Below are 56,512 nucleotides of genomic sequence, written 5' to 3' on the forward strand. Positions count from 1 at the left end.
AGCAGGAGGACCTGCAGGTCGACGGCTACCCCACCACGCCGCGCGCGTGGCTGCTGGCGGGCGGTGACCCGCGCCGGGTGGCGGCGCTGGCCGCGCAGCTGGGCACGCCCGCGTGACCCTCGCCCCCGAGACCACTGGACGCTGATGTCACGGCTCCCCCAGCCGCCCTCCCCGGCTGTGCTCCAGGCGAGCCTGCGGCGCACCGAGGACGTGGTGGCGGTGCACCGCGCCACGCGCCTGGTGCGCGTCTTCGCCGCCAAGGGCCTGCACCCGCAGCGCTGGAACAGCTTCCGCTACACCGGCCCGCTGCCGCACGCGCGCTTCGACACCCAGCCGCCCTCCCCGGACGGCTCGCTCACCCACGCCCACGACCAGGGGGTGCTGTACTTCGGCCTGTCCGTGCGCACGTCCGTGGCCGAGGTGTTCCAGGCGACCTCGGTGGTGGACCGGCGCACGCGCAGCCCGTTCCTGGTGGTGCTGCGCCCCCGGCGCACCCTGCGGCTGCTCGACCTGGCGGGCCTGTGGCCGACGCGGGTCGGCGCCTCGCAGGAGATCAGCTCCGGGCCCAAGCACCTGACCCAGCAGTGGGCGCGGGCGATCCGGGCGGCGCACCCCGAGCTGGACGGGCTGTGGTACCGGTCGTCGATGGACTCCGGCGCGCCCGCGGTGTGCCTGTGGGACCCGCCGGGCGGCACCGGCCTGCCCGCCTCGCCGGACGTGCTGCTGCCGCTGGAGCACCCCGGGCTCGACCTGCCCCTGGCACGGGTGTGCGACGAGCTGAACTACACCCTGCTGGGGTGAGGGGTCACAGCACGCGGCGCGCCTGGCGCCGGCGGGGCACCGGCAGGAACCGGCCGTAGCGGACCTCCGGCAGCCGCTGCTCGCCCCGGTGCACCTGCCCGTCGTGCCGCCAGCCGTGGGCCTCGCAGAACGCCCGGCCGCGCGCGTGGTCCTGGAGCGCCCACAGCACCGCGTACCGGAACCCCTGGTCCAGCAGGTGCCGCAGGCCGGCCTCGTGCACCACGTGACCCGCGCCCGTGCCGTGGTAGCAGGGGTCGGCGTAGATGGCCACGAGCTGGCCGGTGTGCAGGTCGGGGTGGGCGTCGGTGGTGGCGCGCACCTCGTCGACCGCGCAGTAGGCGCCGATCCGGTCGGTGCCCGGCTCGACCGCCACGAACACCCGGCTGGGTTCGGGCAGCCGCAGGACCCGGGCCCACGCCGGCAGCCTGCTCTCCGGCAGCATCCGGTCGAGCACCGGATCGGCCACGACCCCCCGGTACGAGTGCCGCCAGGCGGCCACGTTGATCCGGGCGATCTCGGGCGCGTCGTCGGGCCGGGCGGCCCGCACGGTCCACTGCATCCGCCAGAGCCTGCCGCAACCGCACCGCCGTCCGCCAGGGTTCGGCTCAACCGCGCCTGGGTGGACCGGGGCAGAGGTAGCCCGAGTACCAGGTCCCCTTGGCCCGGAACCGGGTGGCGCGGAACCGGGTCGGGTCCAGGTCGTGGAAGCGGGTGCGGACCACGTCGTCGAACAGCCGCTCCGAGATCACCAGCACCAGGTCGGTCGACGCGGCGGCCAGCTCCCGCCGGGCGGCCCCGGCGTCGAGGAGCCGGCAGGTGACGATGGGGGCGTCCCCGACCAGGCCGAACCTGCCCGCGGTGAGGGTGCCGCAGTGCATGGCGACCCTCATGCGCAGCGGGGTGCCCGCGCGGCGCAGGTCGGCGAGGTTGGCGGCCAGCCGCTCGGTGAGGTGGGCGACCACCCAGGCGGTGTCGGCGTCGGCCGGGAGCACGGCCAGCTCACCGTCCCCGCGGACCTGCCGGTACCAGTGGGAGCGGTCCAGCCCGGCGTCGTGGGCGGCGAGGTCGAGCACCTCGCCGAGCCTCGACTGCACCAGGGACTGGTCCAGTGCGTCGAGCTTGCTGTATCCCTCGACGTCCACGGCCACCACGAGGCGGTAGACCAGGCCGTCGAGCGGGGGCATGGTGTCCAGCTTCACGCGGTTGAGCATCCCGCCGCGGGGGCCGGGGAAACAGGGCGATCACCGGGTTTCCCGTCGCCGGCTCGATTCGCCGACGCGGGGGTGGGGTGTGAGGACCGGTCCGGGTGGGTCGCGGAGGACGGGCGCGGTCGCGGATCGTCGGCGCACGTGCAGGCGCAAGTGTGAAGTGCGAGGGCGGCGCGGGGGTGTGGGTGCGAGATACCGGAGTGCGGGGCGGAACGTGAGTGCCGGGTACTGGAGTAGCAGCAGGTCGTGGCGGTCGCCCTCCGTCAGGAGGCCATCCCGCGCAGCACGGCCCGGTCCACCACCGTGATCGCCCGGTACCCCATGCTGATCACCCCGCGATCCCGCAGCGCCCGCAGCTCGCGCCGCGCGGTGTCCTCCTCCACCCCCACCAGCGACCCCAGCTCCCCCTGCGTCAACCCGAGCCGCAGGCTGACCCCGCCGGGACCGGGGTTCCCGTAGGCGTCCGCGAGGTGGTCCAGCACCCGGGCCAGCCGCACCGACGCCGAGTACCCGTTGAAGTCGACCCGCCGCTGCTGGTTCCACCGCAGCGTGTTCACGATCATCCGGGTCAGGGCGCGGTCGGCCTCGGGGAACTCGGCCAGGTAGTCCCGGAACCGCTGCGCCGGCACCACCCGCGCCCTGGTGTCCACGCACGCGGTGACCGTCGCCGAGCGCGGTTCCCCGCTCAGGAACGCCATCTCGCCGACCAGGTCGCCGCCGACCTTGATGTTCAGCAGCGCGACCCGCCCGTTGTCCAGCGCCTGGGTCACCTTCACCAGCGCCTGCAGCAGCAGGACGACGTGCTCGGAGTCCTCGGACTCGCGCATCATCACCTCACCGCGCCGGAACGCCCTGGGCGCACCGAGCCCGAGCAGCGCGGTGCGGCCGGCGGGTGAGAGCGTGTCCAGGTAGGTGCCTGCGGGCCAGCCCGATGGGATCGCCATCCTCGACTCCCTCCGCGAGGAACCCAGTGTGCCGCTCGCGGAGGTGCCGGTCGGGGTTTTCGGCGCAGGATCAGGCCAAGTGGCGTGCCCACCACGAGAGCACGTGGTCGAACCGCTGCGCCCGGTGGCGCGGCTTGCCGGTCCGGGTCAGCTCGTGGCCCTCGCCCGGGAAGACCAGCATCTCGGCCTCCACCCCGTTGCGCCGCAGGGCCACGAACAGGCGCTGCGCCTGCTCCAGCGGGCACCGCCAGTCGTGCTCGGAGTGCGCCACCATGAACGGCATGGAGATCTTCTCGGCGTAGGTCAGCGGGCTCATGGCGCGGTGCGCCTCCGGGTCGGGCCCGCAGTACGCCTCGGTGAAGAACCAGCCGATGTCGGAGGACCCGGAGAACGAGTCCCACGCGTTGACCGCGCGCTCGCTCCACGCCGCGCGGAACCGCTCGCCGTGGTGCGCGGCCAGCCAGGTGGTCATGAAGCCGCCGTAGGAGCCGCCCATCACGCCGACGCGCTCGGCGTCGAGGTCGGGCCGCGCCAGCGCGACGTCGAGCACCGCGAGGACGTCGTCCACGTCGACCGTGCCGAAACGCCCGATGACGGCCTGGCCGTGCGCCTGGCCGTAGCCGGCGGAGCCGCGCGGGTTGGGCAGCACGACCGCGTAGCCGGCCGCCGCGTAGACCTGGGCCTCGTCGAAGAAGCCCCAGCCGTGGTACATGAACGGGCCGCCGTGCACGGCCAGCACCACCGGGTGCGGGCCCTCGCCCTCGGGCAGCACGAGCCAGCCGTGCACCGGGTAGCCGTCGGCGGACTCGCCGGTCAGCTCGACCGCGGGGCGCAGCGGCACGGCGGAGCCGAAGTCGGTCAGCGGGCCGCTGCCCACCAGCACGACCTCGCCGGTGTTGTCCGGGGTGGTCACCACGGCGACGACCACGTCGCCGTCGGCGGCGAAGGACTTGACCTCGGCGCGCTCGCCGGCCAGCAGCTCCAGGTCGACCAGGCGGGCGCCGTCGGCGTCGAGCGGCACGCGGCGCAGCTCGACCGCGCCCCGGTTGCGGACCGCGACGAGCACGCCGGAGGCGGTCGGCACGGGCGCGCCCGCGCCCTTCTCGCAGTCCACGGTCTCGGTGTCGGTCAGGCGCACCAGGTCGGTGCCGTCGAACCGCCACAGGCCGTGGTTGCGGGCGACGGCGTGCACGCCGGTGGCCTCGGTGCCGAAGAACACCACGCCGCCGTCGGGCAGGGCGACCGGGCAGAACGCCGAGCCGGCCGAGCGGACCAGCAGGGTCGGCTCGCCGCCGGCGGCGGGCACCCGGTACAGGTCGCTGTGCAGGGTCTCGACCCGGCCGAGGTCGCGGTCGGCCACGAACACCAGGTGCTCGCCGTCGGCGGTCCAGGTCGGGTCGGCCGCGCTGAACGAGCCGTCGGTCAGCTGCACCGGCGAGGCGGCGGGGTCCAGCGCGTCGACGGTGAACAGCCGCGCGTGCCGGTCGCCGGTGAAGCCGACGTCGTCGACCCGGTAGTCGAGCCGGGTGATGTGGCGCGGCGCCTCGGCGTCCGGCTTCGGCGCCTCGTCCTCGCCCGCCAGGGGCTCGCCGTAGCGGCCGGCCTCGGGCACCCGCGAGGTGAACGCGAGCCGCCGCGAGTCCGGCGCCCACACCGGCACGCCGGCGCCCAGCCGCAGGTCGGTGAGCTTGCGCGCCTCGCCGCCGTCGGCGGGCATGACGTGCACCTGCGGCGGCTTGCCGCGCTCGGCGACGCGCAGGAACGCGACCCAGCGCCCGTCCGGGGAGATCCGGGGGGCCAGGTCGCGCTCCGCCCACGTCCAGCGCCGCGCCCCGCCGCCGTCCAGCGGCACGCGGTGCAGCCCGCCGCGGTAGGCGTTCGCGGTGACGTCCGGGGTGGTCGTGTTGACCAGGACGAGGTCGCCGCGCACCGCGAGGGAGCCGGGCACGGTCAGCTGCTGCAAGTCATCGGGGCGCACGTCCCAGGACGTTACCCCAACGATCCTTAGCAAGGCTCACGAGCTTTTGACGCTCACAGATGGTGACCCGACCGGCTCACTTGACCGGGTCGGCCTCGGGCGCGCCCACGTGCTTGGCGGCCTCGGGGTGCCGCTTGACCTTGATCAGGCTCGCCACCGTGGTGATGAGCAGCACGCCGACGATCACCGACAGCGACAGCCCGATGCCCACGGTCGGCACGTGCAGCGGCTCGCCGCCGTTGAGGAACGGCAGGGAGTTGGTGTGCAGGGCCTCCAGGATCAGCTTCACGCCGATGAAGCCGAGGATCACCGACAGGCCGATCGACAGGTAGACCAGCTTGTTGAGCAGGCCGCCGAGCAGGAAGTACAGCTGCCGCAGGCCCATCAGGGCGAAGGCGTTGGCGCTGAAGACCAGGAACGGCTCCTTGGTCAGGCCGAAGATCGCCGGGATCGAGTCGAGGGCGAACAGCAGGTCGGTGGTGCCGATGGCGACGATGACGATGAACATCGGCGTGACGAACCGCTTGCCGTCGATCTTCACGAACGACTTGCCGTCGTGGTACCGGTCGGCCACCGGGTAGATCCTGCGGACGATCCTGGTCGCCGCGTTCTCCTTGTACTCCTCCTCCTCGTCGTCGTGGTTGGTGAACGCCAGCTTGTAGCCGGTGTAGATGAGGAACGCGCCGAACAGGTAGAACACCCAGCTGAACTGCGCGATCACCGCCGCGCCGACGGCGATGAAGATGCCGCGCATGACCAGCGCCATCAGGATGCCGATCAGCAGCACCTTGTGCTGGTGGATCGCGGGCACCTTGAAGGTGGTCATGATGATCAGGAAGATGAACAGGTTGTCCACGCTGAGCGAGTACTCGGTGATGTAGCCGGCGAAGAACTCGCCCGCCGGCGTGCCACCGGCCCAGAACCAGATGCCCAGGCCGAACGCGACCGCGACCGCGATGTAGAAGGCGACCCACCGACCGGCTTCGCCGATGGTCACCTCGTGCGGTTTGCGGTCGACGATGAAGAGGTCGATCGCCAGCAGGACCAGCAGTCCTGCGATCGTGGCGAGCCACAGCCACACGGGAACAGACATCGGGCAACCCTCCGGTGCACAGCGCGCACGCCAATGACCGGAGGTCTCCTCCGCCGGCAGTGCCGACCGGTGGCACCGGGAACCCCGCGCCGGGCTCCGTGCTGACGACACCACCGTGTAGGGAGTACTCCCCTCCACCTGCGAATAGTTTCACGCATGGGCACCGGTTCGCGCCACCCGGGGTGATCGGCGGCACCCGACTGTCGCATGTTATAAGACCGATTGGTCCGTTTTGTCCCCCGGTTGCTGAGAGTGGCGGGCCGCCGCTGACGGCCCGTTCTCAGCCGAACACGCATAAGGTCAACTCCGTGGCCCCCCTCAACCGCCTCCGCGGCAGGTGGTCGCTCCCCGCGCTGGTCCTGGTCGTCGCCCTGGTGGGCGCCACCGTGGTCTGGACGCGCCAGGGAGACGACCCGCCCCCGGTGAGCACCCGCGACGCGGTGATCGACGTGCCGGAAAGCCCGGGCAGCGCCGAGACCGTGCAGATCGACACCACCCTCTACCTGCCCGAACGCACCCCCGCGCCCGCCGTCCTGCTGCCGCACGGCTTCGGCGGCAGCAAGGCCAACGTCGCCGCCCAGGCGACCGAGCTGGCGCAGCGGGGGTTCGTCGTGCTCGCCTGGTCGGCGCGCGGTTTCGGCCGCAGCACCGGCAGCATCGCGCTGAACTCGCTGGACCACGAGGTCCGCGACGCGCAGAAGCTGCTGGACTGGCTGGCCACCCGCGAGGAGGTGGTGCGCGACGGCGGCGGCGACCCCCGGGTCGGCGTCACCGGCGGCTCGTACGGCGGCGCGCTCGCGCTGTCCCTGGCGGGCGTGGACCAGCGCGTGGACACCATCGCGCCGGTCATCACCTACAACGACCTGGCCCAGGCGCTGCTGCCGAACTCGGCGCGAGCCGACGACGTGGACGCCTCGACCGCGGCGCCCGGCGCGTTCGGCGAGGACGGCGTGTTCAAGCGCTCGTGGGCGGGCATCTTCTTCTCCGCGGGCCTGTCCGGCGCCGACGCGACCAACCCCGGCCAGGAGGCCAGCGAGCCCGGTCAGGAGGACGACGACCAGGGCCTGGGCAACGCCGCCGCGACGGCCGCCCAGCCGCCCGCCGGGTCCCCGGTCGACGCGCCGCCCACCGGTCCGGTCAACGGGGCGTGCGGCCGCTTCCAGGCCGACGTGTGCGCCGCCTACACCGAGGTCGCCACGACCGGCAAGGCCGGCCCGCGGACGTTGGAGGTGCTGCGCCGCGCGTCGCCGTCCTCGGTGACCGGCAACATCACCCAGCCCACCCTGATCGTGCAGGGCGAGCAGGACACCCTGTTCGGCCTCGACCAGGCCGACGCCAACGCCCGCCAGATCGCCGCCAACGGCGCGAAGGTCAAGGTGATCTGGTACTCCGGCGGCCACGACGGCGGCTCACCGGGCCCCGAGCTGCGCGGCCGCATCGCCGACTGGCTGGACCACCACCTGCGCGGCGAGGGCGCCGACCCCGGCACCGGCTTCGAGTACACCGTGGTCGGCGCGTTCCGCAGCAGCGGTTCCCCGTCGCTGCGCGACGTCGTCGCCCCCTCCTACCCGGGCCTGGCCGGCGCCGAACCGGTGCGGCGGGTCGACGTGCCGCTGACCGGGCGCGAGCAGGTCGTGGTGAACCCGGCGGGCGGCAACCCGGCCGCCGTGTCGAGCCTGCCCGGCCTCGGGTCGGTGGTGTCGCGCTCCAGCGCGCTGTCCTCCCGGCTCTCGCTCGACCTGCCCGGCCAGTCCGCGACGTTCCTCAGCGCGCCGCAGACCGCGCAGACGCTGGTCACCGGCGCCTCCACGGTGCGGCTGCGGGTCGCCGCGGTGCCCGGCCAGCCCGTGCCCGCCGACGGCGCGGTGCTGTTCGTCAAGCTCTACGACGCCGACGCGAACGGCGTGCGGGTGCTGCCCGGCTCGGCGGTCGCGCCGGTGCGCGTGGCGAACCTGCCCGCCGACGGCACGCCGGTCGACGTGACCGTGACGCTGCCCGGCGCGGTGCGGCCGGTGGAGGCCGACCACCGGTTCCAGCTGGTGGTGTCGACCACCGACCAGGCGTACGCCAACGCCACCGAGCCCGCCGCCTACCGGGTGTCGCTGGCCTCGTCCGCGCTGTCGGTGCCGGTGGTGCCGGGCGTGAACGCGACCAGCGACGTGCCGACCGGCGCGCTGTGGGGCATCGGGATCGTGCTGATCGCCTGCCTGATCGCCGCCGTGGTCGCCTGGTTCCGGCGGCGGCTGAGCGCCGACGTCGACCCGGGGCTGACCGGCGTGCCGCTGGTGATCGAGGGCCTGACCAAGTCCTACCCCGGCGGCCTGACCGCGGTGAAGGACCTGTCGTTCCGCGTGGAGCACGGCCAGGTGCTGGGCCTGCTCGGGCCGAACGGCGCGGGCAAGACCACGACGCTGCGCATGCTGATGGGCCTGATCCGGCCCAGCGAGGGCGGCATCCGGGTGTTCGGGCACAAGGTGCACCCCGGCGCGCCCGTGCTGTCCCGGATCGGCTCGTTCGTCGAGGGCTCGGGCTTCCTGCCGCACCTGTCCGGCGCCGCCAACCTGCGGCTGTACTGGGAGGCCACCGGCAGGCCCGCGGAGCAGGCGCACGTCGAGGAGGCGCTGGAGATCGCCGGCCTCGGCAACGCCGTGCACCGGCGCGTGCGGACCTACAGCCAGGGCATGCGCCAGCGGCTGGCCATCGCCCAGGCCATGCTCGGCCTGCCGGACCTGCTGGTGCTCGACGAGCCGACCAACGGCCTCGACCCGCCCCAGATCCACCAGATGCGCGAGGTGCTGCGCCGCTACGCCGCGGCGGGGCGCACCGTGCTGGTGTCCTCCCACCTGCTCGCCGAGGTCGAGCAGACGTGCACCCACGTCGTGGTGATGCACAAGGGGACGCTGGTCGCGGCCGGTCCGGTCGAGGAGATCGCGACGGGCGGCGGCGAGGCGAGCTTCCGGGTCGACCGGCCCGAGGAGGCGGCCTCCGTGCTGCGCGGCCTGGCCGGCGTGCACGACGTCCACGTGGACGGCGAGCAGGTCCACGCGAGCCTCAACGGCACGCCGCGGGCGTCGGCGCTGCAGGCCCTGGTGGCCGCGGGCGTGGCCGTGGACCAGGCCGGGCCCCGGCGGCGGTTGGAAGACGCGTTCCTGGAGTTGGTGGGCGAATGAGCACGCGAAACGGCACCCCGAACGGGGTGCACACCGACCCGGGTGCCATCGCGGACCTGACCTCCGCGGCGGCGGCCGAGCCGTCGTCGGTGGCGCCGGACGGGTCCAAGGTCGGCTACCGGGCCGGGCGGACGCTGCGCATCCGGGTCGAGCTGGCGCGGCAGCTGCGGCGCAGGCGGACGCAGCTGGTGCTGGGTTTCCTGGTGCTGCTGCCGTTCATCCTGGTGGTGGCGTTCGAGATCGGCCAGTCGCAGCCCAACCGGCGGACGGGCGGTTTCGTCGACCTGGCCACGGCCAGCGGCGTGAACTTCGTGATCCTGACGCTGTTCGTGTCGGGCAGCTTCCTGCTGCCGATGATCGTGGCGCTGTTCTTCGGCGACACCATCGCGTCCGAGGCGTCGTGGTCGTCGCTGAAGTACCTGCTGGCGGCGCCGGTGCCGAGGCACCGGTTGCTGCGGCAGAAGGCGCTGGCCTCGGGGCTGCTGTCGCTGTTCGCGCTGGTGCTGCTGCCCGCGGTGGCGCTCGGCGTCGGCGTGGCGTGGTACGGGGCCGGGGAGGCGGTGTCGCCCACGGGTGAGGCCGCGTCGTTCGGCGCCGGGGTCTACGGGGTGGCGCTGGCGGTCGTGTACATCTCGATCCACCTGTTCTGGGTGGCGGGGTTGGCGCTGTACCTGTCGGTGTCCACGGACGCGCCGCTGGGCGCGGTGGGCGGTGCGGTGCTGGCGTCGATCCTGTCGCAGATCCTGGACCAGATCACGGCGTTGGAGGACCTGCGGAACTACCTGCCGACGCACTACGCGCTGGCCTGGGTGGACCTGCTGTCGACCGACATCGACTGGTCGCAGATGGCGAAGGGGACGTTCTCGGCGTTGGCGTTCGGCGCGTTCTTCACGCTGATGGCGGCGCGGAAGTTCGCCCGCAAGGACATCACGAGCTGAGCGGGTGGGATCGGGCGGACCGCGGGTCGGGTTGCGGTCCGGACTCCGGTCCGGATCTTGAGAGGGGCGCCGGGTTCTCCACCTGGCGCCCCTCCGCGTTCACGGCACCCCGGCCCGCGTTCGCGGCACCCGGCTTCCGGTCACGGCCTCCTGGACTTGGGCAACTTCGCCACCACCGCGTCGTAGGAGGCGTCGAGCAGTTCACGCACCTCGTCGTCCGGCACGCTCCCCTTGAGGTCGACCCGATTCCACCCGTAGCGCCCGACGTACGGCGCGACCACCACGTCGTCCGGGTACCGCTCCCGCCACTCGGCGGCGGCCTCGGCGTTGGCGCCGCACTTGACCGAGATCGCGTGGTCGGTCAACCCGATGAAGGCGAACACCTTGTCCCCGACCTTGGCCACCAGGTCCTCCTCGCCCCAGGGATAGGTCTCCTGCGCGCCGGGCTTGGCCAGGCAGTGGGCGATCACCTCGTCGAGCGTCATGGCCGTCACCTTATTGGGGCATCAGCGCTGCTGGTGGTCGAACAGCGAGTCCCGAACGGCGACCAACGCCTCCGGCCCCACCGGCAGTTCGCGGGCGGCCTCGGCGCGGGCGCCGTCGAGGAAGATCGCGATGTTGCGGCGCCACGCGTCCGGCGCGGTGGCACGGGTGGCGCGGACGAACTGCCCCGTGCACCACAGGGCGACGAACAGGTCGCCCGCGGTGAAGTCGGCGCGCAACGAGCCGTGCCGCTTGGCCTCGTCGACAAGTCGGGCGCCCTCGGCCAGCGCTTCGTCGCAGACGCGGGTCAGCTCGGTGGCGTCCGGGAAACGGCGGGACACCAGGTCGTTGAGCACCGGCTCCTCGGCCTGGAGCGCGGCCATGCCCTCGACGTAGGCGACGAAGCGGCGCCAGGGGTCGGCCGCCCCCCTGACCCGGCTCAGCAGGTGGGCGAGGCGCACCGAAGCCAGCTCGGGCACGACGGCGTCGATAAGTGCTTCACGGCTGCCGAAGCGGTTGTAGAGCGTGCCGGTGCTGACCCCGGCGCGGCTGGCGATGTCCTCCAGCGGGGCGGTGAGGCCGCGTTCGCGGAACACCTCGATCGCGGCGGCCTTCAGCTTCTCAACGTTGCGCTGCGCGTCCCGCCGCAGGCGCGGCGTGCCGCCGGTGGGGCTCATGGGTGCATTCTGACAGCCGGAAGTTGACGCAGCCCTCAACTTGTGCGCTACGGTTGAAGACAAGTTGAGGCCAGCATCAACTTAGAGAGGCGGGCCATCTTGCCCAACACGATCGCACTCTTCGGCGCAGGCCCGGGCCTGGGCGCGGCGGTGGCCAGGCGCTTCGGCCGCGAGGGCTACCGGGTGGCCCTGGTAGCCCGCCGCCGCGAACCCCTGGACGCCCTGCGAAGCGCACTGACCGCCGCAGGCGTGGAAGCCGAGACCTTCCCCGCCGACCTGACCAACCCGACCAACGCCCCCGCCCTGGTCGACAAGATCCGCAAACGCTTCAACCGCGTAGACGCGCTCTACTACGCCCCCGCCCCGTCCGAGGGCTTCACCCCCGCGGCCGACCTGGACGCCGGGGCGCTGCGCGACTTGATCGACTTGTACCTGCTCACCCCGGTCGAACTGGTGCGCGCCGTGCTGCCCGACATGCTCGCCCGAGGCAACGGCGCCATCCTCCTCGGCCAGGGCGCCTCAGCCCTGCACGGCCTGCCGGGCATGAGCGGCCTGGGCCCCGCCATGGCGGCCGCGCGCAACTACGTGCACTCGCTGCACGGCGAGGTGGCCGGGCGGGGCGTGTACGCGGGCGCGATCACGGTGACCGCGATGATCCGCGGCAGCGCCGGGCACCAGCGCCTGCTCAGCGGCGAATTCACCCTGCCCGAGGGGGTGAAGCTGCCCGCGGGCGCGGAACTGCCGGTGGTCGACCCCGACGAGCTGGCCGAGGTGTGCTGGGAACTGGTCACCCGGCGGGACCGGGTGGAGGCGATCCACCCCGCCCTGCCGGAGGGCTGGGGCACACCGGGGGCCTAGACACACCAGGGGCCAGGACACGCTGGTCCCGAGGCATGTCGCGGGCTGCGGCCACTGTCAGCCGGGGCTGCCCGTCGGCCGGGGCTGCCCGCACTATCCGGGCCGGCGCTGTTCCGGGCCGGCACCGCTCCGGGCCGGCACCGCTCCGGGCCGGCACCGCTCCGGGCTAGCACCGCTCCGGACTGGCGCTGCTCCGGGCTGGGCCGCCGCGGGGTGGGACCGTCGGGGGCTCGTGGTGGGCGGGTGGGTGGGTCGTTCGGACGTGCCGGGGTGGTTTCGGGGCTCCGTTTCTCTCAACCGATGACCGTAACGGCGTTTCCGTACATGGTGGGCGCCATGTTCACCCGATCGAGTTGTACGGAGTCCCGTTTTGGCAGGTCAAGGGTATCGGGAATCTACTTCACCCCCGCCGCGTCCATGCCGCGCAGTTCCTTCTTCAAGTCCTGGATCTCGTCGCGCAGGCGGGCGGCCAGTTCGAACTGCAGCTCGCGCGCCGCGTTCATCATCTGGTCCGTCAGCTGCTGCACGAGGTCCGCCAGCTCCGAGCGGGCCATGCCGCTGGTGTCGCGGTCGGCCAGGACGCCCGAGCTGCGGCCCGACGCACCCGGGTCGCCGGTCGGCTTCTTGCCCCTGCTCGCGTTGCGGCCGGAACCACCCGGTTCGACGGCGTCCTCCGCCTCCGCGTAGACCTGCTCCAGGATGTCGGTGATCTTCTTGCGCAGCGGCTGGGGGTCGAGGCCCCGTTCCTCGTTGTACGCGATCTGCTTGGCGCGGCGGCGGTTGGTCTCGTCGATCGCGTGCCGCATGGAGTCGGTGATGCGGTCCGCGTACATGTGGACCTCGCCGGAGACGTTGCGGGCCGCGCGGCCGATGGTCTGGATGAGGCTCGTGCCGGAGCGCAGGAAGCCCTCCTTGTCCGCGTCGAGGATGGCCACCAGGGACACCTCGGGCAGGTCCAGGCCCTCGCGCAGGAGGTTGATGCCGATGAGGACGTCGTACTCGCCCAGGCGCAGTTGGCGCAGCAGCTCGACGCGGCGCAGGGTGTCGATGTCCGAGTGCAGGTAGCGGACCTTGATGCCGAGTTCGAGCAGGTAGTCGGTGAGGTCCTCGGCCATCTTCTTGGTCAGGGTGGTGACCAGGACGCGCTCGTCGCGCTCGGCGCGGGCGCGGATCTCGTGGACCAGGTCGTCGATCTGGCCCTCGGTCGGCTTGACCACGACCTCCGGGTCGACCAGGCCCGTGGGGCGGATGACCTGCTCGACGAACTCGCCGCCCGCCTGGCCCATCTCGTACGGGCCGGGCGTCGCGGACAGGTAGACCGTCTGACCGATGCGGTCGGCGAACTCCTCCCAGGTCAGCGGCCGGTTGTCCAGGGCGCTGGGCAGGCGGAAGCCGTGTTCGACGAGGTTGCGCTTGCGGGACGCGTCGCCCTCGTACATGCCGCCGATCTGCGGCACGGTGACGTGCGACTCGTCGATGACCAGCAGGAAGTCGTCGGGGAAGTAGTCGATCAGGGTCGCCGGGGCGGAACCCGCCGGGCGGTCGTCGATGTGGCGCGAGTAGTTCTCGATGCCGGAGCAGAAGCCGACCTGGCGCATCATCTCGATGTCGTACGTGGTGCGCATGCGCAGCCGCTGCGCCTCCAGGAGCTTGCCCTGGCGCTCCATCCGCGCCAGCTGCTCGGCCAGCTCCGCCTCGATGCCGCGGATGGCCTTCTCCATGCGCTCGGGACCGGCCACGTAGTGGGTGGCCGGGAAGATGCGCAGCTCGTCGACCTCCTTGACCACGTCGCCGGTCAGGGGGTGCAGGTAGTACAGCTTGTCGATCTCGTCGCCGAAGAACTCGACCCGGACGGCCAGCTCCTCGTACGCCGGGATGACCTCGACCGTGTCGCCGCGCACCCGGAACGTGCCGCGGTTGAACGCGATGTCGTTGCGCGCGTACTGGATGTCGACCAGGGCGCGCAGCAGGAGGTCGCGCTCGACCTCGACGCCCACCTGGAGGTTGATCGACCGGTCGAGGTAGGACTGGGGCGTGCCCAGGCCGTAGATGCACGACACCGAGGCCACCACGATCACGTCGCGCCGGGTCAGCAGGCTCATCGTGGCCGAGTGGCGCAGCCGTTCGACGTCCTCGTTGATCGACGAGTCCTTCTCGATGTAGGTGTCGGTCTGCGGGATGTACGCCTCGGGCTGGTAGTAGTCGTAGTAGCTGACGAAGTACTCCACCGCGTTGTCGGGGAAGAACTCCTTCAGCTCGTTGGCCAGCTGCGCGGCCAGCGTCTTGTTCGGCGCCATCACCAGGGTGGGCCGCTGCAGCTTCTCCACCAGCCAGGCCGTGGTGGCCGACTTGCCGGTGCCGGTGGCGCCGAGCAGGACGACGTCCTTCTCCCCGGCGCGGACGCGCCGTTCGAGCTCCGCGATCGCCGCGGGCTGGTCACCCGCGGGCTGGTAGTCGCTGACCACGCGGAACTTCCCGTCGGTGCGGGGAATGTCACCGACGGGGCGGTGCGACGAGTGCGCCTTGACCGGGATCTCGGTAGGGAATGCCACGACTCAAAAGGTACGCCCCGGGTCCGACAATTCGCGTCGCCCCAGGTCAGCGCCTCGCCCCACCGGTGACGCGGGTGGGGTGAGGCGCTGATGGGAGGTGGCGATCGGGCGGTGGAGCGGTAGAGCGGTGGTCGGGCGAGGACGAGGGCGGGACCGCAGGCGGAAGCGAGTGGCGGAAGCGAAGGGCGAGGAGCGAAGGGCGAGGGCGCGGGGCGGGGTCAGCAGTCGCAGCAGTTGCAGTCGCAGTCGCAGCCCGGGCCGCAGTCGGCGTTGCACCACGCCTCGCGCCCCTTGCCGCTCCACGGCCCGGGGTGCGGGTCGCGGCAGCAGTACTGGCAGGTGCCGCACTGGTAGAGCACCGCCAGGCACCCCGGCAGCAGCCACCGGCTCACAGGTGGGCGCTGCAGCTTGGGCCAGAACCACAGGCCGCTGCCCGGACCCGGCTCCGCACCGCCTCTCCGCTTGCCACCCGCGTGCGGCGGGGGCGGGCCGGAGCGGCCGGGGGCCGACGGCGGGGGCACGGGGCCGGGCACCGGGCCGCGGTGCCCGGGCGGTGGCGTGCCGTGGGCGTACGGGTCCGGCTGCCACCCCTGCGGGCCGCGGTCGTGCGCGTGCGCCTCGCCGAGGTCGAACGCCCGCCGCACCGACTCGCGCACCTCGTGCACCAGCAGCGCGTGCACCAGGCGGTCGTCGGCGAACTCCGCCTCGCCCAGCGCCAGCTCGATGCCCAGCGCCGCGTCGTCGCACAGCCGGCGCGCCTCCGCCAACGACGTGCCGGTGGCGAGCAGCGGGTTCCACGCGCCGGACGCCCGGTCCCCCGCCAGGTCCTCCACCGCGTCCAGCAGGTGCGCCAGCCGCCCGAACAGGCGGCCGACCTCGCGCAGCGGTGCCTCGTTCCCCGGCCGCCCGGCCAGCAGCGCGGTCCGCGCCGCGGCCTCGCCGGACGCGGTCTCGGTGGGTTCGGTCACGACGAGCAGGGGCGAGCCGACGCGGACGGCCGCCTCGACCTCGGGTTGCCGCCGCACCGCGTCGACCAGCACCGCGGTGTCGAAGCCGAGGTCGGCGCCGGTGCTCGCGGCCTGCGCCGCCCACTTCCGCGCGACCTGCCTGCCCACACCGCGCGCGGGCGCGTGCGCGAACGGGCCGTCGCCGTCGGTGACGTGGTCGTCGACCTTCGCCGACGCCAGCACCAGGGACACCGACGCGGCCAGGCGCGCGCCCGCGCCCACGGCGACGTCGGCCGACTTCATGCCGCGCAGCGCGCACGGCCCGGCGGACCGCCGTGACCGGCCGACCTGCGCCTCCACCAGCGCGGAGATGACCAGGCCGTCGTAGTTGGTGACCAGGCGGGCCAGGTGGCCGTGGTCGTCGCGCAGCGCCAGGCACAGGCCGCACAGGTGGGCGAGCCAGGACTCGCGCAGCTCGGGGCCGAGGCGGTTGCGGCAGGGCCGGATGATGCCGAACATGCCGGGAAGAGTAAGGGATCTTCCTACTTTCGGGTGACAAAAGTGAGTGGTCGGCGGGTTCTGCTGAATAGGGTCGGCCCTGTGACGCCGAGCTCCGCCGGGACCCGCATGCACATCCACCCGCCGAAGATCGAGTACTTCGACCTCGACGCCAAGAGCAACACCGACCCCAAGGGGTACCTGCGGGGCGTCGAGGAGTACCGGCTGACCCGGCACGGCCTCTACATGGCCCGCCCGATGCAGGACCACCCGGACATGTCGCACACCGAGTCGTGGCTGCTGCCCGCGCACGGCCTGCGCGTGACCCGCTGGTCGTGGCACCCCGGCCGCGAGCGCGACTACGACCTCTACCTGGACGTGGTGGAGATCAGCTCCAGCGGGTCGGTGTGGAAGACCGTCGACCTCTACCTGGACCTCGTCGTGCGCACCGGTCGCGGGGTGACCGTGCTGGACACCGACGAGCTGCTGGCCGCCCTCGGGCAGGGCCTGATCTCACCCGAACGGGCGCAGTGGGCGCTGGAGACCACGTACCGCGCAGTGGCCGGCATCGCCCGCCACGATCATGACGCACTGCGATGGTTGGCTGCTCAGGGGACGATCACCACGTGGCGTCGGCGCTAATACAAACAGTGACACCAGCAGGTCAACAGACCTCTGCTTCCGTCACCGGATAGAGACCGCATACACCACAGACCGTGATGTAACAAATCGACCCGGACAGTTACCCGCCGCACACTTGCGGCTACCCTCGGATCGCGTGGGAGCGGTCATCACACCTCAGTTGGTAGACGTGGTCGACACCGTCAGCGCCGTTCGGAGCTACTCCGGCGGCACGTCGCGGCACCTGTCCACGTGCCGCGTGGAGGACTGGGGGCTGAAGCTGGAGTGCCCCACCCCCGAGGACCCGTTCTCCGACTCCGAGGTCACCTGGCTGATGCCCGAGCTGGGGCTGCGGCTGACCCACCACCGGCCGCGCTCCCGGCACGCGCGCAGCGGCCCCAGCGTGCTCAGCGCGGTCCGCGTGCAGCGCGACGGCCGCGCGTGGCGCACCACGGACCTGCTGCTGGGCCTGGCCGTGCCCGGCGGCACGACCGCGCGGATCGTGCGCTCCGAGGAGTTCGCCGCCGCCGTCGCCGGCCGGGTGCTGGGCCCCGGTGACGCCGACCAGGCGCTGCGCACCGTGCACCGCACCCTGGAGGAGATCAGCCTGCACCGCCACGACCTGCGGTCCTGGCTGGTCCACCGGGGTATCTACGACGCCTGGCCGTCCCTGTAGAACCGGGCGGTCGCCGCGTCCATCCACGGCTCCTTGGCGTCCGCGTAGGCCAGGCTGGCCGCATCGCCCCGGTGCTTCTCGGCCAGCTCCAGCTTGAGCGCCTGGTACTCCGCGCGCGCCGCGTCGTCGGCCCGCAGCCAGTCGCGGAACCGGATCGCCCACTCCCACGCCGGCCCGCCCTCGACCCGCACGTGCAGGTTGACCCGCCGCGCCGGGTCCGCGCCCACGTGCAAGCGCTTGCGCCACCGCCCCGGGTCGTCGCCGGGGTGCCGCACGGCGTCCTCGGCGTCGCCCACGGGCGGGAAACCCGCGTCCGCGAGCGCGTCCGCCAGCCCGACGGCCTCCTCCAGCGACCGCACGCCCAGCTGGAGGTCCAGCACGTCCTTGGCCGCCAGCCCCGGCACCGCCGTGGAGCCGATGTGCTCGACCGGGCGACCGCCGGCCACCACCCCGAGGCGAGCCGCGACCCGCTCGGCCTGCACGGGCCACGTCTCGTCGTAGGGCACCACGACCGGCGGGGTGGACGGCAGGCGGCGCAGCCGGACGTTGGCCTCGTAGCGCACCAGCCGGTCCGCCCACAGCTCGTCGACCCGGGCCAGCACCAGGTCCGGGGTGCCGGTGTTGTCCAGCCACACGTCGGCGACCCGGCGGCGCTGCTCCTCGGTGGCCTGGGCGGCGATGCGCCGGCGGGCGTCGTCCTCGGGCAGGCCCCGGTCGCGCAGCCGCGCCAGCCGCTGGTCGACCTCCGCGTGCACGATCAGCACCAGGTGGTACAGCGGCGCCATGCCGTTCTCCACCAGCAGCGGGACGTCGTGCACGACGACCGCGTCGGCGGGCGCGGCGGCGATCAGCTCGGCGGTGCGGGCGGCGATCCTCGGGTGCGTGATGCCGTTGAGGGTGGCGCGGGCGGCCTCGTCGCTGAACACCTTCGCGGCCAGGGCCGCGCGGTCGAGCGCACCGCCCGCGCCCAGCACGCCCGGCCCGAACGCCTCGACGACCTCGCGCAGGCCGTCGGTGCCGGGTTCGACCACCTCGCGGGCCAGCCGGTCGGCGTCCACGACCACCGCGCCGTGCTCGGCGAGCCTGCCCGCCACCGTCGACTTGCCCGACCCGATCCCGCCGGAGAGACCCACGCGCAACATGCCGCACAGCCTAGGGGCGCGGTACCGGTCAGGCGTCCTCGACCGGCGTCATGGACTGCTGCGCCACCGCCGCCAGGAAGGCGCCCACCGCCTCGTCCGGCGCGACCCCGGCCTTGGCGCGTGACACGAACGTGGTCTTGCCGAGGGAGCCGACGAGCAGCCGCTCGTCCTTGGTGACCACCAGGGACGCCTTCTGCCTGCCCACGTCGACCTGGCTGACCGAGGCCCCCTCGCGGCGCTCGGCGTCGACGCTCTCGGCGACCCGGTTCGCGGCGGTGGCCTCGTCGGTGTACTTGGCCAGGCCGACCACCACCGGCGCGGTGAGCAGCACCTGGCGCTCGACGCCGTAGTAGCAGTCGATCTTGGCGGTGCGGCCGATCGACGGCTCCGGGATGCCGATGACCTGCTTGAGCTCACCGGGCAGCTCCCGGCCCAGGCGCGCGTGCAGCACGTCCACCGGGACGATCAGCTCGCAGTCGTCGGGCAGGTCCCGGTCGACCATCTGCGGTGCGCGGGTGACCGTGGTGGCCGGGAGGATCGTCGGGATCGCCGGCGCCACCGGGGGCGGGGGCGGCTCCGACGAGCACGCCGAGCACACGACCGCCAGCAGCGCGAGCACCACCATCCGAGCACCCATAGGGGGATCAATTTAGCGCAACGGCCGGTGCCCGCACGGGGTGATCACCCGTCGTCACCCGCCTGCCGGACAACGCCCGCGGCGGGTCCCGGCGACGGCGCGCCGGACGCGGCAGACCGCGGGCCCGGCGACGACAGCCCCGGGAAACGGCGGTCGCCCCCCGCCCGAGGTGGGCGAGGGGCGACCGCGGTTCAGCTCGACCGAGCCGGAGGGGTCAGGCGCCGCCCGACAGCTTCTCCCGCAGGGCCGCCAGCTGCTCGTCGCTGGCCAGGGTGCCGCCGGCCTGGGCCGGGGCGCCCGAGGAAGCGGCGGCCGGGGCCTCGCCACCGGACGAGTAGTTGGTCTCGCCGGCGGCCTCCTCCTCGGCGGCCGCGGCCTTGGCGACCTGCTTCATGTGGGCCTCGTAGCGCGTGTGGGCCTCGGCGTACTGCCGCTCCCACTCCTCGCGCTGCTTGTCGAAGCCCTCCTGCCACTCCTGGGTCTCCGGGTCGAAGCCCTCGGGGTAGATGTAGTTGCCCTGGTCGTCGTACTCGGCGGCCATGCCGTACTGGGTCGGGTCGAACTCCGAGTCCGGCGTGAAGCCCTCGTTGGCCTGCTTGAGCGAGAGCGAGATCCGGCGGCGGTCCAGGTCGATGTCGATGACCTTGACCATGACGTCGTCGCCGACCTGCACGACCTGCTCCGGGATCTCCACGTGGCGCTCGGCCAGCTCGGAGATGTGGACCAGGCCCTCGATGCCCTCGTCGACCCGGACGAACGCGCCGAACGGAACCAGCTTGGTGACCTTGCCCGGCACGATCTGGCCGATCGCGTGGGTGCGGGCGAACTGGCGCCACGGGTCTTCCTGCGTCGCCTTGAGCGACAGCGACACGCGCTCGCGCTCCATGTCGACGTCCAGGACCTCGACCGTGACCTCCTGGCCGACCTCGACGACCTCGGACGGGTGGTCGATGTGCTTCCAGGACAGCTCGGAGACGTGCACCAGGCCGTCCACGCCGCCCAGGTCGACGAACGCGCCGAAGTTGACGATCGAGGACACGACGCCCTTGCGGACCTGGCCCTTCTGCAGCTGGTTGAGGAACTCGCTGCGGACCTCGGACTGCGTCTGCTCCAGCCACGCCCGGCGGGACAGGACCACGTTGTTGCGGTTCTTGTCCAGCTCGATGATCTTGGCTTCGAGTTCGCGGCCCACGTAGGGCTGCAGGTCGCGCACGCGCCGCATCTCCACCAGCGAGGCGGGGAGGAAGCCGCGCAGGCCGATGTCCAGGATCAGGCCGCCCTTGACGACCTCGATGACCGTGCCGCGGACCGGCTCGTCCTTCTCCTTGAGGGCCTCGATGGTGCCCCAGGCGCGCTCGTACTGGGCGCGCTTCTTGGAGAGGATCAGCCGACCTTCCTTGTCCTCCTTCTGGAGGACGAGGGCCTCGACCTCGTCACCGACCTTCACAACCTCGTTGGGGTCGACGTCGTGCTTGATCGACAACTCGCGCGAGGGGATGACGCCCTCGGTCTTGTAGCCGATGTCGAGCAGGACCTCGTCCCGGTCGACCTTGACGATGGTGCCCTCGACGATATCGCCATCGTTGAAGTACTTGATGGTCTTGTCGATGGCGGCGAGGAAGTCCTCCTCCGTCCCGATATCGTTGATAGCGATCTGCTGCTTCGGCGCGGTGGCAGCCGGGACAGTGGTGGTGTCGGTGGACATCAGGTAGGTGGCTCCGGTACGGATTGGGTTAGTTGGCCTGCGGGTTTGACGCTGGTGCGGCGGGCACGCCCCGACCGCGAAGACCGACTCACCAGGTGATCACCGATCATGAGCAGCGCGAACCCACTACGCAGGCGATATCGTACGCGGCTCGGCGCAGGCCGGGCAAACCGGTCCCCTGGAATGGAGCAGTGTGTCCGACCAGCACGCGAGCGCCGAACTGGCGCTCGGCACCACCGGCATCGCCAAGCGGGCCGCGGACGCGGACGAGTCCCGCGCCGCCAACCGCGCGTGGTGGGACGCCGACGCCGACGACTACCACGCCGAGCACGGCGACTTCCTGGGCCGGGCCGACTTCGTGTGGTGCCCGGAGGGGGTGCGCGAGGCCGACGCGCGCTACCTGGGCGACGTGCGGGGGCGCCGGGTGCTGGAGGTGGGCTGCGGCTCGGCGCCGTGCGCGCGCTGGCTGGCCGGGCAGGGCGCGCACGCGGTGGCGCTGGACCTGTCGGCGGGGATGCTGCGGCACGCCCGCGCGGGCAACGAGGCCACCGGCCTGGCCGTGCCGCTGGTGCAGGCCAGCGCCGACCAGCTGCCGTTCCGGGCCGGGTCCTTCGACGCCGCGTGCTCGGCGTTCGGCGGGGTGCCGTTCGTGGCGGACGTGGGCGAGGTGTTCCGGGAGGTGGCCCGGGTGCTGCGGCCGGGCGCGCCGTGGGTGTTCTCCGTGACTCACCCGATCCGGTGGATCTTCCCGGACGACCCGGGGCCGGGCGGGCTCACCGTGACGCAGTCGTACTTCGACCGGACCCCGTACGTGGAGGTCGACGACGAGGGCCGGGCGACCTACGTGGAGCACCACCGGACCCTGGGCGACTACGTGCGGGCCCTCGGCGGCGCGGGCCTGGAGCTGGTGGACCTGGTGGAGCCCGAGTGGCCCGCCGGGCACACCCGGCAGTGGGGGCAGTGGAGCCCGCTGCGCGGGCGGCTGTTCCCGGGCACCGCGATCTTCCGCACCCGCAAGCCGTAGCCTGCCTGGCATGACCGTCGGGCGGGGGCTGGTGGAGGCGCAGGGAGCGCGCTTCGCGAGCATCGACCCGCTGCTGCCCGCGGTGACCGCGCCCGGCGACGGCGACGTGGTCACCGCGGCGCTGCCGGACGGCACGCGGGTCGCGGGCGTGCTCGGGCACCAGGTGCACGACCGCCGCTCCCCCGCCCGGCTGTGGTCGGCCACCGAGGTGTGGGAGCTGTCGCCGCTGCTGGGCGGCGCGGGCGCGGCGGGCATGGACGCGCTGCTGCGGGCCTGGCGCAAGCGGCTGGACCTGGTGCGGCCGGCCGAGCGGGACTCGGCGTGCGTGCTGACCTGGCCGAGCCGGGACGCCGAGGCGACCAGGGCGCTGCTGGACCACGGCCTCGTGCCGCTGACCGTGATCGCGGTGCGGCAGGCGCCGAACCCGCCGGTGCCGGGCGGCGCGACGATCCGCCGGGCCACGCCCGCGGACCTGGAGGCCGTGCTGGACCTGGCGCTGGCCGAGCTGCACTACTCGTCGATGGTCGGTTCCACGGTGCGGCGGCCGGACGCGGTGCAGCTCAGCGGCGGTCGCTGGCCGAGCGGCTGGCCGCGGGCGGCCCGACGTGGCTGGCCGAGCGGGACGGCGTGGCGGTGGGCCTGGCCGAGTGCGCGGTGGTGACCGCGGAGCCGGGCAACTGGACCGGGACGCGCCTGCCGCCGGGCCGCTGGGGGTACGTCAACTGCGTGTCGGTGCTGCCGGGCGCGCGGGGCACCGGCGTGGGGCGGCAGCTGATGGCGTTCGCGCACCGCGAGCTGGCCCGGCTGGGCACGGTCGGCACCTACCTCTACTACAACCCGCCGAACCCGCTGTCCTCGGTGTTCTGGCCCCGGCAGGGCTACCGCCCGCTCTGGACCATGTGGGAGGTGCGCCCGGCGGGCGCCTTGCGCTAGGTCACACCCCCTCGGGTTGCGGGTGGCCGAAGTCCGCGCAACTATTTGAACTGACCGGTCAGTTCAAAAGGAGGTCGCGAGGTGGAGGTCCACGCCAGGCGCGTCGGGGTCACCGGCCCGCACGGTCCGCTGCTCGAACCCACGTCGCTGCTGGTCCCGCCCGGTGAGCTGGTGCTCGTGGCGGGCGACCCGGGCGCCGGGCACACCGCGCTGGCCCTGGTGCTGTCCGGGCGGATGCGGCCGGGCACGGGTGAGGTCTCCCCCACCGCGGCCGAGCTGCGCCGGCGCGTCGTCCCGGTGGACTCCCCCGGCGTCGACGAGCCCGAGCCGGCACTGCCGCTGGCGGCCGTGGTCGGCGAGGAGCTGGCCCTCAACGGCGCCCCCAGCGGCCGCAAGGCGGTGGCCGACTGGCTGGTCGAGCGCGGCGCGGACCGCCACCTCGGCACCCGCTTCGAACGGGTGCCCGCCCAGGTCAGGTGCTCGCTGCTGCTGGAGCTGGCGGCCGGGCGGCCGGACGCGCGGGTGCTCGTGCTCGACTCGCCGGACCGCTACCACGGCGACCCGGCCGGCTGGCTGGACCTGGCCCGCGCGCGGGTCACCCCCGAGCTGTCGGTGGTCGTGCTGTGCACCACCGCCTCGGCGGCCCTGCTGGACGTGCCCGCCGCGCGGATCGGCGCGGACAACGTGACCGAGGAGGCCCGGTGAGCGCGCTGCGGATGGCGTTCAACGAACTGCGCCGGATCACCTCCGGCAAGCTGCCCAAGCTCGCGGTGCTGGCGTTGACGCTGGTCCCGCTGCTGTACGCGGCGCTGTACCTGTACGCCAACAAGGACCCCTACGCCCACCTGCACCAGGTACCGGCGGCCCTGGTCGTGGAGGACGAGGGCGCGACCGCGGGTGACGGCACGCACCTGGACGCCGGGCGGGAAGTGGCCCAGGAGCTGGTCGACGGCGGCAAGTTCGACTGGCGCCGGGTGGACGCCGAGCAGGCCGAGGCGGGCGTGCGCGACGGCACGTTCACCTTCGCGCTGACCCTGCCCGCCGACTTCTCCCGCGCCCTGCTCTCCTCCGGCGACTTCACCCCGCGCCAGGGCGTGATCGTGCTGACCACCAACGACGCGAACAACTACCTCGGCTCCACCATCGCCAACCAGGTCGTCGCCGAGGTGCGCCGGTCGGTGTCGGTGAAGGTCGGCACCGAGGCCGCCGACCGGTTCCTGCTCGGCTTCGCCACGGTCCGGCAGAAGACCGCCGAGGCGGCCGACGGGGCCGCGCAGCTCGCCAGCGGCCAGCAGGAGGCGTACGACGGCGCCGCGCAGCTCGCCGGCAGCACCCCCGCCCTGGCCGACGGCGCCGCCCAGGTGGCCTCCGGGCTCACCCGGCTGCGCGACTCCACCGGCGACCTGCCGGTGAAGTCCCGGCAGCTGGCCGACGGCGCCCGACGGGTCGCGGACGGCAACGAGACCGCCGCCAGGACCGCCGAGGACTACGCCGCCCGGGCCCAGGAGCTGGTCAACCGGCTCGACGCGGTCAACGGCGACGTGGCCACCCGCCTGCGCGCCCTCGGGTTCACCGAGGAGCAGGTGCAGCACGTGCTCGGCACCCTCGGCGAGGTCCGCCGGCCTGTCGACGACGCCAACGGCAAGGTCCAGGGCGCGGCCGGGCAGCTCCGCGCGCTGGCCACCGGCGCCGACCAGGTCGCCGACGGCGCCGCGCAGCTCGCCGCGAGCACGCCCGCGCTCACCGACGCCGTCACCAGGCTCACCGACGGCGCGAACCAGGTCGCCTCCGGCACCGCGCAGGTCCGCGACGGCGCCGCCCGGCTCCGCGACGGCGAGCAGCAGCTCGTCGACGGCGCGAACCGGCTCCGCGACGGCCTCAGCGCGGGCGTCTCCGAGATCCCCGCACCGGACGACCCGACCCGCGAGTCGACCGCCGGCACCATCGGCGACCCGGTCACCGTGCGCGGGATCAGCCAGACCTCCGCGGGCAGCTACGGCGCGGGCCTGGCGCCGTTCTTCCTCGGCCTGGCCACCTGGATCGGCGCGTTCGTGCTGTTCCTGCTGCTCCGACCGCTGTCCCGGCGCGGCCTGGCCGCCGGGCGCGCCCCGCTGCGGGTGGCGCTGGGCGGCTGGCTGCCCGGCGTGCTGCTGGGCGCGGCGCAGGTCGTGGTGATGTTCGCCGCGGTCACGCTCGTGGTGGACATCCGGCCCGTGCACCCGGTCGCCACCCTGGCGTTCCTGCTGCTGGTGTCGGCCACCTTCGTGGCCGTGCTGCACGCGCTCAACGCCCTGCTCGGCGCGGTCGGCAAGTTCGTCGGCCTGGTGCTGCTGATCCTCCAGCTCGTCAGCGCGGGCGGCACGTTCCCGTGGCAGACCATCCCGGTGCCGCTGTACCCGCTGCACTACGGCCTGCCCATGGGCTACGCGGTCGACGGGCTGCGGCACCTGATGTACGGCGGCACCGCCTCCGGCGTCGGCGAGGACGCCCTGGTCCTGGTCGCCTACCTGCTCGGGGGCCTTGCCTTGTCGACGCTGGCCGCCTATAAGCAGCGGGTGTGGACCCCGTCTCGCCTCCGACCAGAGCTGGTGCTGTGACCGGCGCGCGCCCCGGCCGCACGGCCGTCACCAAGCAGAAGCTGTTCGACGCCGCGTTGAGGCTGGTCGGCGAGCGGGGCGCGGCGAGCGTGACGGTCGAGGAGATCGCGGCCGAGGCCGGCGTCGCCAAGGGCACCGTCTACTACAACTTCGCCAGCAAGGACGCGCTGGTCGACGCCCTGCTGCGGCACGGCGTCGAGCTGCTGGCCGGCCGGCTGCGGGTCGCCGAGCAGGACAGCGGCACCGAGGCGGCGACCGCGTCGCTGGTCGACGGGATGCTCGGCTTCTTCGCCGAGTACCCCGCCTTCGGCCAGCTGCTGGTCTCCGAGCTGTGGCGCACCCCCGGGCAGTGGCACGGCACGCTGAGCCTGCTGCGCGACGACATCGTGTCGATCATCCGCGGCCAGGTGCAGCGGCTGGCCGACGAGGGCCGGCTGCCCGGGGGCGTGGAGGTCGGCACGGCGTCCGCCGCGCTGTTCGGCACCCTGCTGGTGATCGCGCTGGACTGGCAGGTGTTCCAGCCCGAGCGCAGCCTGGCCGAGGTGCGCGAGTCCGTGCTGCTGCTGGTCCGGGGGCTGCGCCCGGGCTAGTGGCGGGTCGCCCAGGTGTCGATCTCGCCGACCTGGTGCACCGACGGCGCCCGGCCCTCCAGCGCGCGGTGCACGGCCTTCAGCACGCCCGCCGACGCCTCCTCGTGGCTGAGCCAGCGGGTGCCGCCGCCGTGCCGGACGAAGCCCAGCACCACCTGCTGCGTCGGGTGCCCGGGCAGCGCCGGGTCCGGCACGCCCCGCACCGGGTCGACCGCGCCGGAGTCGTGCACCTCCACCACCGGGGCCTGCGGCGCCAGCAGCGGCGCCACCGCGCGCAGCACCGCGTCCCGGTAGCTCTGGTGCACCCACGCCACCAGCAGGTCCGCCGGCCGGTCCAGGACCACCCGCACCCGCTCGGCCAGCTCGGCCGGCCGCGCCCAGTCCGCCGCCACCGTCAGCGGCCGGTGCCGGGTCTGCTGCGGCACGTGACCGCGCCCCCGCACCGCCGCCCGCGCCACCTGGCCCAGGGACGCGTCGGGCCTGCGGCTGGGCAGCAGCACCAGCCACCCCTGCTCCAGCAGCTCCTCCGCGCAGCCCTTCAACATCCCGGTGCCGCCCAGCACCAAGGCCGTCCGCTCGCTCATCGCACCGACTCCTCGCCCCGCTCCGCGGCCCGGCGCAACGGGCCGGACCGCCACCTCTCGACCTCACGCTGCCCCCGCAGCCGCACCACCGCGAGTCGATCTGCGTGCTCGCCCGCCAGGACACCGCGGACCCGTTCACCGGTGCGGCGGTGCGACCGCCACGCCCACCGCAGCAGGTGCTCCGGGTCGGTGAGCACCGTGCGCAGGGGCGGTTCCACGTTGCCGTTCCACAGCACCTGGCGGCGGAACCGGCGCACCGCCGTGCGGACCACGACCCGGCGCATCACCAGGTGCCGCGGGTGGTCCAGCCAGACCAGGGTGTCGGCGCGCTCCAGCAGCAGCGGGCGCACCGAGCTGTACTGCCACTCCGCCACCCAGGCCGCCCCGCGGGCGAACCGCCGCACGTCGGCCTCGAACTCCGGCCTGGGCGTCCACTGTGGACCGTGGAAGAGCGAGTCGAGCTCCACCCGCGGCAGGCCGAGCGCGTCCGCGACAAAACGAGCCAGGGTCGTTTTCCCGGACCCGGACGTGCCGGTGACGAGCACCCGCCGCGGCGGGTGCGGCAAGTCGTCCGAGGGCCCCAGGAGCGGCACCGGGTCAGGTTACCTGCGCCCCGGCGCGGTGGAACAAGATCCACCCGAACGGACCCCGGACGGGGCAACGGGTGCACCGCCCGGCTGGCGGTACCGGTCCTGAGTGGACAGCGCGGTGGCGGGGGCCCGGGGAATCGGTTTCAAGGCCCTTTTCACGTAACGCGCGCGGAAAGGGCAACCGTTTCGCGAATTCGTTTTCGCGAGCCGTGTTGCCGACCCCATACTGTGCCGGACTCGATTCAGGGGGAGAACATGACCTACCCGAACGCCGACCCGCGGCCGGTCGACCCGGTGGCCCAGCCGGTCCCGGTAACCGAGTCGGTGCCGGTGGTCGAGCCGGTGCCGGCGGCGCAGTCGGTCCCGGTCGCGCGGCCGGAACCGGTGCCGGTGCTGGAGCCGTACGGCCTCGCCACGCCGGCCACCGGGCAGCCCGCCTTCCCGGGCGGCCCGCAGCCCGCGTTCCCGCCCGCCGGGGCCGCGCCGCCGCGCAAGAGGACCGGCCTGGTCGTGGTGTCGGTGCTCGCCGTGCTGTTCCTGGCGGTCTCGGGCGCCCTCGGCGTGCTCTACGTCAACGAGGTCGACCGCAACGACTCGCTGACGAGCCAACTCTCGGACAAGGGCAGGGAGCTGACCGAGTCCGCCGCGCGGCTCGAAGAGGCGCGGGAGGACGCGACCAGGGCGAAGGACGCCCAGGAGGCCGCCGAGGCGGCGCGCGAGCGGGCCGAGGACGAGGGCGAGCACATGGCCGCGTGCCGCGACGCCGCGCGGGCCTTCCGCGAGGCGCTGGTCGCCGACGACCAGGCCAAGGGCGAGGAGGCCGCCGCGCGGATGTTCACCTCCTGCTGATCAGCAGGGCGGGAAGAGGCGGCGGGAGCTGTTCGGTTCACCGGTCGCGGCGGGGTCGCTGAACCGGCAGCCGTAGCGCGGGTCGGCCACCGCGGCCGGGTCGCCCACCACGTCGCCGGCGGGCCTGCGGCCGGTGTCGACCCAGGCCACCAGGTCGTCCCAGGCGGCGCCGACCTCGGCCGGGCTGAACTCGCAGTGGCCGAGCGCCCGGATCGCCCGCTGCACGAGCAGGTGCGAGCGGCCGTTGCGCCCGACGTCGCGCGCGTAGACCTGCTCCATGGAGAACGGCACGAACAGGTCGCCGAGGTCGTGCAGCGAGAGCACCGGCGCGGTCGGGCGGCCCGCGATGCGCGGCACCTCGGTGAGCCCCGGCGTCAGCCGCGTCCGCAAGTCCTCCGGCAGCACGCGCTGGACCTCGCGGTTCAGGTCGACCGGCGCGGAGGGCGCGTAGCGGGTCGCGACGTTGGTGCCGACCCGGCCGGGGTTGGCCGCGAGGCCGTCGCCCTCGGCGGGGGCGGCCAGGCCGAACAGGAAGTCCTGCCAGCGCGCGAACGCCTGCTCCGCGCCGGGCCGCGGGCCGCCGGACCGGTTGGTCACGACGGCGGCGAACTGCCTGCCCCGCTCGTTCGGCGTGCCGGTGAGGCCGAGCGCGGCCCGGATGCGCGGGACGACCGCGGTCACGTAGTCGTCCGGCGCGGGCCAGGCGCGGACGCCCGCCAGCGCCTGCGCGGTGAGCTGGTAGTCGAGGAAGAAGTCGAACAGCTCCTGGTCGCCCAGCACGCCGCACATCGGCAGCGCGCCCCGGTAGAAGCCCGGGTACTGCTCCAGGGAGCGGCCGATGACGTGGCCGCCCATGGACACGCCCGCGATGAAGGTGTCCCGGGGTCTGCCGACGACCTGCGCGAAGCGGGTGGCCAGGTCGTGCGAGCCGCGCACGCCCGCCTCGACGTCGTAGCCGTTGGCGTAGTAGCTGGAGGCGGCCCAGGCGAAGCCCTGGTCGAGCAGCCTGCGGCGCAGGCCGTAGCCGGGCGGGTCGACGGTGAGCACGGTGCTCGCGCCCCGGTGGCCGTGGGCCCACACCACCAGCCGGCCGTTCCAGTCCGGCGGCACCTCGACGGTGAACGCGGCGTGGCGGTGCACGCCCTGGAGCACCCGCGACGGCCGGCCGCCGACCAGCTCGGGCGCCAGCGGCGGGTTGTCGACGGTGTAGCCGGGCAGCGGCTGGTCCGGCGGTGTCGCCGCCCGGGCGGACGGTGCGACCAGCAGGAGGACGAGGAGCAGTGCCAGGACCCGGCGCATGGCGCCGATTGTGCTCACCACCGCAGGTCCGCGACCAGGTCCTCGTGGGTGATGTCGGGGGTCAGCGGGAAGCTCACCCGCAGCACGTCGCCCTCGTCCGCGGTCAGCCGGGCGCCGGGGAAGGCGCGGCGGACCAGGCGCAGCACCCCCTCGTTCTCGCCCAGCACGTCGCCGTGCAGCTCGGCGTAGCGCAGCCCGCCCGCCAGCTCGCCGAGGGCGTTGACCAGCTCGGTGCCGACGCCCCGGCGCTGCCACGGGTCGACCACGGCGACCGCGACCTCGGCGGTGGCCTCGCCGGTGGCGGCCAGCCGGGCGATGCCCACCGGTCCGCGGCGCGACTCGGCGACGACCGCGGCCCGGCGGCGGCCGTCGAGGTCGGTGAGGCGGGCGCGCATGGTGGTGGTCAGGCGGGGCACCGGGGTGTGGAAGCGCAGGTAGCGGCTGCGCGGCGAGAGGCCGCGGAAGACGGCGTCGACGGCGGCGCCCGCCTCGGTTCGGTGCAGTTCGCGGACCTTCATCGGACATCCCCCTGAGTTCGGAATCCGAACCGTAGCTGGATCTGTTTTTCGAACGCAAGGGGGTATCGTGGGGAGGCGTGGCCCACGTGAAGGTTGTCGACGAGCTGTGCACCGTGTCCCTGCCCGCCGCGCTGCTGGGTGAGCGGTGGACGTTGCTGCTGCTGCGGCAGGCGTTCCTGGGGACGCGCCGGTTCGAGGACTTCCAGTCCGCGCTGGACATCTCCCGGAGCGTGCTGACCGATCGGCTGGGGACGCTGGTGGAGGCCGGCGTGCTGCGGCGCGAGGCGTACAAGGACGTGCGGACGCGGTACGAGTACCGGTTGACCGAGAAGGGGCTGGACCTCTACCCCGTGCTGATGGCGCTGCGGCGGTGGGGGGACCGGTGGATGGCGCCGGCGGAGGGGCCGTCGTTCGAGCTGCACCACCGGGGGTGCGGTGGGGGGATCGGGGTGCACGTGACGTGCGAGGGGTGCGGGACCGAGCTGGGTGCCCGGGACGTGCGGGTCACGCCCCGGGGGTAGCGACGGCGGGCCGGACGGTGGTCGGCCGGACGGCTGTCGGCTGTCGGCCGGACGGCCACTACCCGCTTGGCCACCACCCGCCCGGCCACTTCTCCGGCCCAGCCCCGTCCCTAGTGCGCCGCCTCGTCCCAGGAGCGCCCCACGCCCACGGACACCTCCAGCGCCACCGACAGCTCGTAGGCGTTGCCCATGTGCTCGCGCACCAGCGCCTCGACCGCCTCCCGCTCACCCTCGGCGATCTCCAGCACCAGTTCGTCGTGCACCTGGAGCAGCATCCGCGACCGCAGCCCGGACTCCTCCAGCGCCCGGAACACCCCCAGCATGGCCACCTTGATGATGTCCGCCGCACTGCCCTGGATCGGCGCGTTCAACGCCATCCGCTCGGCCATCTCCCGCCGCTGGCGGTTGTCGCTGTTGAGGTCCGGCAGGTAGCGGCGGCGACCGAGGATGGTCTCGGTGTAGCCCTTCTTCCGGGCCTCCTCCACGACCGCGTTCAGGTAGTCGCGCACCCCGCCGAACCGGGCGAAGTACGCCTCCTTCTGCTCCCGCGCCTCGGCCGCCGGGATGCGCAGCTGCTGCGCCAGGCCGTACTCGGACAGCCCGTACGCCAGGCCGTAGGACATGGCCTTCACCCGGCGGCGCTGCTCGGCGCTCACCTCCGACGTCGGCACCGAGAACGCGCGCGATGCCACGAACGTGTGCAGGTCCTCGCCGCTGCGGAACGCCTCGATCAGGCCCTCGTCCTCGGACAGGTGGGCCATGATCCGCATCTCGATCTGGCTGTAGTCGGCGGTCATCAGCTCGGCGTACCCGGGCCCGACCACGAACCCCTGGCGGATGCGCCTGCCCTCGTCGGTGCGGATCGGGATGTTCTGCAGGTTCGGGTCGGTCGACGACAGCCGCCCGGTGGCCGCGATCGTCTGGTGGAACGTGGTGTGGATGCGGCCGTCGTCGGCCACCGCCTTGAGCAGCCCGTCGACCGTGGTCTTGAGCCTGCTCACGTCCCGGTGCGCGAGCAGGTGCTGGAGGAACGGGTGCTGGGTGGACTCGAACAGGCTCTGCAGCGCGTCCGCGTCGGTGGTGTAGCCGGTCTTGGTCTTCTTGGTCTTCGGCATGTTCAGCTCGTCGAACAGCACCACCTGGAGCTGCTTGGGCGAGCCGAGGTTGATCTCCTTGCCGATCACCGAGTACGCGTCCTGGGCGGCCTGCTTCACGCCCGCCGCGAAGTGCGCCTCCAGCGCCGCCAGGTGCTCGGCGTCGATCGCGATGCCCACCGCCTCGACCTCGTCGAGCACGTGCGTCAGCGGCAGCTCCAGGTCCGAGAGCAGCGACTCCTGGCCGGTGCGCACCAGCTCCTCGTCCAGCGCGTCGGCCAGCTCGGACACCGCGCGGGCGCGCACGATCGCCGCCTGCGCGACCTTCTGGCGCTCCTCCTCCTCGTCGGCCAGCAGCGAGAGCTGGCCGTCGTCGGGCTCCTCGGCGCGCAGCTCCCGCTTGAGGTAGCGCAGCGCGAGGTCGTCGAGGTTGAACGACCGCTGGCCGGGCCGCACCAGGTACGCGGCCAGCGCGGTGTCGCTGGTGACGCCGCGCAGCCGCCAGCCGCGGGCCCGCAGCGCGCGCAGCGGCAGCTTCAGGTCGTGCGCGGCCTTGGCCACCGACTCGTCGGCCAGCCACGCGGCCAGCGCGTTCTCGTCCTCCTCCGCCAGCGCCGCGACCTCGACGTACCCGCCCTCGCCGTCGGTCGCGGCCAGCGCCAGGCCCTCCAGGTCGCCGCCCGAGGAGCGGAACGCGACGCCGACCCGGCCGGTGCGCGCGTGCTCGTCCAGCCAGGCCGCGAGCGCGCCCGCGGGCACCGCGCCGCCGCGCACCTCGAAGCCCTCCTCGGCCTCCGGCTCGGCGGTGGACAGGGTGGCGAACAGCCGGTCCCGCAGCACGCGGAACTCCAGCTCGTCGAACAGCCGGTGCACCGCGTCGCGGTCCCACGGCCGGGTGGCCAGGTCGGTCGGGCCCGCGGGCAGCTCCACGTCCCGCACCAGCTCGGTGAGCCGGCGGTTGAGCACGATGTTGGACAGGTTGGCGCGCAGCGCGTCGCCCACCTTGCCCGACACCTCGTCCACGTGGTCGATCAGCCCGTCGAGCGACCCGTACTGGGTGAGCAGCTTGACGATCGTCTTCGGGCCGACGCCGGGGGTGTTGGGCAGGTTGTCCGAGGAGTCGCCGCGCACGGCCGCGTAGTCGGCGTACAGCTCGGGCGGGACGCCCTGCTTCTCCAGCACCAGCTCCGGTGTGTAGCGGGCCATCTCCGAGACGCCCTTGACGGGGTACAGCACCGTCACCCGGTCGGTGACCAGTTGCAGCGCGTCGCGGTCGCCGGTGCAGATGAGCACGTCCCAGCCGAGGTCGGTCGCCTGCGTGGTGAGCGTGGCGATGACGTCGTCGGCCTCGAAGTTCTCCTTGAGCAGCACCGGGATGTTGAGCGCGGCCAGCACCTCCTTGATGAGGTCGACCTGGCCGCGGAACTCGTCCGGGGTCTCGCTGCGACCGGCCTTGTACTCCGCGTAGGTCTCGGTGCGGAAGGTCTTGCGCGAGACGTCGAAGGCCACCGCGACGTGGGTGGGCTGCTCGTCGCGCAGCAGGTTGATCAGCATCGAGGTGAAGCCGTAGACCGCGTTGGTGGTCTGCCCCGTCCCGGTCTGGAAGTTCTCCTTGGGCAGCGCGAAGAACGCCCGGTAGGCCATCGAGTGGCCGTCGACCAGCAGCAGGCGGGAGGCTTCAGGAGTGCTCACGGGGCGAGTCTAGGGTGAGGGTCCGACAGATCCGCACCGGATGGAGCAGCACGTGACGCCAGCACCCGAGGACATCCCCGGCGCCGACCAGGGTGTCGTCGACGAGCAGCTGAGCTCGAAGCTCGGCATCGAGATCACCCGATGGGATGCCGACCGGCTGGTCGGGACGATGCCGGTCAAGGGCAACCGGCAACCGTACGGGCTGCTGCACGGCGGGGCGAGCGCGGTGCTGGCCGAGACGCTGGGCTCGGTGGCGGCGGCCATGCACGCGGCGCCGGAGCGGCTGGCCGTGGGGCTGGAGCTGTCGTGCACCCACCACCGGGCCGTGCAGGAGGGCCTGGTCACCGGGGTGTGCACGCCGATCCACCGGGGGCGCAGCACCGCCACGTACGAGATCGTGATCACCGACGAGCAGGACCGGAGGGTGTGCACGGCGCGCCTGACGTGCTTCCTGAAGGAAGTGCCGAAGTCCTGAAGGTGCGCCCGGGCGGGTCCGGATGTGGAATTCGCGGGGTCCGGAGGTTCGACACGACGGGTCTGAAGGTTCGACTCGCGGGGTCTGAGCGCATGACACGCCGGGCTTTAGCGCATGACACGCGCGGGTTGAGCGCATGACACGCGCGGGTTGGGCGGAGGACTCGCGGTGTCGGGGTGGAGGACTCGCGGTGTCGGGGTGGAGGACTCGCGGGGGGCGGGGGAGACTCGGGGGATGACGGTGGCTGAGGCGCGGGTGCGCGTGCGGGTGGTGGCGGCGGTCGTGGTGGCGGTGGCGGGGGTGGCCGGGTGTGGGACCGAGCCGGTGGCGGCGGGGCCCGCGCCGGCGGGGAGCAGTGCGGAGACCTACCCGGTGCCGGTGCAGACGGTGCGGCCGGACGAGAAGGCGCTGCGCGTGCCCACCACGTCCGACGGCGACACGGCGTTCACCCTGATCGGGCTGACCACGGGGGTGGACACCCTCATCGGCAGCCACGCCGAGTACCCGGCCAAGGGCCAGTTCGTGCGGGTGCGGATGAGCGTGGTCAACAACGGCCGCAGCAGCGCGTCGTTCGCGGCCCGCAGGCACGTGCTGATCGACGACAGCCGCGCCGAGCACACCCCCGACCCGCAGGCCATGACCATCAAGCGGCAGCCCGACGTGATCGACCTGGGCGCGAACGTGCGCCTGGAGTACGACGTGTACTACGACATCCCGAAAGAGGCCAAGCCGCAGGCCCTGCGGGTGTTCGGCGGGCCGACGCTCACCGACCTCAAGGACGAGACCGGGACGGAGATCCCGCTGGCCCAGCCGTAGCCGGGCCGGCGGGATCCTCCGGCTCTCAGTGACCGCCGAGGTACGCGGCGCGCACCTGGGGGTCGTGCAGCAGCTCCGGGCCGGGGGCGCTCTTGACGACCCGGCCGGTCTCCAGCACGTACGCGCGGTCGGAGAGCTTCAGCGCCTGCTGCGCGTTCTGCTCGACCAGCAGCACGGTCGTGCCGCGCTTGTTGATCTCCTTGATGATCTCGAAGATCTGCGCGATGAGCATGGGCGCGAGGCCCATCGACGGCTCGTCGAGCAGGAGCACCTTCGGCTTGGTCATCAGCGCCCGGCCGATGGCGATCATCTGCTGCTCGCCACCGGACATGGTGCCGCCGAACTGCGTCTTGCGCTCCGCGAGCCGCGGGAACAGCTCGTAGACCTCGGCCAGGTCGGCGCTCAGGTCGTCCTTGCGGGTGTAGGCGCCCATGAGCAGGTTCTCCTGCACCGTCATGCCGGGGAACACGCCCCGGCCCTCCGGCGCCTGCCCGATGCCGATCTCCACCCGCTTGTTGCCCGGCATCCTGGAGATGTCCTGGCCGTCGAACAGGACCTGGCCGCTGGTCAGCGGCCGCAGGCCGGAGATCGTCTTGAGCGTGGTCGTCTTGCCCGCGCCGTTGGCGCCGATGAGCGAGACGATCTCACCCTGCCTGACCTCCAGGCTGATGCCCTTGATGGCGGCGATCTTGCCGTAGTGGACGTGGATGTCCTTGATCTCAAGAAGCATCTTCGGACACCCCCAGGTACGCCTCGATGACCTTCGGGTCGTTCTGCACCTCGTGCGGCAGCCCTTCTGCGATCAGCTGGCCGAAGTCCAGCACCGCCACGCGGTCGCTGACGCCCATGACCAGGCTCATGTCGTGCTCGATCAGCAGCACGGTCCGACCGCTGTCGCGGATCTTGCGGATCAGCGCCTGCAGCGACTCCTTCTCCGCCGGGTTCATGCCGGCGGCGGGCTCGTCGAGCAGCAGCAGCTTCGGGTCCGTGGCCAGCGCCCGCGCGATCTCCAGCCGGCGCTGGTCGCCGTAGGGCAGGTTCTTCGCGGTCTCGTGCGTGCGCCCGGGGATGCCGACGAAGTCGAGCAGCTCCCGCGCCAGCTCGCGTCCGCGCTTCTCCTCGTGGCGGTGCCACGGCAGGTTGAGCGTCGCGCCGATCGCACCCGTCCTGTGGTGCGCGTCCGCGCCCACCATCACGTTCTCCAGCGCCGACATGTTGTGGAACAGCCGGATGTTCTGGAACGTGCGGGCGATGCCCTTCTTGGTGATCTTGAAGCGCTTGCCGCCGCCGATCTGCTCCCCGTTGAACAGCACCTGGCCCTCGGTCGGCGCGTACACGCCGGTGACCACGTTGAACACGGTGGTCTTGCCGGCGCCGTTCGGGCCGATCAGGGCGAAGATCTCGCCCTGGGCGATGGAGATGTTCGCCTGGCGGAGCGCGACCACGCCGCCGAAGCGCATGGTCACGTCGGCCAGCTGAAGGACGGGAGTGCTCACTTGACCGCCTCCGTCGAGACCTCGGTGTCCGGACCCGCGACCTCGGCGCCCATCGCGCCCATGCCGCCGGTGCCCTCGTGCAGCTCCGCCTTGCGCCGCCGCGACGGCAGCAGGCCCTCGGGCCGCAGCGCCATCATCAGCACCAGCACGGCGCCGAACAGCAGGATGCGGTACTCGGCCGGGTTCTCGCCCAGGGCGTTCTCCAGCCACTCGGCCTCGCGGAACCGCTCGGGCAGCCACGCGATGACGAACGCGCCGAGGATGACGCCGGGCAGGTTGCCCGCGCCGCCGAGCACGACCGCGGCGAGGATGGTCGCGGAGAGGATGAACGGGAAGGTGTTCGGCTCGATGAACACCGCCTTGCCCGCGTAGATGCCGCCCGCGAGGCCGCCGATCATGGCGCCGATGGCGAAGGCGAGCAGCTTGAACTTGAACGTGGGCACGCCCATCAGCTCGGCCGCGTCCTCGTCCTCGCGGATCGCGGCCCACGCCCGGCCGACCCGGCTCTTCTGCAGCCGCACCGAGAAGACGATGACCAGCACGATCGCGACCAGGATGAGGTAGTAGTACGGCGCCGGGAGGAGCCGGAACTCCACCACGCCCGGGATGGACGGCGGGTGCGGGATGTTGGTGATGCCGCGCGCGCCGCCGATCTCGTCGGTGTTGTTCGCGGTGACGCGGACGATCTCACCGAAGCCCAGCGTCACGATCGCCAGGTAGTCGCCGCGCAGCCGCAGCGTCGGCGCGCCGAGGATGACGCCGGAGACCGCCGCCAGCAGGATGCCGAACAGCACCGTGGCCCAGTAGTTCCAGCCGAAGTGGGTGCCGTAGTAGGCGACCGAGTAGCCGCCGATCGCGAAGAACGCGACGAAGCCCAGGTCGAGCAGGCCCGCCTGGCCGACCACCACGTTCAGGCCGACGGCCAGCAGGATGTAGGTGCCGATCGGGTAGATCAGGACCGTGGTCCAGTCCGAGCCCGGCGACATGAACGACCCGATCCAGGGCGCGGGCAGGATCAGCGCGAACACGATCGCGCCGAGGTACACCAGGTACCGCTGCCAGGACTTGGCGTGTTCCCACCAGTCGCGGGCACCGTCGAACAGGGCGCCCACGCGCCTCAACGGGTTCGAGCTGTCGGACACTCCGTTGCCTTTCATGCGCGGGCCTTCTGCAGGGATTCACCGAGGATGCCGGTGGGCCGGAACATCAGCACGATCACCAGGACGGTGAACGCGATGACGTCCTTCCACTCCGAACCCACGAAGATCGCGCCCCAGTTCTCGATGAGGCCGAGCACGATGCCGCCGAGCAGCGCGCCGCGCAGGTTGCCGATACCGCCGAGCACCGCCGCGGTGAACGCCTTGATGCCGAGCACGAAACCGACGTTGAAGACGGTGTTCTCGAACTCCATGAGGTAGAGGGCACCGGCCACGCCGGCCATCGCGCCGCCGAGCAGGAAGGTGACCCGCACGATGTTGTCGATGCTGACGCCCATCAGCACGGCGGCCTCGGGGTCCTGGGCGGTGGCCCGGATGCCGCGGCCGATCTTGGTGCGGTTCACCAGGCGGTCGAGCGCGATCATCATGATCACCGCGGCGACCACGACGATGATGTGGTCGGTGCGCACCGCCGCGTTGCCGATGGTGAACACCGTCTCGCGGTCGACGATGCGCGGTGCGGACTGCTGGTTGCGGCCGGGCTTGCCGGTCAACCAGGGGATGATGACCAGCGCGAACAGCTCCTGCAGGAACAGCGACGCGCCGATCGCGGAGATCAGGGCGGTCAGGCGCGTCGCGCCCTTGCGCCGCAGCGGCCGGTAGGCCACCAGCTCCAGCAGCACCGCGGCACCACCGGATGCGGCGGCCGAGATCACGATGATCAACACCATCACGCCGACCAGGGCGAGCCCGCTCAGCGGTGACGCGGGCGCGATGGCCGTGATCGTCACGAGCGACGCGAAGGTGCCGATCATGAAGATCTCGGAGTGCGCGAAGTTGATCAGGCGCAGCACGCCGTAGACCATCGTGTAGCCGAGGGCGACGAGCGCGTAGATGGAGCCGAACACCAGTCCGCCCACCGTGCTGGGTAGGAACTGGCTGAAGAAATCATCAAGCATGACAGGTTTGCCTCACGAGACGGGCGGGGGGAGGAACTTCGCCATAGTGGTGGGGAGCGGGAGCCTTTCGCCCCCGCTCCCCACTCAGTCGCTTACCTGGTTCCGCCTCGTGCTCAGCCCTCGAGCTTGGCCGACTCGGCCGGGCCCAGGAGCTTGAGAACGCCGCCCTTGACCTGGTACACGAAGATGTCGTTGTTCTCCGGCTCGCCGTTCGCCTTGAACTTGATCGGCTTGGAGACACCCTCGAAGTTGATGGTCTTCAGGTACTCGTTGATCTTCTCCGAGGTGGTGTTGCCCGCCTCGACGGCCTTGATGAAGGCGGTCGCGGCGTCGTAGCCCTCGGTGGCGTAGATCGCCGGGTCGGCGCCCGCGGACTTCTTGTAGTTGTCGGAGAAGGTCTTCAGCGCACCGGTCACGTCGGCCGACGGGATGTTGCACGGGCACGCGAGGACGGCGCCCTCGGCGGCCGCGGCACCGGCGCCGGAGACGAGCTGCTGGTCGAGCGAGCCGTCACCGGAGGCGAAGGTGGCCTTCACGTTGCCGTCGCGCAGCTGCTTGAGCAGGCGGCCGGCCTCGGCGTAGTAGCCACCGAAGACGATCACGTCGGGGTTCGACGCGGAGACCTTGGTGACGGTCGAGGAGAAGTCGGAGGCGCCCTTGGCGAACTTGTCGCGCTCGACGGTCACGCCCGCGCCCTCGAAGGACTTGGCGACCGCGTCGGCCAGGCCGACCGAGTACTCCTGGTCGTCGGACAGGACGAAAGCCTTCTTCGGGCTCTTGGCGGCCACCAGGAACTCCGCGATGCCGGGGCCCTGGTCGCCGTCGTTGGCCACGACGCGGTGCCAGTAGGTCCAGCCGTTGGTGGCCAGGCCCGGGTTGGTCGCGGACGGCGAGATGCTGGGGATCTTGTTCTCCTCCAGCTGGCCGCCGATGGCCTTCGACTCACCGGAGAAGGCCGGGCCGATCAGGCCGACGATCTTGTCCTGGGCGACGGCCTGCGTGATCAGCGAGGTGGCCTGGTCGGGCTTGCCCTGGCTGTCGTACTCGACCAGCTCGATCTTGACCTTGGGGCTCTTGGCGTTGTACTCGTCGATCGCCATCTTGGCCCCGTTCCGGGGCGGGATCACGATCGCGGAGTTCTCGCCGGTCAGGTCCCCCATGAAACCGATCTTGACCGAGGTGACGTCGCCGCCAGCGTCGCCGCCGCCACTCGTACCGCCGGCACAAGCCGCGAGCACCAGCGACGACGCCGCCGCCAGCGCCAGAACGCGGCCGAGTCGTGCTCCTGACACCGGATTACCTCCCATGACACCAACCAGTCCACCGGTAGGCGGACGGAGCCCTCACACGAGGGCGTGGGTTAGGGCAGGAACGTAGCTTCAGTTGTCTGCGCTGAACAGGTGGTCTTACTGCTCTGTGTCCACATCGTGACGGTAGTCACCGAGAAATGCCCGACCGTTAACAATCTTAAATCCAGCTCAAATCGCCGCAGGTCACGTGGCCAATGCGCGCAGTAACCAACTAATGGCCTGATCGGCTGTCCGATACTCGAACAGGTAACCGGGGCTGCGGAGTTCCGCCGGGGCGGAACTTCAGCCGAAGTTTTCGATGACGGCTTCGGCGACGGCCTTCATCGTGGTGCGGCGGTCCATGGCGGTGCGCTGCACCCAGCGGAAGGCTTCGGGCTCGGACAGGCCCTGCTTGGTCATCAGCAGGCCCTTGGCGCGCTCGACCACCTTGCGGGTCTCCAGCCGCTCGGTCAGCCCGGCGACCTCGTTCTCCAGGGCGGTCAGCTCGGCGAACCGGCTCATGGCCAGCTCGATCGCGGGCACCAGGTCGCGCTTGGCGAACGGCTTGACCAGGTAGGCCATGGCACCGGCGTCACGGGCCCGCTCCACCAGGTCGCGCTGGCTGAACGCGGTCAGGATGACGACCGGCGCGATGCGCTGCCCGGCGATCGCCGAGGCGGCCTCGATGCCGTCGACCTTCGGCATCTTCACGTCCATGATCACCAGGTCGGGGCGCAGCTCGGTGGCGAGCGTGACCGCCTCGTCACCGTCGGCGGCCTGGCCGGCGACCTCGTACCCCTCCTCGCGGAGCATCTCGACCAGGTCGAGGCGGATGAGGGCTTCGTCCTCGGCCACGAGCACGCGCCGGGGCGTGACCGCGGGCTGGGCCTCGGCAGCCTGATTGGTCACCGGGGTCCTCCTGACACTCTGCGGCGGATCGACGCGTGTGCGCCGAAAGCGCAGTCTACCGGCGCGCGGGCCCGCGCTGGTGGTGTCGGGCCGTGATCACGGCCACCGGGCCCCACTTCGTCGGAACGGCCGCACGCCGATCGGCTGAACGCGTCCCGCGCGAGGGGCCCGGTGGCCGCGTGGTTCACCGGACCGCGTGCGGCGGTTCCCACCACCCGGTCACGCCCTCCGCCCAGTCGAACGCGGCCAGCGCCGGCTCGTGCTCGGGGTTCGGCGGTTCGACCTCCCGCAGGTAGACGTCGTACCAGCCGGTGGACACGCCCAGGCCGCCCGTCGTGCTCGGCGCCTCCACCGCGCCGGGCAGGCCGAGCACCGGGTGCAGCAGCCGGTCGGCGACCCGGGCCACGCCCAGGCTCGCCGGCCACTCCACCCACCACCGGTCGCCCTGGGCCAGGGCCCGCAGCCACGGCGCGGCGGCGAACAGGTGGTAGCGGCGCAGCAGCGAGCTGCCGACCCCGCTCGGGCGCGGGTGCTCCGCCAGGTGGTCGGCCTCCAGGTCGGTCAGCGGGCCGCTGATGAAGTCGGCGCGCAGCCGGCGCCCGGCCAGCAGGTTGTGGACGTAGCGCATCCCCTCGGCCCAGGCGCGCTCGTCCACGCCCATCAGGTACGCGCCCGCGTCGTGGTCGAGCAGCCGCAGCTCCACCGAGCGCGGGTGGCGGGTGACGCGCAGGCCGGCCAGGCCCGACAGCCAGCCGTCGTCGTGGCGGGGCAGCAGCTCGTAGAGCAGCGGGCCCAGGGCGTGCTCGGCGAGGTGCAGGCGGGGGCGCGGCAGGGGTTCGACCGCGCGGAAGGCGTGCGCCGGGCGCAGCATGCTGGCCGGCGGCTTGAGCTGGAGGTGGCCCGCCGCGTCCAGGCCCGCCGCCAGCAGCGCGGACTCGAACGAGCGCTGGTCGTCGCCCTCGGCCTCGGGCAGGAACAGGCCGCGCGCGTCGGCCTTGCCGCGCAGCGCGTCGACGACGCGTTCGCGCTGTTCGGGGGGCAGGTCGTGCAGCACCGCCTTCACGGCGGGCACGGCCTGGGTCGCGTTCTCGCCGGTGTAGGTCCGGCGGAGGTCCACGAGCTGTTCGGTCAACGACGATCGCGCCACGGCAGTCCTCGCTCCGGCCGCCCGGCTCGGCCCGACAAGGACGCGGTCACGCGTCGGTGGAAGTGGTCCACGGGTGTTGCCGTGAACAGGGGTGCCCCCACCCCGCGGCGGATCGCGCCACCCTGTTGCCGGGGGGTGGCTCCAGCCTCACGTCTGCTCACACACGCCGGGGTCGAGGGTAGCAAACCCGGCGGTTCGCCCCACCGGGTGAACCGGGCGGCGCGTTCCCCGCCGACGCCTCCCCCTCACCTCCGCGGCCTCCCCGTCGCGGTGCTCCCGTCCCGCCCTCACGGCGTGTTCCCCGGCGTGTTCCGGCGAACCCGCCGCGCGGCGTTGCCCGGCCCGTCCGGCGTCCCTAGCGTCTGCCGCATGGTGAGCGGCGCTCAGCGGTTGCTGGAGGTGTTGGTCGCGCACGGCGTGGAGGTCGTGTTCGGCCTGCCCGGCGTGCACAACCTGCCCCTGTGGGAGGCGTTGCGCGGCTCCGGCATCCGCCTGGTCGGCGTGCGCCACGAGCAGACCGCCGTCTACGCCGCCGACGGCTACGCCCGCGCCACCGGCGGGCTGGGCGTCGCCCTGGTCACCGGCGGCCCCGGCGCGGCGAACTGCCTGGGCGCCACCGGCGAGGCGTACGCGTCCGGCTCGCCGGTCCTGGTCGTGGCCACCGACATCCCCTCCACCCTGCGCCGCCAGGGCGAGTACCGCGGCGTGCTGCACGAGACCCGCGACCAGCGGGCCATGTTCCTGCCCGTGGTCAAGGGCGGGTGGACGCTGCGCGCGGCCGACTCGATCGGCATCTACGTCGACAGCGCCGCCCTGCTGGCCACCAACGCCCCGCGCGGGCCGGTCTACCTGGGCGTGCCCACCGACTTCCTCACCGCCGACGCGGGCGTGTGGAGCCGCATCCCGACCCGCGCGCCCGAGGCGCCCGACGTCACCGCCGGGGCGGAGCTGGTGGCCGGGGCCCGGCGGCCGCTGATCTGGGCCGGCGGCGGTGCCGCGCGCTCGGGTGCCGGTGCCGCGGTGGCCGCGCTCGCCGAGCGGATCGGCGCGCCGGTCGTCACCACCTACGGCGCCCGCGGCCTGGTCGACCACCCGCACGTGGTGCACGGCCCGGTGCACCTGCCCGAGGTAGGCGCGCTGTGGGACGAGGCCGACCTGGTGATCGGCGTCGGCAGCGACTTCGACGGCATGATGACCCAGAACTGGCTCCAGCCCGCGCCGCCGAAGCTGCTCTGCGTCAACGTGGAGACCGTGCGCAACTACACCCCCGACCTCACTCTGCGCGGTGACGCGCGGACCGTGGTGGAGGCGCTGGTGGAGGCCGTGCCCGCGCGGCCGGACAGCGGCCTGGCCCAGCGCGTGGCCGAGCTGAACGCCCTGGTGCGCAAGGCCGTGGAGGCCGACGAGCCGCGGGTGGTGCCGCTGCTGGAGGCCCTGGAGGGCCACCGCGTGGTGGCGGACATGTGCGTGGCGGGCTACTGGGTCGGCGGGTTCGGCCGGTTCACCCGACCGAGGGACCTCGCCTACCCGGTCGGCTGGGGCACGCTCGGCTTCGGCTTCCCGGCCGCCCTGGGCGCGGCGCTGACCGGCCGCGTGGTGGCGGTGTGCGGCGACGGCGGGTTCCTGTTCGCGTGCGGCGACCTGGCCACGGCCGCGCAGGAGCGGCTGCCGGTGACCGTGGTCCTGGTGGACGACGGCGGTTACGGGATGCTGCGCCACGACCAGGTGGCGGGCGGTCGCGAGCCGTTCGGGGTGGACCTGGTCAACCCGGACTTCGTGGCGCTGGCGCGCAGCTTCGGCGTGGAGGCGTTTGCCGTGGACGGCTTCGGGCCGGCGTTCGCCGAGCGCCTCGCCGACTGCACCCGGCGGGAGGGGCCCAACGTGCTGGTGGTCCGGGCGGAGCTCAAGCCACCCCCGAACACCTCGCCCCGGTGGTACCGTAAAGTTCGAACATGAGTTCGACCGAACGCACGTGGCCCGCGCCCGACGCCGACGACGAGTTGCGGCTGCTCACCGAATTCCTGACCTTCCTGCGCCTGACCGCGGTGGCCAAGGTCGAGGGCCTGGCCCTCGCCGACGCCTCGCGCGCGCCGATCCCCACCTCGCCGGTGGTGACCCCGCTGGGCGTGCTGCGGCACCTGACCGCGGTGGAGCGGTACTGGTTGTCCATCGAGGCGGGCGGCGCCGACCTGCCCGCGCTGTGGGGCGAGGACGCGGACGCCTCGTGGCGGCTGCGCGACGACGACACGGTGGAGTCCGTCGTCGCCGAGTACCGCGCCGAGTGGGCGCGGTCGGCCGAGTCGCTGCGGGGGCTGCGGCCGGGCGACCGCACGCGCGCCGACCTCGACGGCAACGGCCGCACGGTCCGCTGGGTGCTCACCCACCTGATCCAGGAGACCGGTCGGCACGTCGGCCACCTGGACCTGCTGCGCGAGCTGGCGGACGGCGAGAAGGGCGAGTAGGGGGCACGCGGGCGGGGAGCAGCCACGCGGGCGAGCAGCGGCCTGGCCTCCGCCGAGGAGGCCCCGCGGCGCGCCCGACCGGGTGAAACGCGGGCGGGTGAACGGACGTGCGCGGGCCGGGTGCGGCTGTTTGGATCAACGCCCATGCGCCACCTGGTTGCGGTGCTCGCCGCCGTGCTCCTGCTCCCCCTGTCCACCGCCCCGGCCCCGGCCGCCACCCCGCCCGTCGCCACCCCGCCCGCCACCACCTCGCCCGTCACCCCCGAGGTCGACTTCACCGGCACCGTGTCGCTGCGCGGGTGCTCGGGTTCGGTGGTCCGCCCGCCCGCCCACCGGCCCGAGGACCCGGCGCTGGTCCTGACCAACGGCCACTGCGTGCGGCTGCTGGGCGCGGACGAGGTGGTGGTCGAGGAGGCCGCCGACCGGGCGTTCACCGCGCTGAGCCCGGACGGCGAGTCCGACCTGGGCACGCTGCGGGCGGCGGGCCTGGCCTACGCCACGATGTCCGGCACCGACGTCGCCCTCTACCGGCTGACCTCGACGTACGCGCAGGTCGAGGCGATGGGCGTGAAGGCGCTGGAGCTGTCCCCGGAGCAGGCGGAGCCCGGCACCGACATCCGCGTGGTGTCGGGGTACTGGCGCGAGGTCTACTCGTGCCGGGCCGACGGCTACGTGCACGAGCTGCGCGAGGGCCGGTGGACCTGGCGCGGCTCGCTGCGCTACACCGACACCTGCAAGACCATCGGCGGCACGTCCGGCTCGCCCGTCGTCGACGCCGCGACCGGCCGGGTGGTGGCGGTGAACAACACCGGCAACGAGGACGGCGAGCGCTGCACCGTGAACAACCCGTGCGAGGTCGACGACAGCGGCGAGGTGACCGTCCGCCACGGCGCCCGGTACGGGCAGCGGACCGACCTGCTGGTGCCGTGCCTGGTCGGGGGCGGCAGGGTCGACCTCACCGCCCCCGGTTGCGAGCTGCCGCGCCCGCGCTCCTAGAAGCGCGCGGCGGACAGGGCCTGGACCGCCGCCATCGGGTTGCCCAGGTGGTAGTGGTCCACGGCCAGGTACGTCGGGGTCTTGCGGGCGGCGGGCTCGCAGAACCGCCGGGCGCGGTCGGCGAGCTTGCCGTTGTCGGTGGTGGCGGTGCCGGTGAACGGCACGTCCCGGAAGTGGTTCATCACGAACAGCGGGCGGAAACCCGGTTCGGTGCGGTTGAGCGGCGTGCCCCAGCGGCTGTAGCAGGACCAGTCGGACCCGCCCACCCCCGGGCCCATCGACCAGTAGTTCTCCACGGTCCACTCCGGCTGGTACATCACGCCGAAGCCGTCGCGCGGCACGGCGTCGTCCGAGCGGGCGTGGTCGGTGAAGATCAGCAGGCGCTTGTTGGTGGCGCGCAGGGTGTTCAGGGTCGGCCAGCCGTTGGTCCGCACGCCCGCCCGGTCGGGCCGGAACAGGACGTCGGCCAGGCCGTCGACCCGGTCCAGCTCGGCGCGCAGCACCTCGGCCGGGACGTAGTCCTCCAGGAAGATCGTGACGAACTCGGTCGGGTTGGCGCGCAGGAAGTCCACCACGCGCTGGACGTCCACCCACAGCGCGACCGGCCTGCTGACCAGCGTGCAGCTGTTGTGGCACAGGATCGCGCCGTCGGGGGTGTGGTGGACGTCGAGCTGGAAGCCGCGGACGCCGTCGGCGAGCTGCTGCCCGATGCCGCGCGCCTGGTTGGGCGCGAGGTTGACGAACGGCGGGGCGAAGCCGCCGTCCACGCCGTTGGCGTAGGCGTTGTGCGCGGTGAGGAAGGTGACCTGGTCCAGCCGCCGCTCGCCCTCCGGCGGCGCGGGCGTGAGCGCGGGCGAGACCGGGGTGAGGTACCACAGGTCGGCGCCGGTGCCGACGCGCACCTGGTCGGTGCCGCTCGCGACGAGGTAGCGGTCCGCGCCCGGCACCTTGAGCCGGTGGCGGTCGCCGTCGGGCAGCACGTCCCACTGCGCGTCGGCGCTGTCGCAGGGCAGCGTCACGGCCTGGTCGCCGCTGCGGCCGAGGCACCGGGTGCCCTCGCGCAGGGTGCGGCCGGACCAGGTCCACTGCTGGTGGTCCTCGTCGCCCTTGGGCCGGCGCTGGAGCACGGTGGTGCCCGAGGCGCCGGCGTTGAGGCCGGTGGTGGCGCTCTGGAGGTAGACCGGGGTGTCCGCGGCCCGCGCGGTGGGCGGGGCGAGCAGGGCGAGCAGCGTGACGGCGAGGGCTGTTCGGGTGGCGCGCATCTAGACGTCCTCTCGGCGGGTGCGCGGCGGCTGGGGCGAGAGTAACGCGAATTAAGTTCACGTCGGGCGGCCCGGACCGGGCGACCTAGGCTGGTGGCATGAGCGAACCGTGGGGCGACCCCGAGAAGATCCGCCGCGTGCTGGCCACCGGCGGGACGTGGGCCGTCGTGGGCCTGTCCAACTCCCCCGCCCGCGCCGCCTACGGGGTGGCGAAGTTCCTCCAGCAGCGCGGCAAGCGGATCGTGCCGGTGCACCCGGACGCGGAGGTCGTGCACGGCGAGCAGGGGTACGCGTCGCTGGCCGACATCCCGTTCCCGGTCGACGTGGTCGACGTCTTCCGGCGCTCGGAGGCCGCCGGGGAGTTCGCGGACCAGGCGGTGGAGATCGGGGCGAAGGCGGTGTGGTTCCAGCTCGACGTGGTCGACGAGGCGGCGTACGAGCGGGTGACGGCGGCGGGGTTGGACGTGGTGATGGACCGGTGCCCGGCGATCGAGTGGTCGGCTCACGGGCCGCGCTGAGGGCGGTCGGACCGCACCGGCCGGCGCGAGGTGCGGCGGGCCCGGGGTCCGGCCGGTCGCAGCCCCGGCCGTTCCCGGCCGGCCTCGCCCGTGGTCGCCGCCCCGACCCGCGGTCCCACCGGTTCCCCGCGGTGCGCCGTGGCGTCCGCACCGGCGTGATCAGTAGCCTGCCGCCATGCCGGTCGCAGCGCTGAACGGGATCAACCTCAACTACCACGTGGAGGGCGAGGGCGACCTCGTCGTGCTGGTGATGGGCACCGGCAGCCCGGGCCGGGTGTGGCACGCGCACCAGGTGCCCGCGCTGCGCGCCGCCGGCTTCCGGGTCGCCACCTTCGACAACCGGGGCATCCCGCCGACCGACGAGTGCGCGTCCGGCATGGTGATCGAGGACCTGGTCGGCGACACGGCGGCGCTGATCAAGACCCTCGGCGGTCGCGCGCACGTGGTGGGCACCTCGCTGGGCGCGCGCGTGGTGCAGGAGCTGGCGCTGGCGCACCCCGAGCTGGTCGACAAGGCCGTCCTGCTGGCGACCGCGGGCCGCAACGACCCGCTGCAGACCGCGCTGTCCCGGGGCGAGCGCGCGTTGCACGACCAGGGCATCACCCTGCCGGGCCGCTACTACGCGGCGGTGAGCGCCGTGCTCAACCTGTCCCCCGCGACGCTGCGCGGCGACGGCGTGGGCGACTGGCTGGACGTCTTCGAGTTCTCCGGCTCGACCATCTCCAAGGGCGTCCGCGCGCAGATGGGGATGGACGAGCACGAGGACCGGCTGCCGGCGTACCGGGGCATCCGGGTGCCGTGCCTGGTGGTGGGCTTCGCCGACGACCGGGTGCTGCCGCCGCACCTGGCGCGCGAGGTCGCCGACGCCATCCCCGGCGCGCGGTACGAGGAGGTCGCCGACGCCGGGCACTACGGCTACCTCGAACGGCCCGCCGCCGTGAACCGCCTGTTGGTGGACTTCCTGCGGTCCTGACCGGGCACGCTGCGTGACCCCCTGACCACGGGAACTCTCCTACCACCGGGTCGCGAACGTCGTTACCGTCGTTCGCGACCCGGTGGGAGGAGCGCATGGACACCCGACGGCTCGCCCGCGCGTCGCGCCTCACCGCGCTGGTCACCGCGGGCGGCGTGACGGGCCTGGTGCTGGTGCCGATCGCGGTCAACACGGCCACCGGCGGCTCCGCGCCGCGCGTGCTCGGCCCGTACACCACCTGGCTGTGGCCCGCCCTCGCGCTGCTGTCCGCGGTCACCGCGGGCCTGGCGGCGTGGGAACCGCTGCGGGCGCTGCTGCTGCGCGGGCGCCCGGCGCACCCCGCCCACCGGGCCGCGGCCCTGGAGCGCGTGGAGCGGTTCGTCCGGGACCGGCTCGACGGGTCGCTGGCCGGGGAGGTGCGGCGCAAGGTCGGCGTGGCGCCCGAGGTCGGGCCGCGCCTGCCCGCCCGCCCGCGCACCGCGCTGGTGGTGGTCGGCGAGCCGGGCGCGGGCAAGACGACGCTGCTGCTGGAGCTGGCCGGCCGGCTGCTGGAGGCGGCCCGGCAGGACCCGCTGCGCCCGGTGCCGGTGGTGGTGGACCTGGGCGGGTGGCGGCCGGCCGAGGAGTTCGGCGAGTGGCTGCTGCGCGCGGTGGCCGACCGGTACCGGATCGCGCCGCGGGTCGTCCGGCGGTGGCTGCGCGACCACGGCGTGGCGTGGCTGCTCGACGGGCTCGACGAGCTGCCCGAGGCCGACCGCGCCGAGTGCGTCGACCGGGTGGCGGCGCTGAAGCTGGGACCGGTCGTGCTGTGCGGCGCGGCCGGCGGCGCGCACCGGCGGCTGCCCCGCCACGAGGTGGTCCAGGTGGAACCGCTGCGGCGCAACGACGTGCAGGATCTGATCACCGCGTGCGAGCCGCGGCTGGACGGGCTGCGGGAGGCGTTGCACAAGGACCCGGAGCTGTGGGACGAGGTGCGCACGCCGCTGGCGTTCGGGCTGCTGGCCCTGGGCTACCGGGCGGGCCGGGCGGAGTATCGGGGCGTCGTGGACACCTACCTGGTCGAGTCGGCCGCGCGCGGGTCCGGGCGGCCCGAGCGGGTGGTGCGCGCGCTGCGGTTCCTGGCGCGGGTCGCCCAGCGGCAGCGGGACCTGGTGGCGCGGGCCCGGCTGCCGCACCGGGAGGTGTGGCTGGACTTCGTCGGCGAGGCGGCGGTGCGGCGGGTGTTCCGGCGGGCCGCGCCCGCCGCGCTGGCCGGTGGCGCGACGGCGCTGTGCTTCGTGGTCGGCGTGCGGCTGGGCGTGGTGCCCGGCGCGTTCGCCGCGGTGGCCGCGGTCCTGGTGCCCGGCGGCGACTTCGCGGTGCCCGGCTCGCGGCGCGGGACGCGGTGGGCGGTGGCGGGTTTCGCCGCCGGCGCGGCCGGGTTCGGCGGGGTGGCGGCGCTGGGCGCGTGGCTGGGCGGGCAGGTGGCGCGCTGGCCCGCGGCGGTCGCGTTCGCCCTGGTGGTGCTGGTGGCGCTGGCCGTGGCGTACGCCGGCACGCGGGACCGCTACTGGACGGTGGTGTGCGCGCTGGCGCCGGCCGGGGTGATGGTGCTGACCGGGCCGTCGGCCGCCCTGCTGACCGGGTTGGGCACCGGGCTCGCGGTCGGCGCGGTGGCGGGGGTGCTGGTCGGCGGCCTGACCGCGGTGTGGGCGGGCCTGGGGCGGCCGGTCGCCGGGAGCCTGCGCTGGTTGCCCCTGGCCGGGCTGGCGGGCACCGGGCTGGCCGCGCTGGCGGGCGCCGAGGTGCACCCGGCGGCGCTCGGCCCGGCGACCGGGCTGCTGGTCGGGCTGGCCGTGACGCCGGTCGCGAACCGCCCGCTCGACCCGGTGGCCGAGCTGCTGGCCCGTCCCCTGGCCCTGGAGGAGCTGCCGCCGCGCCGCCGGGCGCTGCTCCAGTCCGCCCGCGACCGCCTGCTGCTGGTCGAGGGGTTCCGGTTCCCGCACGCCGCGGTGCGCGACCACCTGGCCGCGTGCGACCCGGCGGAGCTGGCGGCGGACGTGGCGCGCAGGCGCGCCGACCTCACGCCCAGCGCGTCCGGCCCCACGGCTTGAACACCGAGATGACCGTGGCGAAGGTGTAGAGGGCCAGCGACACGCACGACGCGGACAGCGCGCTCACGCCCGCGCCCTGCACCCCGGCGGCGGCGTCGTGCAGGGTGCCGCGCAGGGAGAAGGTGGTGGCCGCCACCGCGACGACGGTCACGACGAACTTGGCGAGCACCCACTTGTGCTTGACCAGGCCCCACTTCGTGCCCAGCGACAGCACCAGGCCGGTGACCAGCGCGGTGAGGGCCAGCGGCAGGACGACGCGGTCGCCGAGCAGCGCCATGGCCTGGTAGAGGTGGGGCGCGGTGAAGGCGGACAGGGCGAGCACCAGGTTCGCGACGGTGACGCCCAGCCAGCCCACCGAGGAGATCACGTGCAGCAGCAGCCACGACTTGCGCGCGGGCGGTTTCATGCCCGGCAGCGTGCCGCCCGGCGCGGTGTCGCCGCGTCGGGCGGGGAGCGGCTCTCCCGGCTGCGCCCGTCGACGTACGCGGTCAGGACCGGGGGTGCTTCGGGGGCGGGGCCAGGCCGGGCACCGCCGCGACCCCCGTCACCGGCCCCGTCACCGGCCCCGGCCCCGGAGCCGGACCCGCGCCGACCGGCCCGGCGGCGCTCGGCGCCCCGCCCAGCAGGACCCCGGTCAGCGAGTCGCGCTGCTCGACCATCTCGCGCGCGACGGCGACCAGCTCGTCCCCGACCACCGGCGTGCCCCCGCCACCCGCGCGCACCGCGCCCAGCACGGCCCGGCGCAGCAGCTCCTTGATGAACGACGCCGTCACGCCCTCGGTCGCCTCCACCACCGGCCCCAGGTCGGCCCGCAAGTCGACGCCGCGCCCGTAGAGCTCCAGCAGGCGGCGGCGCCCCTCGGCGTCGGGCCGCGGCACCTCCACGGCCAGGTCCACCCGCCCCGGCCGGTCGGCGAGCGCGCGTTCCAGCTCGTCGGCGCGGTTGGTGGTGAGCACGAAGGTCACGTCGGCGTCCGCGCCCACCCCGTCCATGGCGTCGAGCAGGGCGAACAGCAGCGGGTTGGTCGGGCCGCCCGCGAAGCCGCGGTCCATCGCGATCAGGTCCACGTCCTCGACCACCACCATGGACGGCTGGAGGCGGCGCGCCAGCGCGGCGGCGTTGCCGATCAGCCGCATGGCCTGGCCGGTGAGCAGGATGACCGTGCAGTCGCGCAGCCTGCCCATCAGGTAGCGGACGGTGTGGGTCTTGCCGGTGCCGGGCGGGCCGTGCAGCAGCAGCCCGCGCTTGAGGTGCTGCCCGGCGGCGAGCAGGCGGTCGGCGTGCTCGGCGATCCCGACGACGTGCTGCTCGATGGACTCCAGCACCCCGTCCGGCAGCACCACGTCGGCCGCGTCGAGGGTCGGGCGGGGCAGGAAGGACAGCAGCTCGTTGCCCCGGTGCTCGCTCACGCCGAACGAGAGCACCTTGCGGCGGAACGCGTCGTGCTCGCGCATCAGCCGCTCGACCTCGGCCCCGACCTCGCGCGCCGCCGCGCGCCGGGCGGAGAGCACTTCGAGCCGGCACATCGGCGGCCCGAAGTCGGTGCCACCGCGCACGGCGACCAGGACCGGCGTGCCGTCCGGGGCGGTGGTCGGCACCAGGCCGAGCTGGACGACGTCCACGGTCTCGTCGGGACCGGTGGCGGTGGTCGCGTAGTCCGCGGCGCCCAGGCCGTACGGGATGCCCTGGCGGGCGGCGAAGAGCATGCCGAGGACGTCCTCGTGGCCGCGGTGCTGGCCGGTCACCCCGAACCACTCGGCGTCCGGCGAGTGCGCGGCGAGGTAGGCGTCCACGCCCCGCTGGACGTTGACGTGCTCCCACACCTCGAACCGCGTGGCCACCGAGACGACGTCGGCGAGCTCGCAGCCGAGGTGGTCGCGCACCCGGGCGGTCAACGGCGGGTCCGCCCCGTCCCCCAGCAGACCGGCGGCCTGCTCGACCAGCTTCCGCAGGCCGGTGGCGAGCGCTTTGGCTTCGATCGCGTCCAGTTCCCCCATGGGGCCACGCTACGCGGGTGGCGGGCCGATCACGCACAGTTCGCGGTGGTACGCCAGGTGTCGTTCGTCAACGGCGTGCTCCGGGTGCCGGCGCAGCTCCCCGACCGACGACCGGTCGCGGACCCGGCGCACCACGCCGTCCTCGTCGACGTAGAGGGCGAAGTTGTCGAACTCGACGTGGCAGTTGGCGCACAGGCACAGCACGTTGGCCGGTTCGTCCGGTCCGCCGTGCCGGCCCAGGCCCCGGATGTGGGCGGCCTGGCTGCAGTAGCCGAACGCGGTGCTCATCCGGGTGCCGCAGAACTGGCACCGGTGGTCGTGCCACCGCTTGACCGCGGCCGCCACCGACCGCTCGCGGGCGACCACCGACCCGGTGCGCTCGCGCCGGCCCGGCCGCGACGCCGTGCGCACCGACCCGCTCGCCGTCGCCAGCTCGTCCAGGCCGAGGTCGACCAGCAGGTCCCGCTGGTCCTCGACGTCGTCGAGCAGCCGGGAGCGCAGCGCGTTGACCGCCTGGGTGCGGAAGGCCACGTCGTGCCGCAGCCGGTCGTGCGGCGGCGCGGCGAACCCCGTGCCGCCGGGCTCCACCACCCACAGGTCCGGCTGCTCCAGCCCGCGGCACACCCGCTCCGGCCCGGCCGCGGCCCCGTGCTCGGCGAGCACCCGCCCGAGCCCGTCCAGCGCGCTCCACGGGTGCAGCCGCGGCCGGTCCTCCTCGGCGGCCCGACCGACGGCCCACAGCAGCGCGATCGCCGCGGCGCGGTCCCGGTGGACGGCGAGCAGGCCGGCCAGGAACGCCTCCGCGGCCACCGGCGCGGCGCGGTCGCGCGCCTCGGCCACCGGCGCGGGACGATCGCGCACCTCGACCACCGGCGCGGCGCGGTCGCGCGCCTCGACCACCGGCGCGGGACGATCGCGCACTTCGACCACCGACACCGCGCGGTCACGCACCTCGAACCCGAGGTCGCGCAGGTGTCGGACGGCGTGCGCGGCGCCGCCGCTGAAATCGCCCGGGACGAGCGGTCCCCGGCCGTCGAGGAACCCGTGGGCCACTCCGACGACCGCCTTGGAGTCGTACTCGCGGCCGTCGTGGACCAGCAGGAACCGGCGCGCCTCGCCGTAGCCGAAGCGCCGCCGGAACGCCTCGCCGCCCAGCTCGTCGTACAGCGCCAACGCCCGGAACACGTCCTGCCTGCGCACGTCGGTGTAGGCCACCTTCCGGAGCGTAGCCGCAACGCCGGGGCACGCGTTCTGGCACGGTGTGCCGCATGGCGGTGGAGCGCGGGGGCAACGCGCCGGACGTGGTGTGGCCGCTCGCCGGCCCCGGCCGGTGGGACGGGGGCGACCTGGTCCGGGTGCTGGAGACGCTGGTCAGGTACCGGCGGAACGGGCGGCCGGCGCGGCACAAGCCGCTGGCGCTGGTGTGGGCGATCGGGCAGCTCGTGCGCGGGCACGACCGGCTGTTCGAGTGGGCGGAGTTCCGCGAGCCCGTGGGCGAGCTGCTGCGCGAGTTCGGCCACCGCGACAACCGCGTCACGCCGCAGTACCCGTTCTGGCACCTGGGGTCGGCGCCCGCGCTGTGGGAGCGGCACGGGCTGACCGGGGAGCCGACGGCCGCCGACGTGCGGTCCCGGGCCGGGTTCACCGCGCGGGCCGCCGAGCTGCTGGGCGACGTGGCGGTGCGGGAGCGGGCGCTGGGCGTGCTGCGGGACGTCCACCTCGCGGGGGTCGACCACGCGGCGCTGTGGCGGCGGGTCGGGCTCTCCGTGGATCAGCCGCGCTTCGCGGTGTTCGACGGGACGGCGTCGGCGACCTACCGGCGGGAGCAGGCGTGGCTGCGGCGGCTGCTGGTCGGGGACGTCGCCGAGGCGCGGTGCGCGCTGTGCGGGCGGCTGCTGCCGGTGGACCTGCTGGTCGCCGCGCACGTGAAGCCGCGGGCGCGGTGCGACCCGGCCGAGCGCGGCGACCTGCGCAACGTCGCGATGCTCGCGTGCTCGCTCGGCTGCGACCGGCTCTACGAGCTGGGCTACCTCGCCGTCGACGAGCGTGGTGCGGTGCTGGTCTCCGCCGACGACCTGCCGGAGCTGCGCGCACTGGCCGGGCGCGTGGTGGGGGCGCACCACGAGCGGTCGGCCGGCTACTTCGCGTGGCACCGCGAACACGTGTTCCGGGGTCGCCGGGGAAGGGCTGTCGGCGGGTCTCGTTAGGATCGGGCAATGGCTTCGCAAGAGGTGCTGCGAAGGGTCTTCGGTTACGACTCCTTCCGCGGGGACCAGCAGGAGATCGTCGACCACGTCGTGGCGGGCGGTGACGCGCTCGTGCTCATGCCCACCGGCGGCGGCAAGTCGCTGTGCTACCAGGTCCCCTCCCTGGTCCGCGAGGGCACGGGCGTGGTCGTCTCGCCGCTGATCGCGCTGATGCAGGACCAGGTGGACGCGCTGCGCGACCTCGGCGTGCGCGCGGGCTTCCTCAACTCCACCCAGTTCCCCGACGAGCGGGCCATGGTGGAGGCCGAGTTCCTGGCCGGCGAGCTGGACCTGCTCTACCTCGCGCCCGAGCGCCTGCGCACCGAGCAGACCGCGCGGCTGCTCGACCGCGGCAAGATCGCGCTGTTCGCGATCGACGAGGCGCACTGCGTGTCGCAGTGGGGCCACGACTTCCGGCCCGAGTACCTGGCGCTGTCCCACCTGCACGAGCGCTGGCCGGACGTGCCGCGCGTCGCGCTCACCGCGACCGCCACCGAGGCGACGCGCGCGGAGATCGCGGAGCGGTTGAAGCTCCAGGACGCGCGGCACTTCGTGGCCAGCTTCGACCGCCCCAACATCCAGTACCGCATCGTGCCGAAGAACGAGCCGAAGAAGCAGTTGCTCGAACTGCTGCGCACCGAGCACGCCGGCGACGCGGGCATCGTCTACTGCCTGTCGCGCAACTCGGTCGAGAAGACCGCCGAGTTCCTGACCCAGAACGGCGTCCAGGCGCTGCCCTACCACGCCGGCCTGGACTCGGAGACCCGCGCGCGCAACCAGTCCCGCTTCCTGCGCGAGGACGGCCTGGTGATGGTCGCCACCATCGCGTTCGGCATGGGCATCGACAAGCCGGACGTGCGCTTCGTCGCCCACCTCGACCTGCCCAAGTCCGTCGAGGGCTACTACCAGGAGACCGGGCGCGCCGGGCGGGACGGGCTGCCGTCGACCGCGTGGCTGGCCTACGGCCTCCAGGACGTGGTGCAGCAGCGCAAGATGATCGACGACTCCGAGGGCGACCTGGCGCACCGCCGCCGGCTCATGGCGCACCTGGACGCGATGCTCGCGCTGTGCGAGGCGGTCGAGTGCCGCCGCGTGCAGCTGCTGAACTACTTCGGCCAGCCCGCCGAGCCCTGCGGCAACTGCGACACCTGCCTGAACCCGCCGGAGACGTGGGACGGCACGATCGCCGCGCAGAAGGTGCTGTCCACGATCGTGCGGCTGCGCAACGAGCGGCGGCAGAAGTTCGGTGCCGGGCAGATCATCGACATCCTGCTCGGGCGCAAGACCGCGAAGGTCATCCAGCACGACCACGACCAGCTCAAGGTGTTCGGCATCGGCACCGAGCTGAACGAGAGCGGCTGGCGCGGCGTGGTGCGGCAGCTGCTCGCGCAGGGCCTGCTGGCCGTGGAGGGCGAGTACTCGACCCTGGTCACCACGCCGGGCAGCGACGAGGTGCTGTTCCAGGGCCGCCAGGTGCCGATGCGCCGCGAGCCCGAGCGCGCCGCCAGGGTCAGGGCGACCAGGACCGCCAAGGGCGCCGCGCCGCAGGTGGAGCTGTCCGCCGAGGCGACGCCGGTGTTCGAGCGGCTGCGCGCGTGGCGGGCGGCGACGGCGAAGGAGCAGGGCGTCCCGGCCTACGTGATCTTCCACGACGCGACGCTGCGGCAGATCGCCTCGTCCGGGCCGAGCACGCTGGCCGAACTGGGCACCGTCAACGGCGTGGGCGAGAACAAGCTGGCCAAGTACGGCCAGCAGATCCTGGACACGCTGAGCGCATGAGCGGGACCGAGCCGCACCCGACCGAGCCGCACCCGACCGACCTGCGCGCCGACTGCTCGCGCTGCTTCGGCCTGTGCTGCGTGGTCCCGGCGTTCGCCAGGTCCAGCGACTTCGCGATCGACAAGCCCGCCCGCACGCCGTGCCCGAACCTGGGCGCGGACTCCCGCTGCGGCATCCACGCCCGGCTCCGCGACCGCGGCTTCACCGGCTGCACGGTCTACGACTGCTTCGGCGCCGGCCAGCAGGTCTCCCGGGTGACCTTCGGCGGGGTGGACTGGCGCGACGACCCGGCGTCGGCCGGTGCGATGTTCGACGTGTTCCCGGTGGTGCGCAGGCTGCACGAGCTGCAGTGGTACCTGACCGCCACGCTCGCGCTCGCGCCCGCCCGACCGGTGCACGCCGAGGCCGAGCGGCTGCGCGCGGAGCTGGCCGGCCTGGCCGGCGGCACCCCGCGGGAGCTGCTGGCGCTGGACCTCGACCCGCACTGGGGCCGGGTCAACGAGCTGCTGCTCCGGGCCAGCGGGCTGGTGCGGGGCAAGGGCCGCGACCGCCGGGGCGCCGACCTGGTCGGCAAGGACCTGCGGGGGGCGGGGATGCGCGCGCACGGCCTGCGCGGCGCCTACCTGATCGGCGCGAACCTGGCGGGCGCCGACCTGCGGCTGGTCGACTTCACCGGTGCCGACCTGCGCGGGGCCGACCTGTCCGGCGCGGACCTGACC

At 73.5% G+C, this 56,512-nt stretch carries 52 protein-coding genes and 1 pseudogene (2 of these 53 running past the window's edge); 25 read left to right on the top strand and 28 right to left on the bottom strand.

Annotation, left to right across the window (positions count from 1 at the left end; genetic code table 11):
- Together EKG83_RS37800 and EKG83_RS37805 are read left to right on the top strand one after the other, a co-directional pair.
- Positions 1-116 carry the end of a hypothetical protein gene (locus EKG83_RS37800; RefSeq protein ID WP_033430557.1) on the top strand. Its footprint begins 469 nt before the window's first position, so the window shows 116 of its 585 coding nt (coding positions 470-585); its start codon lies beyond the left edge, outside the window; its stop codon occupies positions 114-116.
- Between the two features lie 28 nt (positions 117-144).
- The gene (locus EKG83_RS37805; protein WP_033430558.1) at positions 145-801 is read left to right on the top strand and encodes an RES family NAD+ phosphorylase; all 657 of its coding nucleotides are present in this window, start codon (positions 145-147) and stop codon (positions 799-801) included.
- A 4-nt stretch (positions 802-805) separates the two neighbouring features.
- Here EKG83_RS37805 and EKG83_RS37810 read toward each other — a convergent pair whose 3' ends face one another.
- The 5 genes from EKG83_RS37810 to EKG83_RS37830 all read right to left on the bottom strand — a co-directional run bounded on the left by EKG83_RS37810 (position 806) and on the right by EKG83_RS37830 (position 6,024).
- A complete protein-coding gene (locus tag EKG83_RS37810) occupies positions 806-1,360 on the bottom strand; it encodes a GNAT family N-acetyltransferase (RefSeq protein WP_033430559.1) in 555 nt (184 codons plus the stop codon).
- 46 nt (positions 1,361-1,406) lie between these two features.
- Complete coding sequence (locus tag EKG83_RS37815; protein ID WP_228122362.1) at positions 1,407-2,000, bottom strand: nucleotidyl cyclase domain-containing protein; 594 nt, start codon at positions 1,998-2,000, stop codon at positions 1,407-1,409.
- A gap of 272 nt (positions 2,001-2,272) precedes the next feature.
- On the bottom strand, positions 2,273-2,953 hold the full coding sequence (locus EKG83_RS37820; RefSeq protein WP_033430560.1) for a Crp/Fnr family transcriptional regulator: 681 nt from the start codon (positions 2,951-2,953) through the stop codon (positions 2,273-2,275).
- A 70-nt stretch (positions 2,954-3,023) separates the two neighbouring features.
- Positions 3,024-4,931 carry a S9 family peptidase gene (locus EKG83_RS37825; RefSeq protein WP_033430561.1) on the bottom strand — a complete coding sequence of 636 codons (1,908 nt, stop codon included), beginning with the start codon at positions 4,929-4,931 and terminating at the stop codon, positions 3,024-3,026.
- Positions 4,932-5,007: 76 nt separating this feature from the next.
- A complete protein-coding gene (locus tag EKG83_RS37830; RefSeq protein WP_033430562.1) occupies positions 5,008-6,024 on the bottom strand; it encodes a TerC family protein in 1,017 nt (338 codons plus the stop codon).
- Between the two features lie 308 nt (positions 6,025-6,332).
- Between EKG83_RS37830 and EKG83_RS37835 the strand changes: the two genes are divergently transcribed.
- Together EKG83_RS37835 and EKG83_RS37840 are read left to right on the top strand one after the other, a co-directional pair.
- Positions 6,333-9,194: an alpha/beta fold hydrolase gene (locus tag EKG83_RS37835; RefSeq protein ID WP_033430563.1), complete on the top strand. Its 2,862-nt coding sequence runs from the start codon at positions 6,333-6,335 to the stop codon at positions 9,192-9,194.
- Positions 9,191-10,132 (top strand): ABC transporter permease, encoded by a 942-nt coding sequence (locus EKG83_RS37840; protein WP_033430564.1) that lies wholly within the window; start codon positions 9,191-9,193, stop codon positions 10,130-10,132. The genes EKG83_RS37835 and EKG83_RS37840 overlap by 4 nt, the downstream gene beginning before the upstream one ends.
- A 140-nt stretch (positions 10,133-10,272) precedes the next feature.
- Here the strand turns inward: EKG83_RS37840 and EKG83_RS37845 are convergent, their stop codons facing one another.
- Both EKG83_RS37845 and EKG83_RS37850 read right to left on the bottom strand, forming a co-directional pair.
- Positions 10,273-10,617 (bottom strand): MmcQ/YjbR family DNA-binding protein, encoded by a 345-nt coding sequence (locus EKG83_RS37845; RefSeq protein WP_033430565.1) that lies wholly within the window; start codon positions 10,615-10,617, stop codon positions 10,273-10,275.
- A gap of 21 nt (positions 10,618-10,638) precedes the next feature.
- Entirely contained in the window at positions 10,639-11,292 is a 654-nt protein-coding gene (locus EKG83_RS37850) for a TetR/AcrR family transcriptional regulator (RefSeq protein WP_033430566.1), read from the bottom strand.
- A gap of 99 nt (positions 11,293-11,391) precedes the next feature.
- Here EKG83_RS37850 and EKG83_RS37855 point away from each other — a divergent pair, with 99 nt between their 5' ends.
- Complete coding sequence (locus EKG83_RS37855; RefSeq protein ID WP_033430567.1) at positions 11,392-12,150, top strand: SDR family NAD(P)-dependent oxidoreductase; 759 nt, start codon at positions 11,392-11,394, stop codon at positions 12,148-12,150.
- Between the two features lie 395 nt (positions 12,151-12,545).
- Here the strand turns inward: EKG83_RS37855 and uvrB are convergent, their stop codons facing one another.
- Complete coding sequence (gene uvrB, locus EKG83_RS37860) at positions 12,546-14,702, bottom strand: excinuclease ABC subunit UvrB (protein ID WP_033430568.1); 2,157 nt, start codon at positions 14,700-14,702, stop codon at positions 12,546-12,548.
- 218 nt (positions 14,703-14,920) lie between these two features.
- Complete coding sequence (locus EKG83_RS37865; RefSeq protein ID WP_033430569.1) at positions 14,921-16,168, bottom strand: DUF5685 family protein; 1,248 nt, start codon at positions 16,166-16,168, stop codon at positions 14,921-14,923.
- Between the two features lie 108 nt (positions 16,169-16,276).
- Here EKG83_RS37865 and EKG83_RS37870 point away from each other — a divergent pair, with 108 nt between their 5' ends.
- The gene (locus EKG83_RS37870) at positions 16,277-16,789 is read left to right on the top strand and encodes a DUF402 domain-containing protein (RefSeq protein WP_033430570.1); all 513 of its coding nucleotides are present in this window, start codon (positions 16,277-16,279) and stop codon (positions 16,787-16,789) included.
- A gap of 136 nt (positions 16,790-16,925) precedes the next feature.
- Entirely contained in the window at positions 16,926-17,444 is a 519-nt protein-coding gene (locus EKG83_RS37875) for a DUF402 domain-containing protein (protein ID WP_033430571.1), read from the top strand.
- Here EKG83_RS37875 and coaE read toward each other — a convergent pair.
- From coaE to rpsA, 3 genes are all read right to left on the bottom strand, one after another.
- A complete protein-coding gene (coaE, locus tag EKG83_RS37880; RefSeq protein ID WP_033430572.1) occupies positions 17,420-18,586 on the bottom strand; it encodes a dephospho-CoA kinase in 1,167 nt (388 codons plus the stop codon). The genes EKG83_RS37875 and coaE overlap by 25 nt on opposite strands.
- Positions 18,587-18,614: 28 nt before the next feature.
- The gene (locus EKG83_RS37885) at positions 18,615-19,211 is read right to left on the bottom strand and encodes a hypothetical protein (protein WP_228122363.1); all 597 of its coding nucleotides are present in this window, start codon (positions 19,209-19,211) and stop codon (positions 18,615-18,617) included.
- A 226-nt stretch (positions 19,212-19,437) separates the two neighbouring features.
- Positions 19,438-20,928 (bottom strand): 30S ribosomal protein S1, encoded by a 1,491-nt coding sequence (gene rpsA / locus EKG83_RS37890; RefSeq protein ID WP_033430574.1) that lies wholly within the window; start codon positions 20,926-20,928, stop codon positions 19,438-19,440.
- 193 nt (positions 20,929-21,121) lie between these two features.
- On the opposite strand from rpsA, the gene EKG83_RS37895 reads away from it, so the two are divergent.
- The 5 genes and pseudogenes from EKG83_RS37895 (at position 21,122) to EKG83_RS37915 (ending at position 26,072) form a co-directional block, all read left to right on the top strand.
- Positions 21,122-21,952, top strand: coding sequence for a class I SAM-dependent methyltransferase (locus EKG83_RS37895; protein WP_084716325.1), 831 nt, complete (start codon positions 21,122-21,124; stop codon positions 21,950-21,952).
- 10 nt (positions 21,953-21,962) lie between these two features.
- A pseudogene (locus EKG83_RS37900) lies at positions 21,963-22,885 on the top strand (N-acetyltransferase family protein).
- 81 nt (positions 22,886-22,966) lie between these two features.
- Complete coding sequence (locus EKG83_RS37905; RefSeq protein WP_033430576.1) at positions 22,967-23,590, top strand: P-loop NTPase family protein; 624 nt, start codon at positions 22,967-22,969, stop codon at positions 23,588-23,590.
- On the top strand, positions 23,587-25,482 hold the full coding sequence (locus tag EKG83_RS37910; RefSeq protein ID WP_033430577.1) for a YhgE/Pip domain-containing protein: 1,896 nt from the start codon (positions 23,587-23,589) through the stop codon (positions 25,480-25,482). The genes EKG83_RS37905 and EKG83_RS37910 overlap by 4 nt, the downstream gene beginning before the upstream one ends.
- Positions 25,479-26,072: a TetR/AcrR family transcriptional regulator gene (locus EKG83_RS37915; protein WP_033430578.1), complete on the top strand. Its 594-nt coding sequence runs from the start codon at positions 25,479-25,481 to the stop codon at positions 26,070-26,072. The genes EKG83_RS37910 and EKG83_RS37915 overlap by 4 nt, the downstream gene beginning before the upstream one ends.
- Here the strand turns inward: EKG83_RS37915 and EKG83_RS37920 are convergent.
- Positions 26,069-26,656 (bottom strand): Rossmann-fold NAD(P)-binding domain-containing protein, encoded by a 588-nt coding sequence (locus EKG83_RS37920; protein ID WP_051765521.1) that lies wholly within the window; start codon positions 26,654-26,656, stop codon positions 26,069-26,071. The two genes, EKG83_RS37915 and EKG83_RS37920, sit on opposite strands and share 4 nt — an antisense overlap.
- Positions 26,653-27,249: a P-loop NTPase family protein gene (locus EKG83_RS37925; protein ID WP_033430579.1), complete on the bottom strand. Its 597-nt coding sequence runs from the start codon at positions 27,247-27,249 to the stop codon at positions 26,653-26,655. The genes EKG83_RS37920 and EKG83_RS37925 overlap by 4 nt, the downstream gene beginning before the upstream one ends.
- A 252-nt stretch (positions 27,250-27,501) precedes the next feature.
- On the opposite strand from EKG83_RS37925, the gene EKG83_RS37930 reads away from it, so the two are divergent.
- The gene (locus tag EKG83_RS37930; RefSeq protein WP_033430580.1) at positions 27,502-28,095 is read left to right on the top strand and encodes a hypothetical protein; all 594 of its coding nucleotides are present in this window, start codon (positions 27,502-27,504) and stop codon (positions 28,093-28,095) included.
- On the opposite strand, the gene EKG83_RS37935 is transcribed toward EKG83_RS37930, so the two are convergent.
- Both EKG83_RS37935 and EKG83_RS37940 read right to left on the bottom strand, forming a co-directional pair.
- Positions 28,096-29,394: a hypothetical protein gene (locus EKG83_RS37935; RefSeq protein WP_033430727.1), complete on the bottom strand. Its 1,299-nt coding sequence runs from the start codon at positions 29,392-29,394 to the stop codon at positions 28,096-28,098.
- A gap of 14 nt (positions 29,395-29,408) precedes the next feature.
- Positions 29,409-29,912 (bottom strand): GNAT family N-acetyltransferase, encoded by a 504-nt coding sequence (locus tag EKG83_RS37940; RefSeq protein WP_051765523.1) that lies wholly within the window; start codon positions 29,910-29,912, stop codon positions 29,409-29,411.
- Positions 29,913-29,989: 77 nt separating this feature from the next.
- Here EKG83_RS37940 and EKG83_RS37945 point away from each other — a divergent pair, with 77 nt between their 5' ends.
- Positions 29,990-30,433, top strand: coding sequence for a winged helix-turn-helix transcriptional regulator (locus tag EKG83_RS37945; protein WP_033430581.1), 444 nt, complete (start codon positions 29,990-29,992; stop codon positions 30,431-30,433).
- Positions 30,434-30,543: 110 nt separating this feature from the next.
- Here the strand turns inward: EKG83_RS37945 and polA are convergent, their stop codons facing one another.
- A complete protein-coding gene (gene polA, locus EKG83_RS37950) occupies positions 30,544-33,219 on the bottom strand; it encodes a DNA polymerase I (RefSeq protein ID WP_033430582.1) in 2,676 nt (891 codons plus the stop codon).
- Positions 33,220-33,259: 40 nt separating this feature from the next.
- Between polA and EKG83_RS37955 the strand changes: the two genes are divergently transcribed.
- Both EKG83_RS37955 and EKG83_RS37960 read left to right on the top strand, forming a co-directional pair.
- Complete coding sequence (locus EKG83_RS37955) at positions 33,260-33,694, top strand: hotdog fold thioesterase (protein WP_033430583.1); 435 nt, start codon at positions 33,260-33,262, stop codon at positions 33,692-33,694.
- A gap of 234 nt (positions 33,695-33,928) precedes the next feature.
- The gene (locus EKG83_RS37960) at positions 33,929-34,510 is read left to right on the top strand and encodes a DUF4352 domain-containing protein (RefSeq protein ID WP_194282966.1); all 582 of its coding nucleotides are present in this window, start codon (positions 33,929-33,931) and stop codon (positions 34,508-34,510) included.
- 25 nt (positions 34,511-34,535) lie between these two features.
- Here EKG83_RS37960 and EKG83_RS37965 read toward each other — a convergent pair whose 3' ends face one another.
- From EKG83_RS37965 to EKG83_RS37995, 7 genes are all read right to left on the bottom strand, one after another.
- Positions 34,536-35,240 carry an ABC transporter ATP-binding protein gene (locus EKG83_RS37965; protein WP_033430584.1) on the bottom strand — a complete coding sequence of 235 codons (705 nt, stop codon included), beginning with the start codon at positions 35,238-35,240 and terminating at the stop codon, positions 34,536-34,538.
- The gene (locus EKG83_RS37970) at positions 35,230-35,970 is read right to left on the bottom strand and encodes an ABC transporter ATP-binding protein (protein WP_153279005.1); all 741 of its coding nucleotides are present in this window, start codon (positions 35,968-35,970) and stop codon (positions 35,230-35,232) included. The genes EKG83_RS37965 and EKG83_RS37970 overlap by 11 nt, the downstream gene beginning before the upstream one ends.
- Before the next feature lie 32 nt (positions 35,971-36,002).
- Positions 36,003-37,163 (bottom strand): branched-chain amino acid ABC transporter permease, encoded by a 1,161-nt coding sequence (locus EKG83_RS37975; protein WP_033430586.1) that lies wholly within the window; start codon positions 37,161-37,163, stop codon positions 36,003-36,005.
- Positions 37,160-38,122, bottom strand: coding sequence for a branched-chain amino acid ABC transporter permease (locus EKG83_RS37980; RefSeq protein ID WP_033430587.1), 963 nt, complete (start codon positions 38,120-38,122; stop codon positions 37,160-37,162). The genes EKG83_RS37975 and EKG83_RS37980 overlap by 4 nt, the downstream gene beginning before the upstream one ends.
- A gap of 113 nt (positions 38,123-38,235) precedes the next feature.
- The gene (locus tag EKG83_RS37985; protein WP_228122364.1) at positions 38,236-39,414 is read right to left on the bottom strand and encodes a branched-chain amino acid ABC transporter substrate-binding protein; all 1,179 of its coding nucleotides are present in this window, start codon (positions 39,412-39,414) and stop codon (positions 38,236-38,238) included.
- A gap of 300 nt (positions 39,415-39,714) precedes the next feature.
- Positions 39,715-40,320 (bottom strand): ANTAR domain-containing response regulator, encoded by a 606-nt coding sequence (locus EKG83_RS37990; RefSeq protein ID WP_033430589.1) that lies wholly within the window; start codon positions 40,318-40,320, stop codon positions 39,715-39,717.
- A gap of 184 nt (positions 40,321-40,504) precedes the next feature.
- Positions 40,505-41,467 carry a hypothetical protein gene (locus EKG83_RS37995; protein ID WP_051765525.1) on the bottom strand — a complete coding sequence of 321 codons (963 nt, stop codon included), beginning with the start codon at positions 41,465-41,467 and terminating at the stop codon, positions 40,505-40,507.
- 369 nt (positions 41,468-41,836) lie between these two features.
- On the opposite strand from EKG83_RS37995, the gene EKG83_RS38000 reads away from it, so the two are divergent.
- From EKG83_RS38000 to EKG83_RS38010, 3 genes are all read left to right on the top strand, one after another.
- The gene (locus EKG83_RS38000; protein WP_084716327.1) at positions 41,837-43,423 is read left to right on the top strand and encodes a thiamine pyrophosphate-binding protein; all 1,587 of its coding nucleotides are present in this window, start codon (positions 41,837-41,839) and stop codon (positions 43,421-43,423) included.
- A complete protein-coding gene (locus EKG83_RS38005; RefSeq protein WP_033430591.1) occupies positions 43,420-43,929 on the top strand; it encodes a DinB family protein in 510 nt (169 codons plus the stop codon). Before EKG83_RS38000 ends, EKG83_RS38005 begins: the two co-directional genes overlap by 4 nt.
- Before the next feature lie 144 nt (positions 43,930-44,073).
- Positions 44,074-44,925, top strand: coding sequence for a S1 family peptidase (locus EKG83_RS38010; RefSeq protein WP_033430592.1), 852 nt, complete (start codon positions 44,074-44,076; stop codon positions 44,923-44,925).
- On the opposite strand, the gene EKG83_RS38015 is transcribed toward EKG83_RS38010, so the two are convergent.
- On the bottom strand, positions 44,922-46,187 hold the full coding sequence (locus EKG83_RS38015) for a PI-PLC domain-containing protein (RefSeq protein ID WP_033430593.1): 1,266 nt from the start codon (positions 46,185-46,187) through the stop codon (positions 44,922-44,924). The genes EKG83_RS38010 and EKG83_RS38015 overlap by 4 nt on opposite strands.
- A gap of 98 nt (positions 46,188-46,285) precedes the next feature.
- Here EKG83_RS38015 and EKG83_RS38020 point away from each other — a divergent pair, with 98 nt between their 5' ends.
- The 3 genes from EKG83_RS38020 (at position 46,286) to EKG83_RS38030 (ending at position 49,771) form a co-directional block, all read left to right on the top strand.
- Positions 46,286-46,705, top strand: coding sequence for a CoA-binding protein (locus EKG83_RS38020; RefSeq protein ID WP_033430594.1), 420 nt, complete (start codon positions 46,286-46,288; stop codon positions 46,703-46,705).
- 175 nt (positions 46,706-46,880) lie between these two features.
- Complete coding sequence (locus EKG83_RS38025) at positions 46,881-47,678, top strand: alpha/beta fold hydrolase (protein ID WP_033430595.1); 798 nt, start codon at positions 46,881-46,883, stop codon at positions 47,676-47,678.
- A gap of 95 nt (positions 47,679-47,773) precedes the next feature.
- A complete protein-coding gene (locus tag EKG83_RS38030) occupies positions 47,774-49,771 on the top strand; it encodes an NACHT domain-containing protein (RefSeq protein WP_033430596.1) in 1,998 nt (665 codons plus the stop codon).
- On the opposite strand, the gene EKG83_RS38035 is transcribed toward EKG83_RS38030, so the two are convergent.
- From EKG83_RS38035 to EKG83_RS48700, 3 genes are all read right to left on the bottom strand, one after another.
- Entirely contained in the window at positions 49,740-50,177 is a 438-nt protein-coding gene (locus EKG83_RS38035) for a hypothetical protein (RefSeq protein WP_033430597.1), read from the bottom strand. The genes EKG83_RS38030 and EKG83_RS38035 overlap by 32 nt on opposite strands.
- Positions 50,178-50,259: 82 nt before the next feature.
- Entirely contained in the window at positions 50,260-51,768 is a 1,509-nt protein-coding gene (locus EKG83_RS38040) for an AAA family ATPase (RefSeq protein WP_051765527.1), read from the bottom strand.
- A gap of 9 nt (positions 51,769-51,777) precedes the next feature.
- Positions 51,778-52,983: an HNH endonuclease gene (locus EKG83_RS48700; RefSeq protein ID WP_211269068.1), complete on the bottom strand. Its 1,206-nt coding sequence runs from the start codon at positions 52,981-52,983 to the stop codon at positions 51,778-51,780.
- Between the two features lie 53 nt (positions 52,984-53,036).
- Between EKG83_RS48700 and EKG83_RS38055 the strand changes: the two genes are divergently transcribed.
- The 3 genes in view from EKG83_RS38055 to EKG83_RS38065 are tightly spaced (at most 9 nt apart) and all read left to right on the top strand, a layout consistent with a single transcriptional unit that may run on beyond the window.
- Complete coding sequence (locus tag EKG83_RS38055; RefSeq protein ID WP_051765529.1) at positions 53,037-53,975, top strand: HNH endonuclease; 939 nt, start codon at positions 53,037-53,039, stop codon at positions 53,973-53,975.
- Between the two features lie 9 nt (positions 53,976-53,984).
- Positions 53,985-55,793: a DNA helicase RecQ gene (gene recQ, locus EKG83_RS38060; RefSeq protein ID WP_033430598.1), complete on the top strand. Its 1,809-nt coding sequence runs from the start codon at positions 53,985-53,987 to the stop codon at positions 55,791-55,793.
- A protein-coding gene (locus EKG83_RS38065) for a pentapeptide repeat-containing protein (protein ID WP_063741319.1) crosses the window boundary here: on the top strand, positions 55,790-56,512 show its 5' portion. 201 nt of this gene lie beyond the right edge of the window; 723 of the gene's 924 nt are visible here — the first part of the coding sequence; its start codon is at positions 55,790-55,792; the stop codon falls past the right edge of the window. Before recQ ends, EKG83_RS38065 begins: the two co-directional genes overlap by 4 nt.

The sequence above is a fragment of the Saccharothrix syringae genome, assembly GCF_009498035.1.
Classification (GTDB): Bacteria; Actinomycetota; Actinomycetes; order Mycobacteriales; family Pseudonocardiaceae; genus Actinosynnema; species Actinosynnema syringae.

Coding starts and splice junctions, on each gene's coding strand:
- EKG83_RS37805 (WP_033430558.1), top strand. CDS start 145: ATGTCACGGCTCCCCCAGCCGCCCTCCCCGGCTGTGCTCCAGGCGAGC.
- EKG83_RS37810 (WP_033430559.1), bottom strand. CDS start 1,360: ATGCAGTGGACCGTGCGGGCCGCCCGGCCCGACGACGCGCCCGAGATC.
- EKG83_RS37820 (WP_033430560.1), bottom strand. CDS start 2,953: ATGGCGATCCCATCGGGCTGGCCCGCAGGCACCTACCTGGACACGCTC.
- EKG83_RS37830 (WP_033430562.1), bottom strand. CDS start 6,024: ATGTCTGTTCCCGTGTGGCTGTGGCTCGCCACGATCGCAGGACTGCTG.
- EKG83_RS37840 (WP_033430564.1), top strand. CDS start 9,191: ATGAGCACGCGAAACGGCACCCCGAACGGGGTGCACACCGACCCGGGT.
- EKG83_RS37845 (WP_033430565.1), bottom strand. CDS start 10,617: ATGACGCTCGACGAGGTGATCGCCCACTGCCTGGCCAAGCCCGGCGCG.
- EKG83_RS37850 (WP_033430566.1), bottom strand. CDS start 11,292: ATGAGCCCCACCGGCGGCACGCCGCGCCTGCGGCGGGACGCGCAGCGC.
- EKG83_RS37865 (WP_033430569.1), bottom strand. CDS start 16,168: ATGTTCGGCATCATCCGGCCCTGCCGCAACCGCCTCGGCCCCGAGCTG.
- EKG83_RS37870 (WP_033430570.1), top strand. CDS start 16,277: ATGCACATCCACCCGCCGAAGATCGAGTACTTCGACCTCGACGCCAAG.
- coaE (WP_033430572.1), bottom strand. CDS start 18,586: ATGTTGCGCGTGGGTCTCTCCGGCGGGATCGGGTCGGGCAAGTCGACG.
- EKG83_RS37885 (WP_228122363.1), bottom strand. CDS start 19,211: ATGGTGGTGCTCGCGCTGCTGGCGGTCGTGTGCTCGGCGTGCTCGTCG.
- rpsA (WP_033430574.1), bottom strand. CDS start 20,928: ATGTCCACCGACACCACCACTGTCCCGGCTGCCACCGCGCCGAAGCAG.
- EKG83_RS37920 (WP_051765521.1), bottom strand. CDS start 26,656: ATGAGCGAGCGGACGGCCTTGGTGCTGGGCGGCACCGGGATGTTGAAG.
- EKG83_RS37930 (WP_033430580.1), top strand. CDS start 27,502: ATGACCTACCCGAACGCCGACCCGCGGCCGGTCGACCCGGTGGCCCAG.
- EKG83_RS37935 (WP_033430727.1), bottom strand. CDS start 29,394: ATGCGCCGGGTCCTGGCACTGCTCCTCGTCCTCCTGCTGGTCGCACCG.
- EKG83_RS37940 (WP_051765523.1), bottom strand. CDS start 29,912: ATGAAGGTCCGCGAACTGCACCGAACCGAGGCGGGCGCCGCCGTCGAC.
- EKG83_RS37955 (WP_033430583.1), top strand. CDS start 33,260: ATGGAGCAGCACGTGACGCCAGCACCCGAGGACATCCCCGGCGCCGAC.
- EKG83_RS37960 (WP_194282966.1), top strand. CDS start 33,929: ATGACGGTGGCTGAGGCGCGGGTGCGCGTGCGGGTGGTGGCGGCGGTC.
- EKG83_RS37965 (WP_033430584.1), bottom strand. CDS start 35,240: ATGCTTCTTGAGATCAAGGACATCCACGTCCACTACGGCAAGATCGCC.
- EKG83_RS37970 (WP_153279005.1), bottom strand. CDS start 35,970: ATGCGCTTCGGCGGCGTGGTCGCGCTCCGCCAGGCGAACATCTCCATC.
- EKG83_RS37975 (WP_033430586.1), bottom strand. CDS start 37,163: ATGAAAGGCAACGGAGTGTCCGACAGCTCGAACCCGTTGAGGCGCGTG.
- EKG83_RS37980 (WP_033430587.1), bottom strand. CDS start 38,122: ATGCTTGATGATTTCTTCAGCCAGTTCCTACCCAGCACGGTGGGCGGA.
- EKG83_RS38000 (WP_084716327.1), top strand. CDS start 41,837: ATGGTGAGCGGCGCTCAGCGGTTGCTGGAGGTGTTGGTCGCGCACGGC.
- EKG83_RS38005 (WP_033430591.1), top strand. CDS start 43,420: ATGAGTTCGACCGAACGCACGTGGCCCGCGCCCGACGCCGACGACGAG.
- EKG83_RS38010 (WP_033430592.1), top strand. CDS start 44,074: ATGCGCCACCTGGTTGCGGTGCTCGCCGCCGTGCTCCTGCTCCCCCTG.
- EKG83_RS38015 (WP_033430593.1), bottom strand. CDS start 46,187: ATGCGCGCCACCCGAACAGCCCTCGCCGTCACGCTGCTCGCCCTGCTC.
- EKG83_RS38020 (WP_033430594.1), top strand. CDS start 46,286: ATGAGCGAACCGTGGGGCGACCCCGAGAAGATCCGCCGCGTGCTGGCC.
- EKG83_RS38025 (WP_033430595.1), top strand. CDS start 46,881: ATGCCGGTCGCAGCGCTGAACGGGATCAACCTCAACTACCACGTGGAG.
- EKG83_RS38030 (WP_033430596.1), top strand. CDS start 47,774: ATGGACACCCGACGGCTCGCCCGCGCGTCGCGCCTCACCGCGCTGGTC.
- EKG83_RS38035 (WP_033430597.1), bottom strand. CDS start 50,177: ATGAAACCGCCCGCGCGCAAGTCGTGGCTGCTGCTGCACGTGATCTCC.
- EKG83_RS38040 (WP_051765527.1), bottom strand. CDS start 51,768: ATGGGGGAACTGGACGCGATCGAAGCCAAAGCGCTCGCCACCGGCCTG.
- EKG83_RS38055 (WP_051765529.1), top strand. CDS start 53,037: ATGGCGGTGGAGCGCGGGGGCAACGCGCCGGACGTGGTGTGGCCGCTC.
- recQ (WP_033430598.1), top strand. CDS start 53,985: ATGGCTTCGCAAGAGGTGCTGCGAAGGGTCTTCGGTTACGACTCCTTC.